Source organism: Bacillus sp. cl96 (assembly GCF_900100505.1).
Taxonomy (GTDB): domain Bacteria; phylum Bacillota; class Bacilli; order Bacillales; family Bacillaceae_G; genus Bacillus_A; species Bacillus_A cereus.
Genome location: NZ_FNDM01000014.1, coordinates 1 through 57,671 on the forward strand (window position 1 = coordinate 1; position 57,671 = coordinate 57,671).

Below are 57,671 nucleotides of genomic sequence, written 5' to 3' on the forward strand. Positions count from 1 at the left end.
CAAAAAGCGAAAGTGGCTCGCTCAGAATGTGAGATGGATGGAGCTTCTGACCTTGAGGCGCTCTTTGCCTCTGGGGAAGAAGCGAAGCCGCCGAACATTCTAGCCACTGTAGCTGGATTCCATTAAAAGCGAAAGTGGCTCGCTCTCAAGCCACGAAGAAAAAAGAAAACGGCCCCGCTTTTCATCAAAGCGAAGCCATCCTTTTCTTACTTACGCTTTTTCTTTTTCTTCTTGAATCCTGGTACATTTTCGAAGAATGCTTTTTTCTTCTTACCGTTACCATCTTTTTTTCCTGGCTGGCTAGCAGAAGCGGATGCAGATCCTCTTCCTTTTCCTTTACCACCACGGTCAAATTTTCTACCTGTGCCACGTTCACCGCCGCGCTCATTACTGCGCTCGCTACGTCCACCGCGTTTCTTTCTGCCTGTTCTTGGCTGCTCGATAACGACTGGACGATCTTTGAACTTACGGCGAGGTGTGCCTTTCATACCAACGATTTCAAAGTCGATTGCACGCTCGTCTTTGTTTACGTTAATAACGCGAATTGTAATTTCGTCACCGATGCGGAATACGTTTCCTGTACGTTCTCCGATCATAGCGAAATGTTGCTCGTCATAACGGTAGTAATCATCCGTTAAATAACTAACGTGTACAAGACCTTCAATTGTATTTGGAAGCTCTACAAATAAACCGAAGTTTGTTACAGAGCTAATCATACCGTCATACTCTTCACCGATCTTATCAACCATATACTCTGCTTTTTTCATCTCATCTGTTTCACGCTCTGCTTCAACAGCACGACGTTCCATATTAGAAGAATGCTCTGCAATCTCAGGTAATTTTTCACGCCATTTTGCTTGCGTTTCGTTGTCGACTTTACCGTTAATAATGTATTCACGAATTAATCTATGAACGATTGTATCTGGGTAACGACGAATTGGTGATGTGAAGTGTGTGTAGAACTCAGTTGATAAACCGAAATGTCCTAAACTATCCGCATCGTAACGAGCTTGCTTCATAGAACGAAGCATTACTGTTGAAATAACTACTTCTTCTGGCTGCCCTTGAACCATTTCAAGAATTTGTTGTAGCGCACGAGGATGTACTTCATTCGCACGTCCTTTTACCGCATATCCGAAGTTCGTTACAAACTCGAAGAAACGCTCTAACTTATCTTCTTTCGGATCTTCATGGACACGGTACATGAATGGTACGTTCATCCAGTGGAAGTGCTCTGCTACTGTTTCATTCGCAACAAGCATAAATTCTTCAATTAACTTCTCTGATACAGAACGATCGCGCATGACAACGTCTGTCGGTTTTCCTTCTTCATCCACTAATACTTTCGCTTCTTTAAAGTCAAAGTCAATTGCACCACGGCGCATACGTTTTTCACGTAAAATTTGTGCCAATTGACCCATCTCTTTAAACATCGGTACGAGCGGCTCATAACGCTTAATTAACTCTTCGTCCTCATCTTCTAAAATGCTTCTTACGTCAGCATAAGTCATACGCTCTGTCGTTTTAATCACACTTTGGAAAATCTCGTGTTTAACAACATCACCTAAGTTGTTGATTTCCATTTCACAAGATAATGTCAGACGGTCTACTTTCGGATTTAATGAACAAATACCGTTAGATAGACGGTGTGGAATCATCGGAATTACACGGTCAACAAGATACACACTCGTCGCTCTTTCCGCTGCTTCTACATCAATTGGAGAACCTTCTTGAACGTAATGACTTACATCCGCAATGTGAACGCCTAGCTTGTAGTTACCGTTCTCAAGTTTCGTTACTGTAACAGCATCATCTAAATCTTTTGCGTCTGCACCGTCAATCGTTACGATCATTTGGTCACGTAGATCACGGCGATCTTTTAAATCTTCTTCTGAAATCGTTTCTGGTACACTGTTGGCATGTTCCATCACTTCTTCAGGGAACGCTAAAGGCAAGTGATGTTTATGGATGACAGATAAAATATCTACTCCTGGATCATTTTTATGACCTAGAATTTGAATAACTTCACCTTCCGCACTTAAACGATTCTCTGGATAGCTCGTAATTTTTACAACTACTTTATGGCCTTCTACAGCACCCATTGATGCGCTTTTCAATACGAAAATGTCACTTGTCCAGCGTTTATTGTCAGGTATAACAAATCCAAAGTTTTTCGATTCTGTATATGTACCAACTAGTTCTTTCGTTCCACGCTCTAAAATGCGTACAATAGACCCTTCTTGACGTGAACCACTCGATTGGGAACTAAGGCGTGCTAATACTGTATCGCCATGAAGTGCACCGTTTAACTCTGTAGGCGGGATGAAAAGATCATCATCTCCAGTTTTCTTCTCGTCTGGTACAACGAATGCAAAACCACGTGCATGTCCAATTAACTTACCGCGTATTAAATTCATCTTTTCAGGAAGACCGTAACGGTTGCTACGAGTACGAATAACAAGTCCCTTTTCTTCCATCGTTACAAGTGCCTTTACGAAATCTTTGAAGCCCTCAGAACCTTCAATCCCAAATGCCTCTTCTAACTCTTGTATCGTTAGCGGTTTATACGCTTCTTCTCTCATAAATAATAACAACTTATCAATATGTTCTTGTATGATTTCTTCCAAGCAAAAATACCTCCTTTAAAACCTTATATTATTTAGTGTATCCGAAAGATAGGGGATGTATAAAGTGAAACTTCAATACTCCCCTTATGATTTTTACAGTTTTCACAAAAAATTCCTTATGAAAAAAAGAGGCAACTAGATCTTACCAATCTAGTTGCTCCAAGAAGTTATATACATCCTCATGTAGCTCGTCACGTTGTTTATCAAGTGTAATGACATGCGTAGAGTCTTCATACCATTTAATGTCTTTTAACGTAGATTCTACACCGTTATAAATAATGTTAGCACTATCTGTATTAATCATTTCGTCATGACGTGCTTGTACAACAAATGTTGGTGCATAAATCATATCCACATTGTTACGTACGTCAGCAATTAATTGTTGTAATGCTTTTAATGTATTCATCGGTGTCTTTTGGAATTCCAACATTTCTTGTTCAATTTGTTCAGGTGATTTTTGCTCACGTTTTTTATATTCGCGGGCATATGCCAATATACCTTGGTACATCGTTTCTTCACTCTTAATATACATCGGTGCACACATTGGTACTACACCTAAAACCGGTACTGTATAACCTAATTTTAAAGAAAATACGCCGCCAAGTGACAATCCAACAACAGCAATTTTCTCAAAACCTTTATCTTTTAAAAGCTGATATGCCTCCGTTACATCTTGCCACCAATCTGTAGGCCCTGTATGAACAAGCTCTTCTGGTGGTACACCGTGCCCTTTATAAATTGGCGCATGACAAGTATAGCCCTTCTTTTCTAAGAAACGCCCTAACATACGTACATCAGCTGAGTTCCCTGTGAATCCATGTAGTAATAAAACAGCGCGGTCTCCACCCTCAAATGTAAATGGTTTCGGAGATGCTAATTTCATCATGTATTTCTCCTCTTTCTCTTCTGTAATCTAGTCGTATTCTTTCTATATCTAGTGTACCATATTTGTATTTCTATAATCTAATTAGAAACATCTTTCAAATAGCAAAACAAAAAAAGAAGAACCATTAGTACCATTCACTAACGCTTCTTCTTTCAATTCTATAAATTGAAGTACGTAACACCAATTGTTAATACAAAGAACAATACAGCTAAAACAATTGTAATACGGTTTAATACCGCTTCAATTCCACGTGCCTTTTGCTTACCAAATAATTGCTCCGCACCGCCTGAAATTGCACCTGAAAGGCCTGAGCTATTACTAGATTGCATAAGTACCATAACAATCATTAAAATCGATACAATAATAAGTAAAACTGATAATAACGTATGCACTTGGCGTACCTCCTACAAAGATTCAGTTATTGTAACTGTAGCATAAATTCTATAGAAAAGCGAGAGCTATAGAGGCGCTCTCGCTTTTCTTCTATTACATAAACATCATCGCAAATAACGGTCCAAGTAAACATGTCAAAATTGCTGTTAATGTCATTGTTACCGATCCAATAACACCTTCATGTTCGTTATTTTTCATCGCTCTCATAACACCCATAATATGAGAAGCACATCCAAATCCGATACCTTTACCAACTGAGTTTGTAACACGACTCCATTTTAATAAAAGGGGTCCTGTAATCGTTCCAGTAATACCTGCGATAACAACGAAAGCTGCTGTTAAGGAAGGTACACCACCGACTTGCTCTGAAACACTCATCGCAACTGGCATTGTCACCGATTTTGGTAAAGACGATAAGATTAAGCTTTTATCCGTTCCCATAAGTGAAGCAATCGCAAAATCACTAGCGATTGCAACTGTTGTACCTACTAATACGCCACCAGCAATCGGTACAACATATTTTTGCAGAACATGACGTTGTTTATAAAGAGGAATTGCAAATGCTACAACACCGGGTCCAAGTAGCTTTGCAATCCAGCCACCACCACTTTCCATATAATGTTGATATGGTATATCAAGCACGATAAATAGGAAAGCCATTAATCCTGTTGCTACAAGCATTGGAATGGTGAATGGTGTTGGAAATAATTTATAGATTTTTTTAGATAATTGATATAATAGCACCGTAAAAAGAACCCAACCGATTCCGATTAATATTTGGCTCATCGCGACTCTCTTTCCTTCCTATTCGCAAGATATTGTCCTGTATGTCCTGCGACAATAATAATTAAAAACGTACTCGCTACAACTGTAATGAAAAGAGAAATTCCTTTACTCATAAAAAAAGCACCGTAATTCATTAGGCCAAGCGTTGGCGGAATTAATAAAAACGGCATAATAGCAACGAGTGTTTCTGCTCCTAAATCGAACCATTTCACTGGAAGAACTTTTAGGCTAAGTAAAACAAGTAAGAGGAACATTCCAATCAAACTTCCTGGAATCGGAATATTTAACATTTCTTGTACCCAAGTTCCAACCATATAAAAAACGTAAAGAGCAGCAATTTGGACAAGAATCTTTGTAAATTTCATGTTCATCATCCCTCATGTTTATACGATCTTCTGTTAATATCTTTATCATAGTATAAATTGTAAAAAGCTGCAATTTATCAACTTGACAGCAAAAACAGCCTATGTTATACGCTTACAACCTTGATATGACTGCATTTCTAAACGAAAATTACGTCAAAAACCTTGACCTAATATAAAAAGTTTTTATTTTCTGAATTTAAAAGACTATTATTTCAATAAAATAATCTTTTTATTCTTAAACTTACATATATATAAAGTGAAACTTTAATCAATGAGATTCCCCTCATCCTTATTGATTATTAGCCCTCACCAAGCTGGTTTGTATGGGATAAACAAGATAGGTGGTGAACATATGCCCAAAAAAGTTCTCATTTTTTGTGATCCTGGGATTGATGATACGATGGCTCTCCTCTTAGCATTCTTTATCGATGAAATAGAAATCGTCGGTATCGTTGCTGATTACGGCAATGTTCCAAAAAAAATGGCCGTAGAAAATGCTCATTTTTTTAATAACGAAACAAAGAATAGAAATATCAAGATATTCGGTGGTTCAGAACGTCCCCTTACTGGTGCCCCACCTGCGTTTTTTACGGATGTACATGGAAAACAGGGGCTCGGTCCAATTATTCCAAAGGTGAATGTGACTAACGGAGAAATGGAGAATTTTTTTGAAGTTATTCCTCATATTGAACAGTATAAGGATGAATTAATTATTGTGAGTTTAGGAAGACTTACCTCCCTAGCAATTTTGTTTATCATGTGCAAACAGTTAATGAAACAAATTAAATCTTACTACGTAATGGGCGGTGCCTTTTTACATCCTGGTAATGTTACCCCTATTTCCGAAGCAAACTTTTATGGCGATCCTACTGCCGCTAATATAGTCCTTCAATCCACAGCTAACATGTACATATACCCATTAAACGTCACTCAATACTCCATCATTACACCAGAAATGGCAGAATACATTGAGGCAAAAGGAAAAGTTCCACTTGTCAAACCGTTATTTGATCATTATTACTACGGATATTATAAAGACGCCCTACCACATTTAAAGGGGAGCCCCTTCCATGACACAATACCAATACTCGCTTTACTTGATAACTCTATGTTTACCTATCACAAATCACCTATCGTTGTCATGACAGAATCTTATGCACAGGGGGCAAGCATTGGAGAATTTCGCTCTTTAGGAGAATCTAAACCATTTATTGATTGGCCGAGTCATCAAATAGCAATTGATTTTGATTATAACCGCTTCTTCAAACATTTCATGTCACTTATGACGGGTGAACAATTTTAGCATAAAAAAACAGACCGTGATTTCTCATGGTCTGTCGTTTATTTTCTACAATTATCGTTTGATGTTATAGAAAGATTTGATACCATCGTAAACAGCTACTTCGCCTAGCTCGTCTTCGATGCGTAATAATTGGTTGTACTTAGCAATACGGTCAGTACGGCTCATAGAACCAGTTTTGATTTGGCCAGCGTTAGTTGCAACTGCGATGTCAGCGATTGTAGCATCTTCAGTTTCACCAGAACGGTGAGATACAACTGCTGTGTAACCAGCACGTTTAGCCATTTCGATAGCTTCGAAAGTCTCAGTTAAAGTACCGATTTGGTTAACTTTAATTAAGATTGAGTTAGAGATACCTTTTTCGATACCTTCAGCAAGTTTTTGAGTGTTAGTTACGAATAAATCGTCACCAACTAATTGTACTTTATCACCGATACGCTCAGTTAATAATTTGTGACCATCCCAGTCGTTTTCGTCTAAACCATCTTCGATAGAGATGATTGGGAAGTCTTTGCAAAGCTCTTCATAGAAATCAACCATTTCTGCAGAAGTTAAGCCAGTACGGCCTTCGCCTGCAAGGTCATATTTACCAGTTTCTTTGTTGTAGAACTCAGAAGAAGCAACGTCCATTCCTAAGAATACGTTCTCGCCAGCTTTGTAACCAGCTTTTTCGATAGCTTCGATGATTACTTCTAGAGCTTCACGGTTAGAACCAAGGTTTGGAGCGAATCCACCTTCGTCACCTACTGCAGTGTTAAGACCTTTGTCATGTAATACAGCTTTAAGTGCATGGAATACTTCAGCACCCATACGGATTGATTCTTTGAATGTTGGAGCACCAACTGGTAAGATCATGAACTCTTGGAAGTCAACGTTGTTATCAGCGTGAGAACCACCGTTGATGATGTTCATCATTGGAGTTGGTAATTGTTTTGCATTGAATCCACCAAGGTAACGGTATAATGGAAGACCTACGAAGTCAGCTGCTGCGTGAGCTACTGCCATAGATACACCAAGGATAGCGTTAGCGCCTAGTTTACCTTTGTTTGGAGTGCCATCTAATTCGATCATAGCACGGTCAATACCAGCTTGGTCAGTTACATCGAAACCAGCGATTTCTGGAGCGATAATTTCGTTAACGTTGTTTACTGCGTTAACAACACCTTTACCAAGGTAACGAGATTTGTCACCGTCACGTAATTCTACTGCTTCGTGCTCACCAGTAGATGCACCACTTGGTACGATAGCGCGTCCGAAAGCGCCGCTTTCTGTGTAAACTTCTACTTCTACAGTTGGGTTACCACGAGAGTCAAGGACTTCGCGAGCATAAACATCAATAATTGTTGACATAATAAATTCTCTCCTTTTTATATAAGCAAATTATTTAATAATTGTTTTACCTGTCATTTCTTTCGGTTGCTCAACACCAAGAAGTGTAAGCATTGTTGGAGCGATATCACCTAAGATACCATCTTCACGTAATTCTACGTCGTTCTTAGTAACGATGAAAGGAACCGGGTTAGTTGTATGAGCTGTCATTGGCTCTCCTTCAGAAGTTAATTCTTCATCCGCATTACCATGGTCAGCAGTAATAAGTGCTACACCATCTTTTGCAAGAATCGCTTCTACAACTTTTCCTAAACATTCGTCAGTTGCTTCTACTGCTTTAATTGTTGGTTCCATCATCCCAGAATGGCCAACCATATCACAGTTCGCAAAGTTAAGAATGATAACATCATGTTTATCATTTTCGATTTCATTTACTAAAGCGTCCGTTACTTCGTAAATGCTCATTTCAGGTTTCAAGTCATACGTTGCAACCTTTGGTGAGTTAATTAAGATACGCTCTTCTCCTGGGAATTCAGCCTCACGACCACCGCTAAAGAAGAATGTAACGTGCGGATACTTTTCAGTTTCCGCGATGCGAAGTTGCTTTAATCCCGCTTGCGCAACAACTTCACCTAAAGTGTTATCAAGGTTCATTGGCTTGAATGCCACGTAACCATCTACAGTTTCACTGAAGTGTGTCATACATACGAATTCTGGAATGTGAGGTACTTTTTCACCACGATCGAACTCACGGAAGTCTTCGTTTGTAAATACACGAGCAATTTGAATTGCACGGTCTGGACGGAAGTTATAGAAGATAACTGCATCATCATCATTGATTGTTGCAACTGGCGTGTTATCTTCGTTAACAATTACAGACGGCAATACGAATTCATCATAGATACCGTTCGCATAAGAGTCTTCTACACACTCTTCTGCTGATTTATAAGTAGGGCCTTCACCATTCACCATAGCACGGTAACATTTTTCTACGCGATCCCAACGCTTGTCACGGTCCATGGAGTAATAACGACCAGAGATAGTCGCGAATTGTCCTACTCCTGTTTCTTTAATTACTTCATTTGTTGCATCGATATAGCTTTGTGCTGTTTTTGGTCCAACATCGCGGCCATCTAAGAATGCATGAATGTATACTTTCTCAACGCCTTCTTTAGCTGCTAAGCGAAGAAGAGCAAACATGTGATTCATGTGACTGTGCACACCACCGTCAGAAAGTAAACCGAATAAATGAAGTGCAGTACCTTTTTCTTTTACGCTTTTAATTGCACTTTGGAACGTTTCGTTCTTATCGAACTCACCCTCACGAATTGCAACGTTAACGCGTGTTAAGCTTTGATATACAATGCGGCCAGCACCGATATTTAAGTGACCAACCTCAGAGTTACCCATTTGACCTTCTGGAAGACCTACTGCCTCGCCACAAGCTGTAAGCGTTGTGTGAGGGAATTTGTTCCAGTAACCATCAAAATTAGGTTTCTTAGCTTGTGCTACAGCATTCCCGTAAGTTTCTTCACGAAGTCCGAAACCGTCAAGAATGATTAAAGCTGTTGGCTTTCTCATTTTACCGCCCCCAGAAGACCTAAGAACGAAGCTGGCTCTAAGCTAGCACCGCCAACTAAAGCGCCGTCGATGTCAGATTGTGCCATATACTCTTTAATGTTTTCTGGTTTTACGCTACCGCCGTATTGGATACGAACAGCTTCTGCAGCTTCTGGAGAAACAGCTTCTGCAACAACTTTACGGATGTGCGCACATACTTCGTTTGCATCTGCAGAAGAAGAAGATTTACCTGTACCGATAGCCCAGATTGGCTCATAAGCGATAACAGTTGCTTTAACTTGCTCTTCTGTTAAACCTGCAAGTGCTTTTGTCACTTGACCTGCTACTAGATCAAATGTTTTTCCGCTTTCGCGCTCTTCTAAAGTCTCACCACAACATACGATTGGTGTTAAACCATGTTCAAATGCTGCGATAGTCTTTTTGTTTACTGACTCATCTGTTTCAGCAAACATTTCACGACGCTCAGAGTGGCCAAGTACTACATAGCCAACTTTTAAGTCGCTAAGTGCTACTGGGCTAATTTCGCCAGTGAATGCACCATTTTTTTCGAAGTGCATGTTTTGTGCACCTACTTGTAAGTCAGTTCCTTCAGTTGCTGCTACAAGGCGCTCTAAGAATAGAGCTGGAGAGCAAACTACTGCATCAACAGCTGAAGCTGCTGGGATTTGACCTTTAACTTCCTCTACGAAGCTAACTGCTTCTGATAGAGTTTTATTCATTTTCCAGTTACCTGCGATAATTGGTTTACGCATGCTTTGCACCGTCCTTTTTCTTTGGCTGCTACTTATTTGTCGTTAAGACAAACTACACCTGGAAGCTCTTTACCTTCCATGAATTCTAATGACGCACCGCCGCCAGTAGAAATGTGGCTCATTTTATCAGCCATACCGAATTTTTCAACAGCTGCTGCAGAGTCACCACCGCCGATAACAGAGTATGTATCTTCTGCATCTGCTAATGCTTGTCCTACTGCTTTTGTACCTTCTGCGAATGGAGTCATTTCGAATACACCCATTGGTCCATTCCATACAACAAGCTTAGAATTTTTAATTACATCTGCATAAATTTCACGTGTTTTAGGACCGATGTCCACGCCTTCCCAGTTAGAAGGGATAGAGTCGATACCAACGATTTTAGTTGTTGCAGTTTCAGAGAATTCCTCAGTGATTACAACATCAACTGGCATGTAGAAGTTTACGCCTTTTTCTTTTGCAAGTTGCATAAATTCTTTAGCTAGTTCGATCTTGTCGTCTTCACATAGAGATAGACCAATTTCATGACCTAAAGCTTTAACGAATGTGTAAGCAAGTCCACCACCGATGATTAAGTTATCTACTTTGTCTAATAGATGACGAATTACACCGATTTTATCTTTTACTTTCGCACCACCGATAATAGCTGTAAATGGACGTTCTGGGTTAGAAAGTGCTTTACCAAGTACATCTAACTCTTTTTCCATTAATAGACCAGATACTGCTGGTAGGTAGTCTGCGATACCTGCTGTAGAAGCGTGAGCACGGTGAGCTGCACCGAATGCATCGTTTACGAAGATGTCAGCAAGTGCTGCAAATTCTTTCGCAAGTTCTGCATCGTTCTTTTCTTCGCCCGCATAGAAACGTACGTTTTCAAGAACTAATACGTCGCCTTCGTTCATTGCTGCAACCATTTCTTGTGCAACTGGTCCGAATGCTTCGTCCGCTTTTTTAACGTCTTTACCAAGAAGCTCACCTAAACGTGCTGCTACTGGAGTTAAACGCATTTCTTCTACTACTTGACCTTTTGGACGGCCTAAGTGACTTGCTAAAATAACTTTCGCACCTTGCTCTACTAAATATTGAATTGTAGGAAGAGCTGCACGGATACGAGTTTCATCTGTAATTTTGCCTTCTTTCATAGGTACGTTGAAATCAACGCGGCAAAATACACGCTTACCTTTTAAATCTACGTCACGAATTGATTTTTTGTTCATTGGATTTCCCTCCGACTACTAGTTAGGATTGACAAAACCCACTCAAAAGCTTAACACATTTGCTTTTAAAACGAAAGAAGAGAGAGAGGGAACAAACCCTCTCCCTCGTTTTGTCATTGATAACTTATATAATTAAGAATTAAAGACCTTTTGAAGTCATGTAAGCTGCTAGGTCTACTACGCGGTTAGAGTAACCAGTTTCGTTATCGTACCAAGAAAGTACTTTAACCATGTTACCTTCCATTACCATTGTAGATAATGCATCGATTGTAGAAGAAGCTGTACATCCGTTATAGTCGATAGATACTAATGGCTCTTCGCTGTATCCAAGGATACCTTTTAATTCGCCTTCAGCTGCTGCTTTGAATGCTGCATTTACTTCCTCAACTGTTACTTCTTTGTCAAGTTCAACAACTAGGTCAACTAGAGAAACGTTAGCAGTTGGAACACGTACAGCGCCACCGTTTAATTTACCTTTAAGTTCTGGTAATACTAATGCTACAGCTTTAGCTGCACCAGTAGATGTTGGGATCATGTTTTCAGCTGCTGCACGAGCACGACGTAAATCTTTGTGTGGTAAGTCTAAGATTTGTTGGTCGTTAGTGTAAGAGTGAATTGTTGTCATCATTCCGCGTTTTACGCCGAATTTTTCGTTTAATACTTTAGCGAATGGAGCTAGACAGTTTGTAGTACAAGAAGCGTTAGATACTACGTTGTGGTTAGCTGCATCGTATTGTTCGTGGTTAACACCCATAACTACAGTGATATCTTCGTCAGAAGCTGGAGCTGAGATGATAACTTTCTTAACTGATCCACCTAAGTGTTTCTCAGCGTCTGATTTTTTAGTGAAACGGCCAGTAGATTCTACTACTACTTCTACTCCGTAGTCGCTCCATGGTAATTGAGCTGGGTCACGCTCAGCGATAACTTTAATTTCTTTACCGTTAACAACGATGCTGTTTTCGTTAGCAGATACTTCTGCATTTAAAGTTCCGTGAACTGTGTCATATTTTAAAAGGTGAGCTAATGTTTTAGCATCTGTTAAGTCGTTGATTGCTACTACTTCTACCTCAGAGTTGTTAAGAGCTGCGCGGAATACGTTACGTCCGATACGTCCAAATCCATTAATACCAATTTTAGTCATTTGAATTTCCTCCTTGGGGGATTATATTAAAGGGTAAAACCCTTTGTTAACTGTTTTGCTGCACCTTCATCTGTAATTAGAATTGAAGTGTGCCCTTGTTTAATTACAGCCTGTATTGCTTTTGCCTTTGAAGAACCTCCAGCGACGGCAACAACGTGAGATACATTTTGTAAGTCCTCTAGTTGCATACCAACTGTTCTTACTTTATGAACAACATTTCCTTCTTCATTAAAGTAGTAACCGAAAGCTTCGCCAACTGCTTCGCTTGCCTGAATCTTTAACCAATCTGCTTCTGAAGTACTTCTGCGACGTGCCATTGTTAAAGCATCACCTATTCCATGAATGACGATATTGGAAGATCGAATCAACTCAAGAACTTCTTTCACGGAAGGCTCTGTCACAATAGACGCATATGCTTCGCTACTAACATGGTCTGGAACATACAATAAGCGATAATTACTCATCGTATTTTGCGCCATCTTGGCACAAATGGTATTGGCTTCTAATTCAACACCTTCTCCAATTCCACCACGTGCTGGGACAAATAGCATATGTAAATCTTTGCAATCAAGTTGCATCATGTCCGCAGCAGCAGCTAGCGTAGTTCCTCCAGCCACAGCAACGATATTATTCGCTGTCAGACGGTCTTTTATACAAGTCACACAAGCACGGCCCATCTCCAGTTTGACCCAAGGTGATTCATCACTATCACCAGGGACAACGAAAACTTCATCCAAGTCTAATGTTTCCTTAAGTTGCTTTTCTAAAACCTTTAACCCGGAAATTTCTTTCATAAAGTCTTCCAAAGCAAGAACTAAAGTTGTTCCTTCTTCTGTCAAAGTCATTCCAGAAGAAGCGACGTGAACTAAGTTTTGTTCTTTCAAAACTTGAACTTCACTTCGCAATACTCGTTCTGTCATACCGAGACTTGCTGATAAGTTTCTTCTTCCAATCGGCTGCATGAGCCTAATGTATTGAAGAATTTGCATTCTCGTTTGCATAACAGGTAGCAGATCAGGTAATAATTTTTTTGTATTCTGAATCCATGAGCGCATATCTTTTCTCCTCACTACATCGGTTCATTTTTCCTTCGTGGTCACTTTACGTCCCGTAGTGACATTTTGTGTCCCACATAGGTTAAAAAAATAATCCCTGCTACGTGTATTATTGTAACAGGAGATAGAAACTTATTCAACTCTTAACTGCATTCTTTATATAGTTTATTATGACACCTTTGTGAATGTTACCATATTCTACTTGTTTTCCGTCCATTTCTACAACCGGAATCATTAAGTGATATTTTTCTAAAAGGTCATTATCTTCATATATATCTATTTCCTCGATTTGAAAAGAATATTCACATTGTACTTCCTGTAAAACTTGTTTTGCCTTCACGCAAAGGCCACAATCTTTTTTAGTATACAGTACAACTTTCATCTTCTTCACCTATCCGATCGTTTTTCGTAATGACGAAGCTGGGATATGCATTTGTTCTCTATACTTCGCCACTGTTCTTCGAGAAATAACAATTTCATGCTCTTCTTCTAATAATTTTGAAATCTTTTGATCTGAAAGTGGCTTTTTCTTATCCTCTGCCCCAATTAACGTTTGAATAAATTGTTTTACACGTTTTGTAGAAACTGCTTCATCTTCAGTCGTCGAAACGGCATTGCTAAAGAACGATTTCATCTCAAATAAACCGTGTGGTGTTTGCACATATTTATTTCGCGTCGCACGACTAATTGTCGATTCATGCACACTTAACTCTTCAGCTACCTCTTTTAAAGCGAGAGGTCTTAAATACTCTGGACCTTTCCAGAAGAAATCACGTTGTTTTTCCATAATAATAGTCATTACTTGCAGCAGCGTCTGTTTTCTCTGCTTCAAACTACGCATAATCCACTGCACATGCTGATACTTTTCTGATACGTAAGATGCTACTTCACTTTCACTATTATTAAGAAGCGCACTATATTCAGAATGAATTTCAATTCTCGGCATATTTCTCTCATTCATTTGTAAAATGAGGCGATCGCCATCTTTTTTCACCGCCATATCAGGTACAATGTAAAGTGGTTTATCTGAAGAAAACGCAAGACCAGGTTTTGGTTGTAATGACGTTATACAATTTACCGCACTCTGCAATTCCTCATTACTACACTTCAACACTTGAACGAGCTTTCGCCAATCTTTCTTCACGAAATAAGCGAAATGATCTTCTACAACCTCTTCTGCTAATCCATTACGTCTTTGTAAGCGCTTCAATTGCAAAGTTAAACATTCCTGAATATTACGCGCCCCTACCCCTGCTGGTTCCAGTGATTGGACAAGCTCTACAGAGCGGTCGACTACATGAATGGGCGCAGAAAGGAGCTCTGCTAACTCTTCATTCGTTTCTTGTAAATATCCATTTCCATCCATGTTCATAATAATGAAAGAAGCTACTTTTCGCTCTTCTTCATCTATTTTATAATACTGTATTTGATTTAATAAATGTTGCTGAATCGTTGTAGAATCCACACTGTAGATCTCCATCTGATTCTCGACTTGTTTGCTGGTACTTTTACTGTTGTTAGAGCTCTTTTTTTTCTCCCTCTCAAAACCACCTAACTCAATAAGGGGATTCTCTAACGATTGCTCATACAAAAACTCCGATAATTCTTGTACATTATACTGGAGCATTGTAATCGCTTGCCTTAACTCTTGTGTCATTGCCAAACGTAAGCTTTGTTCTTGTAAAAGACTTGCCTTCAAACTAATCTCCCCCTTGTTTCTATTGTACAATAAGTTTGGTAAAAGGAGAATCCTCACGCAGACACCCATTCCAAAATATTATTAATTTATATGTATTAATGAGATTTAGAACTTACAACCGAAATTTGAATAATATTGAAAGAAAATAATAAGTTTAAAAATTATAATCAAGTACTAATAGTAAATCTTATCACCAGATATAACAAGAGGAAAATAAAAAAAGTCCTAACCTACAAAACGTAAGTTAGGACTTTTTGACGCGCCCAGAGGGATTCGAACCCCCGGCAGACGTGGTACCGGAAACCACCGCTCTATCCGACTGAGCTATGGGCGCATGATTATAGAAAACACTTCATTTTCTTCTCATAATAATAGCAATAAAATCCATCTAAATCAATAAAAATATCCCCATAATACCTTATGCACCTTAGCTAAAAGCATATAAAATCTATTCCACCCCTAAATTTTCCAATCATAAATTCACCCCAACTCACAAATTATAATCTTTGAATTGATATTCCAAAGGGGGCTTCATTCAATGACTGTAATTACGAAACTAAAACAAACTGTTTCTGGATTAAAAAGTGCACAAGCTAGCTTAGAGGGATTCGCTCTTGATACGGATAACCAACAAGCGAAGCAACTTTTCCAAACAGCTGCGCAGCAAACACAAACGATTATCGATTCTTTAAACCCACGCGTTGAAGAAGTCCAACAAGAAGAACCACAATACTCACAGCAATAACAAATCAGTCTTGCTGTGAAATAGAAAAAGGATGATATGCAGTCATCCTTTTTCTATCACATTACATATTGTAATAGAAATGGAATGATAATTATGCGAAAACTCGGCCTCATAACCGCATTATTTGCACTTCTATTTAGCTCTTTTACCGGATGTGATAATAGTCCTTTAGATAAAAAAGTGAAAGAAGAAGCAAAACGAACGGAGAAAGAAAAAGGTCCAAAGTTAACAAAGACGAGTACGGAATCCTTTAATCAATCTATATCACAAGGAGCGAAGAAAAGAGCTCTCGCTATGGATGAAATTATAAAAAGCACAGCAGTGAATTCAAATTTAGATCTCTACATAGCAGTTACACCTGAGCATCACGAAAGGTTTGGATTAAAACCTCTTCGTAAAAAGCTTCAAAAGCAGCTAAGTGATGAGCATCCTACTTTCGATGTTCGTGTCAGTACAGATAAAAAAATCTTTATGTTACTCGAAAAACTCGAAAGAAAAATTAAGGAAAAAGAAGTATCTAAAGATGAAATTAATAAACAATTAAAATTCATTGGTAAAAAAATGGAGTCTAACACTTAACGCTTTTTAAAAGAAAAGGAAGGATTGCAATGTCTAGTAAAGATAAAAACTTAACCCCTGTACAACAGGAGTATAAAAAATTCGAACAAGAACGCGAACCGAAAAGACCTGTCTTAAAAAATTGTATAAAAGCCTTTTTCGTCGGTGGTTTTATTTGCTTCATCGGACAACTCATTTCTACTTTTTATATCACATATTTTGATTTCACTGAACGCTCAGCAGGCAATCCGACAGTCGCAACTCTTATTTTCATCTCCATGTTACTAACTGGATTTGGTATATACGATCGTTTTGGGCAGTTTGCTGGTGCTGGCACAGCTGTACCTGTTACTGGATTTGGTAACTCTGTTATTGCCGCATGTATTGAGCATCGAACGGAAGGATTTGTCCTTGGCGTTGGCGGCAATATGTTTAAACTAGCTGGTTCTGTTATTTTATTTGGTGTATTTTCCGCTTTCGTCATCGCACTTATTAAAACTATTCTCGTTCAATGGGGAGGGCTATAAATGTTACAAGGACACCGAACGTGGGTATTTGAAAACAAACCAGTCATTATCTCAACAGGGGTTGTCGGTGGACCATTTGAAGCAAAGGGGAACATCCCAGAAGACTTCGATATCCTTCATGAAGATTTATGGCTTGGACAAGATTCCTATGAAAAAGCACATAAAATTTTATTCGAAGAAGCTTGTAGCCGCGCTACTGAAAAAGCAGAACTTCGTAAAGACGATATTCAATTCGTACTCGCAGGAGATTTAATTAATCAAATCACTCCAACAAGCTTTGCTTGCCGCACACTTGGCACTCCTTATCTCGGACTATTCGGGGCTTGCTCTACTTCTATGGAAGGTTTAGCACTTGGGGCAAGTATCGTAAATGCAAAAGGTGCAAAATATTTATTAACTGGAGCTTCAAGCCATAATACTGCTGTAGAAAAACAATTCCGCTACCCTACCGAATACGGCGGACAAAAGCCGCCTACTGCACAGTGGACAGTAACCGGAGCAGGAGCCGCTATTTTAAGCGATACTGGACACGGTCCAAGAGTAACCTCTGCAACAATCGGACGAGTGATTGATATGGGATTAACGGATCCGTTTAATATGGGAGGCGCAATGGCTCCAGCTGCAGTTGATACAATTGAAGCCCATTTACGTGAACGCCAAATTGATGCCTCTTACTACGATTTAATCGTAACAGGCGATCTCGGACATGTAGGACGCGAAATTGCTTATGACTTACTACATAAACACGGAACGAAAGTAACGAGCGAACAATTTCAAGATTGCGGAATTATCATTTACAGAGAAGGACAACCTGTCATAGCTGGTGCTAGCGGGCCTGGATGTTCCGCAACAGTCGTTTACGGTCATTTATTAAACCGAATGAAAAGAGGAGAGTTCAAAAAAATACTTGTCGTTGCGACAGGCGCTTTACTATCTCCACTTACATTCCAACAAGAAGAAACGATTCCGTGTATCGCTCATGCCGTTTCGATTGAATTTGGAGGTGCAACGCAATGATTTTTTTCTGGGCTTTCGTCATTGGCGGACTTATATGTGTAATCGGCCAACTTATGTTTGATGTCGGAAAACTAACACCAGCTCATACAATGGCAACACTCGTTGTTGCTGGAGCTATATTAGATGGATTCAATTTGTATGAACCATTAATTGATTTCGCTGGAGCCGGGGCAACTGTACCTATTACAAGCTTTGGTAATGCCCTCGTTCACGGTGCAATGGAAGAAGCTGCAAAACATGGCATCGTTGGCGTTATTACCGGCATGTTTAAAGTAACAAGCGCCGGTGTATCCGCAGCTATTATTTTCGGCTTCATTGGAGCATTATTATTCAAACCGAAAGGATAAGAGGTGTTTATATGACTGTTATCTCTAGCGTAAAAACTTGCCTTGCTAGTGTAAGGGGCGCTCAAGCAAGTTTGAGCTCCCTTTCACTACATTCACAGGACGCAGAATCAAAACGTGTATTTCATGAATGTATGTTAGAAATGGACAGCGTCATCGCTGATTTAAAGGATAGAATTTCAGTATTAGAACGTGAAGAACCTCAATATAAAGGGTTTTAAGTAGACTGGAGGAAATGACTATGTCTCACCTGCCGGAATGGACACTTGTCATTCTTCGCTCTGTATTCATATTAATTATTTTATTCGCTATTACGAAATGGTTAGGGAAAAGACAAATCTCTCAGCTCTCCTTTTTTGAATACATAGCCGGAATGACAATCGGTGACATCGCTGCCCAAGTATCTACAGGGCTCGATTCAAAATTTTTTCACGGCGTCTTTGCGATACTCATTTTCGCTGTGGTACCTTTTTTAACAGGAATCCTTTCTTTAAAGAACAAAACAGCTCGGGACTTCTTTGAAGGAAAATCTACCGTATTAATAAAAGACGGAAAGATACTCGAAGATAATTTAAAGAAAGAAAAATATACGAGTGACGAATTACTGGAACTTCTCCGTGGAAAAAGTGCGTTCAGCGTAGCTGAAGTCGAATTTGCTGTCTTAGAACCGAGCGGAGAATTAAATGTACTATTAAAGAAAGATTCTCAGCCACTTACAGCAAAAGACATCGGTTTAAAAGTACCAAACGAGAAAGAACCACAAACTGTTATTATGGATGGAAATGTACTAGATGAACCTCTTTCAGCAAGCGGACATAACCGAGCTTGGTTACATTCTGAGCTCGAAAAACTCGGTGTTGTCATTGAAAACGTCTTTCTCGGTCAAGTGGATTCATACGGACAACTTACTATCGACATTTACAATGACAAACTCCAAATGCCTTCTCCTCAAAACAAACCTTTATTATTAGCATCTTTAAAAAAATGTCATGCTGATCTTGAACTATTTTCTTTAGAAACAAAGTCGAAATCAGCAAGCGAAATGTATAGTAAAAACGCGAAACAAATCGAAAAGATTTTAAATAAAGTGACCTATCTTTTAAAAGAATAGATATCGAAAGAACGCTTCAGTTAAAAGGCGTTCTTTTCTTTTTTCTCCAGTTTTCGTAACGTTTAAATTTATGTAATTCGGTTATGATGTTGAAGATACATAAGCAGGGAATTTCAAAAACATAGCGAATATTTCATGGTACAACTACATATTTTTTTGATTTAAAGTGGTTTCGTTTGACCTTTATTGACCATAATTGTATTATAAGACTAAGAAAGCTTTTGAAGGAGGAAATAACAGATGAATTTAATTCCTACAGTAATTGAACAAACAAATCGTGGAGAACGCGCTTACGATATTTACTCTCGACTATTAAAAGACCGCATCATTATGCTTGGTAGCGCAATTGATGACAACGTAGCTAACTCAATCGTTTCCCAGCTTTTATTCTTGGAATCTCAAGATCCAGAAAAAGATATTCACATCTACATCAACAGCCCTGGTGGTTCTATCACAGCAGGTATGGCAATCTACGATACAATGCAGTTTATTAAACCGCAAGTATCAACAATCTGTATCGGTATGGCTGCATCTATGGGTGCATTCTTACTTGCAGCAGGTGAAAAAGGAAAACGTTATGCACTTCCAAACAGTGAAGTAATGATTCACCAACCACTTGGCGGGGCACAAGGTCAAGCGACTGAAATCGAAATCGCTGCTAAACGTATCCTATTCTTACGTGAAAAACTAAACCAAATTCTTGCTGACCGCACAGGTCAACCACTTGAAGTACTACAACGCGACACAGACCGCGACAACTTCATGACAGCAGAAAAAGCTTTAGAATACGGTTTAATCGATAAGATCTTTACAAATCGTTAATACTTAAAAGCGGAAGCGGCTCGTTCAGAATCGCAGGGCGATGGAGCACCTGATTCCGAGGCGCTTTTTGCCTCGAATGAAGGGGCGAAGCGACCGGAGATTCTAGCCGCTGGAGCTGGATATAACTAAAAGTGGAAGCGCCCTATAATTGGGCGCTTCTTTTATATATTGTTCCCCGCTCACATACCCCATCCAGTATCCCTCTAAATATATCAACGATTTTTCAATTATATCGAACAAAACTTAAATTATATCAACGATTTTTTTAATATATCAACGGTTCGACACAACATATCGATTTACCGACAATCTCCGACAAGGACAAACCAGCTAAATACCCCTCCCCGCTAATCAGCACAAACAACAAAACAAAAAGCTATCGCATATACGCGATAGCTTCTTATTGTACATATGCAGCTAATGCTTCTAAAGCCTCTTCTGCATCTGAACCTTCTGTTGTAATTGTTATCATGCTTCCAGTTCCAATTGCTAAGCTCATAATCCCCATTATGCTCTTTGCATTTACTGTCTTTCCATCTTTCTCGATGAAGATATCTGCATGAAAGCGATTTGCCTCTTGTACAAACAACGCAGCCGGACGTGCTTGTAAACCGTTTTTTAATGAAACCTGAACTCGTTTTTGAACCACAGCTCCATTTCCCCTTTAACCTCTTATTTTTTTACTAACGTTTCCCCCGCGCGTAATTTCTCTGCGATTTCATCGATTTTACGCAAACGATGATTAATACCCGACTTACTAATCTTCCCCCCGGATACCATCTCACCTAACTCTTTCAATGTTACATCTTGATAATCTCTTCGTAATTGTGCAATCTCTTGTAATTTATCCGGCAAAATATCAAGACCAACTGTCTCATCAATATAACGAATATTTTCAATCTGTCTTAGTGCTGCACCAATTGTTTTATTTAAATTAGCTGTTTCGCAGTTCACTAAACGATTTACAGAATTACGCATATCACGTACGATTCGAATATCTTCAAATCTTAAAAGTGCATTATGAGCACCTATAATATTTAAAAACTCTGTAATTTTTTCTGCTTCTTTCAAATACGTAATGTACCCTTTTCTTCTTTCCAACGTCTTACTATTTAAATCAAATCCGTTCATCAGTTCACATATAGCATCATTATGTTCCTTATATAACGAAAAGATTTCTAAATGATAAGATGATGTTTCTGGGTTATTTACTGAACCACCTGCTAAAAATGCGCCACGTAAGTACGATCGTTTACAACATTTCTTCTCAATCAATTCTTGTGATATATTTCGAATAAATGAAAAGTCATCTCGAACGATATGAAGATCAGCTAATATTTCGCGAGACTTCTCAACAAGCCGCACAATATATACATTATTTTTCTTCAAGCGCATTTTTTTACGGACAAGCAATTCTACCGTCACGTCATATCCTTTTTTCAAAAGCGTATAAATCCTTCTTGCAATTGCCGCATTTTCCGTTTGAATATCGATAGATAGACGACGGTTTGAAAAAGAAAGCGACCCGTTCATTCGAAGTAACGCTGATAATTCTGCTTTCTCACAGCATTCCTTCATCTCAAGATTCGTCAACTCTTTCTTTGTTTCTGATGCAAATGACACAGTCAACACCTCCTTATACGATTATTATGGAACAAAATTCTTGTCCTATATGAATGAGGAGCGCTACCTCAAACGAGGCAACGCATATTTATAACAATGAATATAAAATGGACGCTAACTTTAACGTATCATGCCTTACAACATGATCATCATACTTCGCTAATCCCTCTTGAATAACATCAATATTATTTTCAACTAAACGTTCTTCATCCACTACAACTGGTGTAGACATTTCTTCCTCATATGACTTGCGTAATTCACAAGGAATCTCACGGTTATTTACAATTGCAGTATTGATAAATGGTTGCCCTAAATGATCGTGTAACGCCTGCACATGATCAAAAGCAGTATATCCCATCGTTTCACCCGCTTGTGTCATAACGTTACATACATATACCTTCTTCGCCTTTGCAGCAAGAACAGCGTCTCCAATTTTGTTAACAACTAAATTGGGCAATATACTCGTATACAAACTTCCAGGACCGAAAACAAGTAAATCAGCTCGTTTAATCTCAGCCAACGTTTCATGCAATGGCTCTACATCTTCTGGAGTTAAAAAGACACGATTAATCTTCTTTCCGTAATAAGGAATCTTTGATTCACCTGTTACAATTTCCCCATCTTCAAGTTCCGCATGAAGTACCGCACTTTGATTCGCTGCTGGTAATACACGTCCTCTGACATTTAATACTTTACTTGTTTCTGTAATTGCATGGAAAAAGTCTCCTGTAATCGAGGTCATACCTGCCAACAATAGATTTCCTAACGCATGACCTTTCAGTCCGTCTCCTGTTGTGAAACGGTGCTGAAATAAAGCTTCCACCAGTGGCTCTACATCCGATAACGCAACAAGTACGTTACGGATGTCACCTGGAGGTGGAATTTCTAGCTCATCACGTAATCTACCCGAACTGCCACCATCATCAGCAATTGTAACAACTGCTGTAATATCAACAGGATATTGCTTTAATCCCCTTAATAAAACAGAGAGTCCAGTTCCGCCTCCCATGATGACAATTTTAGGCTTTCTCTCTTTTTTCATCCCTTAATGGCCCTTTCTCTTCTCCACATCACGATGAGATACATGAACACTATACTCTGGTTTCAAATGTTTCCCAAGGTATTCTGTAAGCGTAACAGAACGATGCTGTCCACCTGTACATCCAATTGCAATTACAAGTTGACTTTTGCCTTCTCTTTTATAATGAGGCAGCATGAAAGTAATCAGATCCGTCAACTTCTCTAAAAACTTATGTGTCTCATTAAATTTCAGTACATACGAAGAAACTTCTTCATCTAGTCCTGTTAATGGCTTCATATGTGGAATGTAATATGGATTTGGTAAAAAACGAACATCAAATACTAAATCTGCATCAATTGGAATACCGTACTTAAATCCAAATGACATAACATTTACACGAAATGCTTGCTCAGTTTCTGTTGAGAACAAGTGAACAATTTTTTCACGTAATTCTTTCGGTTTTAAATCCGATGTATCAAGCACAATATTCGCTCGTGCCTTCATATCTGTTAATAAATTACGCTCTGCTTCGATTCCCTTTAACGGCAAACCAGTTGGTGCAAGTGGATGCGAACGTCTCGTTTCTTTATAACGAGTTACAAGCGTACTATCTTTCGCATCTAAAAATAAAATATGAGGAATAATCCATGTACGTTCTGATAAATCATCAAGTGCTCCCCATAAATGTTCGAAAAACTCGCGGCCACGTAAATCAATACCAAGTGCCACTTTATTCATTTTCCCTTTTGAATCCGCCATAAGCTCAATAAACTTTGGCAATAACATCGGTGGTAAATTATCCACACAAAAATATCCTAAATCTTCAAAACTTTGTAAAGCTACTGTTTTTCCGGCTCCAGACATCCCTGTAATAATTACCATTTTTATATCATTATTCTCTGTCATTGTATCCTCTCCTTGACGGTTTAACTCGGATCTAATCGATATGAAAGCAACTCAAAATCTGGGGTATATACAAATGTACCGTAGATTATGCCATTTCCTTTAATTAAATAATCAATAATGTGATAATCTCCTGGCGCCATTGCTAAATCATCAATTTTATCAAATGTATGCCAACCAATGATGCCTTCTTCGCTCTCTAGTTTGTTTTCTCCTGCAAAATCTGTCGCTAAAAAGGAGAACATCATCCATTCAGAAACAACTTTATCACCTTCTTGGATGACAAAGGTGAAGACCCCCTTTAACGCTGGGTTTTTCAAATAAATACCTGTTTCTTCACGATACTCGCGAACAACGGAATCTCTTACAGTCTCACCACGCTCCATTTTCCCGCCTGGTGCAACCCACCAATTTCGGCGAGGTTTTTGGAGTAAGAGTACTTCATTATCTCTAATTAACACACAGTTTGTCACTCTTTGCATGTTTCTTCACCTCAGCTACTTGCAGTAAAATTTCTCACTGCATACTTCTTTCATTATACTATCAAAAACAGTTTGCTACAACGAAGGAGCCAGTCCTCTTTCGCTAAGCATATGCTACTCAGCAATTTTAAAAAAGCTTTCTATAACAAGCAATGTAAATGCTTATACTTTGAATGAATAGCATGAAAAATCCCCTTAACGATTTTTATCGCCAAGGGGATTAAAGCCCTTATTTCTTACCGAAATAAGTAACAATCGCAAATCCTAAAATAAAGGTAATGATTGAACTTATAATTGAAAATCCACCAGTCGGAATCCCAGGGAATACAATTACAATCGAACCGATTACAAGTCCAATAATTGCCGCAAATGTCATACTTTTATAACGATCTAATAAAAAACTAATGCCTTTACTACTTACAACAAATCCAACCATAACACCAGCACCGATAACCACGATTAAAGGTAAGTTAAGTGTAGTTAAAGCGTTAATTGCTGTTGGATACACACCAATAATTAATAAAATAAACGATCCACTAATTCCAGGAAGCAGCATGGCCATGCTAGCCATCCATCCTGCGAAAAATAAACCAATTGCATTTAAAATTGTTAACGTCGTAATTGGATCTGCTGCCTTATCTGGTTTAAAGAAAGCTGTAATCGCAACAAGAATTGCTGCAACTATTAATAAAACGATGTGCTTACCTTTAAACGACGACTTTGCATCAGCTTCCCTCATTAACATCGGTAATATACTAATAATTAAACCGAGGAAGAAAAATTGAGTCGGTTCATAATGATTTGCAAGTAAATATTTAATAACGTGACTTAACGTTAAAAATGCCGCTGCCACACCAGCTGCAAGTGGAATTAAAAATCCTAAATGTTTTTTCCATTCACGACTAAAGAATCCACTAATTGCCGCAAGCAATTGTTCATAAATCCCTAACACAACAGCGATTGTACCGCCGCTCACACCAGGAATTAAATCACTAACGCCCATACAAAATCCACGATATATATTACGCCATTCCATACTGAATAAATTCCTCATTTCTTATAGTGATTTTTTCCGTAAAGTCCAGTATATCAATAAGAAAGCTTATAATCCTTATATTTTTTGACAAAACTTTGACATTTTCACACAAAAAAAGAAGAAAGCTCCTGTCGGTAGCTTTCTTCTCACAAGGTATATTATCCCTTATTTTTCTGATACAGTTTTTAATTCCTCTAATAGTTCTTCTACGTAATGTTGTGCACTTTGCGCTGCAATACTACCGTCACCTGTTGCAGTTACAATTTGACGAAGCATTTTTTCACGAACATCACCAGCTGCGAAAATACCAGGAATTTTCGTTTCCATACGCTCGTTCGTTTCAAGGTAACCATTTTCATTTGTAATACCTAGTTCAACAAATGGTTTTGATAAAGGTAACATACCGATGTATACGAATACGCCGTCAGTTTTGACTTCTTTCTCTTCTCCACTATTTACGTCCACAAGTGTTACACTTCCTACTTTACCACTTGCTTCGTTGATTTCTTTTATCGTGTGGTTCCAAATGAAATCTACTTTTTCGTTTTGGAAAGCACGGTCTTGTAAAATTTTCTGTGCACGAAGCGTGTCACGACGGTGAACGATCGTTACTTTTGATGCGAAGCGCGTTAAGAACACACCCTCTTCAACAGCAGAATCTCCGCCGCCAATTACGATAAGTTCTTTTCCTTTAAAGAATGCTCCGTCACATACTGCACAATATGATACACCGCGGCCGCCAAGTTCTGTTTCACCCGGTACACCAATTTTTTTATACTCTGCACCGCTTGCAACGATAATTGCACGTGCTTTATATTCTTTTTTACCAGCAATAATTGTTTTGTATTCCTTACCATCGATGACTTCTTTCACATCACCGTATGCATATTCAGCACCAAATTTCTTCGCATGCTCGAACATTTTATTTGATAAATCTGGTCCTAAAATAGACTCATAACCTGGGTAGTTTTCTACATCTTCCGTGTTTGCCATTTGGCCACCTGGAATACCACGCTCAAGCATTAATGTGCTTAAATTTGCACGAGATGTATATACTGCAGCTGTCATACCAGCTGGTCCTGCACCAATAATAACGACATCATAAATTTTTTCTTCTGACACACTATTCACTCCTATCCATTCCTACACAATTAAGTTACCCTCATTATACTGTTAGCATCATTTTTTTCCCAATGATTTGCTTATCTTATGTGTGCGTACGCTTAACAGCTTGCACATACTTTCGGACAGTCGCTACAGATACATTATATACATCTCCAAGCTCCGACTGTGTCATTTTATTTCCTTGTTCGCCGCGTACAATGTATTCAATCGCAGCTGACCAGCCGTACACATTTGTAAATATGTCTCCAGATGTATATAAACGTATGAACGTACAAAACCAAAAGTGTAAACACTCTTCAATTAATTCATCATCTTTTTTCGTATAATTGTATAATGCATCCGCGATTCTCGCGCACTGCTCAAATTGCTGTAAATCAGCTGGAATACTCTTATGACTATTAAGTAAAAAGAAGTACTTTGCAAGTTGTGATACGATGGGAACACCGTTCTTCGCTTGCGTTATATCAAAGAAGAATCCCACCTTCTCCGGCGTTGACAATTCATTCATTAAATATAAAGCTAGCATTTGTTCTTCTAGCGTCGCACTTTGCTGAAATGATTTTCGTAATTCTTCAAATAACACGTTTTGTCCTTCATCTGCTAAATTCAGCGCATTCCACGGTTCTTTTCCCTTTTTATCAGGATGCAATTCCACGACATATTGCCACATTTTTTCAGCTAGTTGCTGATCTTTCACCATATAAGCAGAATATGCAAACCAATAATAAAAACTAACGTCTCCCTCATATCCTTGACGCTTTAATAGTTTGAACCATTTATATGCATGCTCGAAATAACCAATTGTTGCAAGTGTAGTTCCCAGTTTCAAACGATGTTCAAATGAAATTGGATATACTGAAACTAGCTGTCCCGCTAATGCTTCTACTTGTTTATGCTCTCCAATTGAATATAGAAAAATAAGTGTATTACAAAGCGCATGTATATTACCAGGATTTTTCTCTAAAATCATTTCTGTTAACTTCAGCGCTTTGTCTACATTACCCGATTGAAAATGTGCAATGGCTAAATTATTATGACCTGACCAAAATTCCGGATAATCTTTCGTAACAATTTCTAATGTAGCAATTGCTTCTTCTAATTGTCCATTACGAATATAACGATTCGCTTCTTCCTGCATAACAATTAAATCATCTTCATCTTCAATCTCTTCCGCACCCATTGCTTCTTCTTCCATAATCTCTAGAAGTTCTAATGTATCTTCTACGAATTCCTTCTCTTTTGCAACTTCTAAATAGCGATCCGCATATTTCTTCGCCTGTTGAAATAACCCCATATATGCATAATTATTTGCAATAAAATAATAGCACTGTTCAAGTTCAGGATTAGATCTAACTAACTTTAAGAAGGTTTGATTCGACTCTTGATATTCACCAGCCTCAGATAATACTGTTGCTAATTGACATAAAATAAACGGCTCCTTCTCACTTTGTGCCGCTCTTCGAAAATATTTAATTGCATCTTGCAATTTTTGTCCTTTGTAAGCTCTCATCCCTTTTTTATAAAAGAAGTCCGCTAATTGATTAAAAGAGATAACTTGTCCGTTCTCCTTATATATCCTTTGATTTTTCCCCATATATCCTCCAGTTTTTTGTTTTCTTCGTTCACACATTCTTCTATCTATAAGTATAAACGATTCCGTAAAAAACAAAACAGTATATTATACTCAATTATTTCCTTTTTATTCATAAAAAAAGAGGAGAAATGTTACATTTTCACCATGAACCTTCTCTGGCGGTCATTTGCTCTTTCGTATAAATAATACGCATTGGATTTCCACCTACGAAAGCACCGCTCGGTACATCTCTATGAACAAGTGTGCCAGCTGAAACAGTCGCACCGTCTCCAATTTTCACACCTGGTAATATTGTTACATTCGCTCCAATCATCACTTCATTTCCAATGACGATTTCTCCAAGTCGATATTCACGAATTAAATATTCATGTGCTAAAAGCGTTGTGTTATAGCCAATAATCGAATTCTCTCCCACAGTTATCTTTTCTGGGAACATAATATCCGGCATTACCATAAGCGCAAATGATGTTTTCTTTCCTACTTTCATCCGTAAAAAAGTGCGGTACAACCAATTCTTCACAGATAAAAATGGCGTGTAACGTGCAATTTGGATAATAATAAAGTTTTTCATTACCTTCCAAAAAGACACTGTTTTATACACATTCCATAATGAATTTTCTCCTGAAACAGGATAGCGCGTTGTCCGTCGCACTTAGCTCGCTCCTCTACTAACTTACTTGGACCTTTATGAACGGTTCATATTAGACAAAATCGGTAGCAAATCACTCATTTTATCTAGCATAAAGTCCGGCTTGTAAGCCTCTAAATACGCTCTACCTTTCAACGTCCATGAAACCGCAGCTGTTTTCGTCCCCGCATTTTGACCACCGACAATATCATGATGATTATCCCCAACCATCAATGCTTCTTCTGGTTTTGCATCTAATAATTCAAGCGCTTTTTGAAGTGGCTCTGGATGTGGTTTCACATGCTCTACATCATCAATTGTCACGACAACATCAAAAAATTCATCAAGCTTTGACAACTGTAATCCCATCTCAACGGTTTGTCTCGCTTTCGTTGTAACAATACCAACTTTATAACCTTGCTTCTTCAACTCTCGAACTGTTTCATATACAGTTTCATATTCTTCTACTAATTCATCATGATGATCATGGTTAAATTCGCGATAACTTGTAATCATCTCTTCAACCTTACTTTCATCAATCTTACTGAAAGTATCATGCAAAGATGGACCGATAAATGGCAATACATCTTCACGCTTATATTGATTTGGATAATATGTATTTAAAGTATGTAAAAAAGAAGAAATAATAAGTTCGTTTGTATTAATTAAAGTTCCATCTAAATCAAATAAAACTGTATTTATTCTCATCGCCTTAGTCCTTTCGCCTTCCTGAATATGAAAGAAGCAGCATCTTATAATAAGATGCTACTTGTCTCTAATTTTCTAAATATCTTTTATCAGCTTGCCCCATTTTTCGTCTCACAATAATGAAAATAATAGAAATAACAACAAGTCCAATTGACATTACTTGTGCGATACGAAGTGGTCCTAGCATTAAACTATCTGTACGTAAGCCTTCTACGAAGAAGCGTCCTACTGAATACCAAATTAAATATGTGAAGAATAATTCCCCGCGACGTAAATTCACTTTTCTTAATGCAAGTAGTAAAATTACGCCTGCAAAATTCCATAATGATTCATATAAAAACGTCGGATGATAGTACACACCCTCAATATACATTTGATTAATAATAAAATCCGGTAAATGAAGACCTTCTAAAAACTGTCTCGTTACTTCATCACCATGCGCCTCTTGGTTCATAAAGTTTCCCCATCGGCCAATTGCTTGTCCTAGTAAAATACTTGGTGCAGCAATATCAGCCAACTTCCAGAAAGAAAGTCCGCGTCGTTTCGCAAAAAGAACACCTGTAATAACAGCCCCGATTAAACCACCATGAATCGCCAAACCACCTTGACGAATATTAATAATTTGACTCGGATTTTGTGCGTAATATTCCCATTCAAAAATAACATAGTACATTCTCGCAAAAAGAATAGCGATCGGTACTGCAATTAATACAAGGTCAACAAATGTATCTTTTGGAATACCTAGCCTTTCTCCCTCGCGAGTTGCCAGCCAAAGACCTAATAGCACACCTGTACCGATAATAATCCCGTACCAATACACAGGAAATGGCCCAAGTTGGATAGCTACACGGTCAAGCTGTGGTACAGAAGCTAACAGCATATGTATATGACCTCCCTCTCCAAAGTTTACTCCTGATTTCCTAACTCAATTGCACTCATTAATCGTTCAGAGAACTGCTGTGCTGCATTGACTCCCATACGTTTTAAACGGAAGTTCATCGCTGCTACTTCAATAATAACAGCCAAGTTTCGACCAGGACGAACTGGAAGTGTAATCTTCGTAAGCTCTGTATCAATAATTTTCATTTTCTCTTCATCAAGACCTAAGCGATCGTAATTTTTCTTTTGATCCCAAATTTCAAGATTAATAACAAGTGTAATACGCTTGTAATTTCGTACTGCCCCTGCACCGAATAACGTCATAACGTTAATAATACCTAGACCACGAATTTCTAATAAATGCTCGATTAAATCTGGTGAGCTTCCGACTAACATGTCTTCATCTTCTTGACGAATTTCTACACTATCATCCGCAACAAGACGGTGACCACGCTTTACAAGCTCAAGAGCTGTCTCACTTTTACCAACACCACTTTGACCTGTAATTAAAACACCAACACCGTAAATATCTACTAACACACCATGAACAGCAGTTGTTGGTGCTAACTTACCTTCTAAATAGTTTGTTAAACGACTTGATAATCTAGTTGTCGTTTGAGAAGAACGTAATAAAGGCATACCTGATTCACGTGATGCTTGTAATAACTCATCTGGTACATCTTGATTACGAGTTACAATAATACATGGCGTCTCCTCAGTACAAAGCGCTTTCATTCTCTCTTGTTTTTGCTCTGACGTTAACGTGTCAAAGAACGTAAGCTCCGTCTTTCCAAGAAGCTGCACACGATCTGCTGGATAATATGTAAAAAATCCTGCCATTTCAATTCCCGGTCGTGATAAATCACTTGTATCAATCGGACGATGAATGCCTTCTTCACCACTGATTAACTCCAATTGAAATTGTTCAATTAAATCTTTTGTCCTTACTTTCGGCATATGTATAAACCTCCACTCCGCTGCGGGTTCAGTCTCGTTTGATGTAAAATTCCATTCTATCGGATATTGTACCATTTTTTTCTGGAAACAAGAAATACGGTTTCTAATAAATAAAAAAAAACATTTCATACGAATAATGAAATGTTTTTCTTTTTGTCACTTTCTCTTTTTTTCATATAGAGGTTCAACAATTGCCTTTTCAATTATCATATTAAAAATTGAAATACAAATTGCCGCAACAATCGCTACACCAAATCCTGATATATTAAAAGCATCTCCTAATAATGAATCTGCCATTTTTAACGTAATCGCATTAATAACAATTAAGAAGAAGCCGAAAGTTACAACAGTAATTGGTAGCGTAATTAAAATTAAAAACGGCTTTACGAACACATTTAAAACCGCCAATATAATACTAGCAATAATTGCAGTTTGTATATTTGCTACGTAAAATGCATCTGGTGCAATCCCTTTTAAAAGTCCCGATACAGCGATTAACACAACGCTATTTACAAGAAGTGATACAATCCATCTCATTTCGTCACACATCCTTTTAAACATATATATTTCATCATACGCTAATAGATAATAAACGCAAGTATGATACAAACACTTATATCAACTTATTCTATCTTTCATGCTTGTATACCTACTAACATGCTTACCAGTTTTTCCTCGTAAAATAAAAACCGAGCGTCATTTCCACTCGGTTTTCATCAATAAACTTATTGCGATAACTCTACTTCTTTTATTTTCTCTTTCATTCTTGCTTTATCACGATTTAAAATCTCTTTTAAATACTTACCTGTGTATGAGCGTTCTTCTTTCACTACTTGCTCTGGCGTTCCGGAAGCAACGATTTGTCCACCTTTATCTCCGCCCTCTGGTCCAAGGTCAACGATATAATCAGCTGTTTTAATTACATCTAAATTATGTTCAATTACAAGTACCGTCTCACCGCTCTCAACAAGACGTTGCAGCACTTCTAGAAGACGTGCAATATCATGCGCATGCAAACCAGTCGTTGGCTCATCTAAAATGTATAACGTACGACCTGTAGAACGACGGTGTAATTCAGAAGCTAATTTCACACGCTGTGCTTCCCCACCAGATAATGTTGTTGCTGGTTGACCTAATTTCATATAACCAAGCCCAACATCTACAAGCGTTTGAAGTTTACGCTTAATTTTAGGAATATTGGCGAAGAATTCTACTCCATCTTCAATTGTCATCCCTAACACTTCAGAAATATTCTTATCTTTATATTTCACTTCTAACGTTTCACGATTATATCGTTTACCGTGACAAACTTCACACGGAACATACACATCTGGTAGGAAATGCATTTCAATTTTAATAATTCCATCACCACGGCACGCTTCACAACGGCCACCTTTTACATTAAAGCTGAAACGTCCTTTTTGATATCCGCGCACTTTCGCTTCATTCGTTTGTGCAAACACATCACGAATATCATCGAATACACCTGTGTACGTCGCTGGATTAGAACGTGGTGTACGACCAATTGGTGATTGATCAATATCAATTACCTTATCTAAATGTTCAAGACCTTTAATCTCTTTATGAGTACCTGGCTTCGCTTTCGCTTTATATAACTTTTGAGCTAACGATTTATATAATACTTCATTAATCATCGTACTTTTACCAGAACCAGATACCCCTGTTACCGCTACAAACGTACCGAGTGGGAATGACATTTTCGCATTCTTTAAGTTATTCTCTTTTGCGCCGACAATCTCTACTTTACGTCCATCACCTTTACGTCTTTCAAGTGGAACTGGAATAAACTCTTTACCACTTAAATACTTCCCTGTTAATGAATTCTCATCTTGCATAACTTCAGCCGGCGTCCCCGCTGAAACGACCTGTCCACCGTGAATACCTGCACCAGGCCCTATATCAAGTAAATAGTCAGCAGCCATCATCGTATCTTCATCATGCTCAACAACGATTAACGTATTACCTAAATCGCGCATTTCTTGCAATGTACGAATAAGACGATCGTTATCACGCTGGTGTAAACCAATTGAAGGCTCATCAAGAATATAAAGTACGCCAGTTAGACGAGAACCAATTTGCGTCGCTAAACGAATACGCTGCGCCTCACCACCTGATAAAGTTCCTGCGGCACGACTTAACGTTAAATAATCTAAACCAACGTTCACTAAGAACCCAACGCGCTCCTGAATTTCTCTTAAAATTAAATGAGCTATTTTTTGTTGCTTCTCCGTTAGCTCTACATTCGAGAAGAATTCTTGTACTTCTTGAACTGAATACTTCGTTACGTCAGCAATCGTTTTATTGCCAACAAATACAGCTAAACTCTCAGGCTTTAAGCGTCCACCTTTACACTTTGGACAAGCTTGTTCTGCCATATACTTTTCCATTTGCTCACGAATGTAATCGGAACTCGTTTCACGATAACGACGTTCAATGTTTGGAATAACACCTTCAAATAAAATCTCATTTTCCTTTACTTGACCAAATTCATTTACATAGCGGAAATAAACTTTCTCTTCCCCGCTTCCGTACAACACTTTATCAAATAAATCTTTCGGTATATTTTTTACAGGCACATCCATATCAACGCCGTAATGATTACATACAGATTGTAAAAGTTGTGGGTAATATTGTGAACTTGTTGGTTCCCAAGGCGCAATCGCATGTTCATTTAATGATAAATCCCAGTTAGGAATAACAAGCTCTAAATCTACCTCTAGCTTTGAACCAAGTCCATCACAAGAAGGACATGCTCCGAACGGACTATTGAATGAGAACATACGCGGCTCTAATTCTCCAATTGAAAAACCACAATGCGGACAAGCGTGATGTTCGCTAAACAGAAGTTCTTCTTCTCCCATAACATCGATTAACACTCGTCCCCCGCCAAGCTTTAATGCACTTTCAAGTGAATCAGCAAGACGGCTTGCGATCCCTTCTTTTACAACAATACGGTCAATTACAACTTCAATGGAATGCTTCTTGTTTTTATCTAACGCAATATCTTCAGATACATCAAGCATTTCACCGTCAACGCGAACACGAACATAACCTTGCTTCTTAATATCTTCAAGTACTTTTACATGCGCACCTTTTCGCCCAGAAACGATAGGCGCTAACACTTGTAATTTCGTACGTTCAGGATATTCAAGAACACGGTCTACCATCTGCTCTACTGTTTGTGACGTAATTTCAATGCCATGATTCGGACAAATTGGCGTACCAATTCGTGCAAATAATAAACGTAAGTAATCATAAATCTCCGTTACCGTTCCGACAGTTGAACGTGGATTACGACTCGTCGTTTTTTGATCGATTGAAATTGCTGGTGACAATCCTTCAATCGTGTCCACATCTGGCTTATCCATTTGTCCTAAAAACTGGCGCGCATACGCAGATAATGATTCTACGTATCTGCGCTGCCCTTCTGCATAAATCGTATCAAATGCTAATGATGATTTCCCCGAACCAGACAATCCCGTTACAACGACAAGCTGATTTCTCGGAATGGTTACATCAATATTTTTTAAGTTATGTGCTCTAGCACCTTTTACAACGATAAAATCCTTGCTCTTACTCACTTTTTTCACCCTTCCGCTTTTAATTCTAATAGTAAATCTCTTAGTTCAGCTGCACGCTCGAAGTCTAACGCTTTTGCTGCTTCTTTCATCTCTGCTTCCATCTTCGCAATTGTCTTTTCGCGCTCTTTTTTCGTCATTTTCTTAGCAGGAGTTGCTTCGTATGTTTCTGTCTCTTCAGCAGCTGTCGTTGCACGGATAACATCACGAACGCCTTTTTGAATCGTTTTCGGCGTAATACCATGCTCTTCATTGTAAGCTTCTTGTATACTACGACGACGCTTCGTTTCTTCAATCGCAATTCCCATAGATTTCGTTATACGATCTGCATACATAATAACGCGGCCGTTTTCATTACGCGCGGCACGACCGATTGTTTGAATTAATGAACGTTCTGAACGCAAGAACCCTTCCTTATCAGCATCTAAAATAGCTACAAGTGATACTTCCGGAATATCTAATCCTTCTCGCAATAAGTTAATGCCGACAAGTACATCAAATTTACCGAGGCGAAGATCGCGGATAATTTCAATACGTTCTAACGTTTTAATTTCAGAGTGAAGATAGTTAACTTTAATTCCTACATCTTTTAAGTAATCCGTTAAATCCTCTGACATTTTCTTCGTTAAAGTCGTAATTAATACACGTTCATTTTTTGCAATACGATCTTGAATCTCTCCTAATAAATCGTCAATTTGCCCTTCAATTGGTCGTATATCAATTGGTGGATCTAAAAGCCCTGTTGGACGAATAATTTGTTCTATTACTTCTGGCGACTGCTCTAACTCATACGGTCCTGGCGTTGCTGAAACATAAATAACTTGATTCGTTTTCTCTTCAAACTCATCGAATGTGAGCGGTCTATTATCTAAAGCTGACGGCAGACGGAATCCATGATCCACAAGCACTTGCTTACGCGCTTGGTCCCCGTTATACATCGCTCTTACTTGTGGTACTGATACGTGCGATTCATCCATAACGATTAAGAAATCTTTCGGGAAATAGTCTAATAGCGTATACGGCGTTGCCCCCGCTGGACGAAGTGTTAAATGACGGGAGTAGTTTTCAATACCTGAACAAAATCCCATCTCGCGCATCATTTCTAAATCATAACGTGTACGCTGTTCTATACGCTGCGCTTCTAACAACTTGCCGTTATCATTTAATTCCTTTAAACGCTCTTCTAATTCTTTTTCGATATTTTCAATAGCGACCTTCATCTTTTCTTCACGTGTAACGAAGTGAGATGCTGGGAAGATTGCTACATGATCACGTTCTGCTAATACTTCACCTGTTAACGCATTTACTTCACGAATACGATCGATTTCATCACCGAAAAATTCGATTCGAATACAATGCTCATCAAGTGATGCCGGGAAGATTTCAACTACATCTCCTCGCACACGGAATGTACCACGCTTGAAATCAATATCATTACGTCCATACTGTACATCAACAAGTTCACGAAGCAATTGATTACGGTCTTTTTCCATACCAACTCGAAGCGAAACAACTAGCTCGCGGTATTCTTCTGGAGAACCTAAGCCATATATACAAGAAACACTCGCAACAATAATTACATCGTCCCGTTCAAATAATGCAGACGTTGCCGAGTGACGCAATTTATCAATTTCATCATTAATCTGCGCATCTTTTTCAATAAACGTATCTGTTTGTGGTACATACGCTTCTGGCTGATAATAATCGTAGTAACTAACAAAATATTCAACTGCATTATTCGGGAAAAAGTCTTTCAACTCACTATATAACTGCCCTGCTAACGTTTTATTATGAGCCATAACAAGTGTTGGCTTTTGCACTTCTTTAATGACATTTGAAATCGTAAATGTCTTACCCGTTCCTGTTGCTCCAAGCAACACTTGCTTTTTCTTTCCACTATTAATTCCCTCTACAAGCTTCTCTATAGCTACCGGCTGATCACCTTGCGGGGAATACGCTGAGACAATTTCAAATTGACGTTCCAAGAAAATCCGACCTCCTCATAAAAATCTGTATTATTATTTTACCACGAATACCTATAAAAAACCTAAAAAAACGAACAGATATTCGGTAAAGTTTTCGACAATATACACATAGAAAAAGGAAGGAGTAAATACTTCCTTCCTCTACTAACTCTATTTTTTTGATACATATAATAAGTCATATCCATTGCGTCCATCTTCATTCGTACAATCTGTTAACCGATAAGTACTTTCTGATTCGCGCTGCTCTTTAACAATACTTTTACAACTATCTTTATGTAATCCTTTATGGTCACCAGCAAACTTGTCTTGTCTACTATCTAACACATAAAGGATATCTTTCCCACTATGCTCTAACGTTTGAAAAACCGGGTCACCTTCATCGGTATACTGTACAATTCTTATTTTATCAACTTCCCCTTGATCAACGTTCATAACGAACTGTTCGAATTTATCTAGATTGGAAGTTCCTACTCCCTTTACAATGACATCATTCTTCTTATCAATTGTAGTGCTAGATGGTGAACATGCTACTAAACTAAAGAGAAATAGACATATACAGCTGATTCTTTTTTCTATTGTCATCCTCTCCTATAAAAATTATTTGTATACCAGAAAAGCTACTTTCAACTATGAAAGTAGCTTTTCTTTTCCTTTCTCCTTCTTCGGAAAAATCACATATGAAAATGAAATTGCTGTATCAACTAAAAATACAATCGCCCACACTTGGCTCACGCGACTTGCAGCTTTATTTAAAACGATTCCCGATTCTAACCAATTACCCCATTGTTCAAATGGAATAAATCCATACGCGAAGAAAAAGAATATGTGCACACCAACGAATAAAACAAGATGTAATACCCAATTTTTTATTTCCTGCTTTGCATAGGCCATGCCTGTTAATTCTACCTGTTCTTCAATAATAGGCGCCGGTTCATTACGCCATTTCGCAACTGATTTTTGTGCAAATATATCAAGCTTCTTCAAATCCTTTTTCCCGTAGAAAACTGCATACAATAAAATAATTACAGTAATAATTTGAAAGTTAGAGAACTTTCCTGTTTGATAATAGTCCACTACTCCTAAAGTTAAAATAAACACTTCATTTACGAGGAGTACAATTCCCATAATAAAACTCGCCTTTTTCAAACGGAATCCGTAGCGAAGTAAAAAGAAACCGATAGCTGATAACCAAAATACAATTTCTGCCCCAATTAAAAAATACCAACGATATTCTGCAAGTATGCTCATTTATCCTTCTCCCTTTCATCATAAATACGAAAAGCCTCATCCATATACACTAAAAGTTCTTCTTCAATTGGATACATGCTCATTTTCTGTGAATCTTCCTTCGATTTTCTAACTTCCCATAACTTATCTAAAAACGCTTCATCACCATTGGCCATTTCTAAACACTTCTGCATTAATCTCTTCATTGCCCCTTGTACCTCATCACTAGCAACTTCTTTACCGTCTTTCATAAAAGTGCGTAATTGCTTTAATAAATCTACCCATTCTAAAACATTCGGATCTTCCTTACTCATGTTTGGTAAATTATGAAGCAATTTTTGTTCTTCCTTTGAAAATACTTCATTTTGAAATATTTCACGTATACGAGGAGACTGCTTCGAAAGCTGAATCAGTTCAAACATAACTTTCCAATCGAGTTCTCCCTCCACATCTACCGAATAAACAACTGCTTGTAAAACACTCTCCATTCGATTAAATTTCTTTTGTTCTTCCTGTACAAACCGAAGTTGTTTTTCAAGCGAATTTTTTAAATCCAGCTCACCTTTTACTAACATATTCGCAGTTTCTTTTAATGAAAATCCCATTTCTTTTAAAAATAAAATTTGTTGCAAACGAATAACGTCACTTTCACTATATAACCGATGTCCACCCTCTGTTTTTCCGCTCGGCTTTAATAAATCTATTTGATCATAATAACGTAGTGTACGTACTGTAACCCCTGTTTCTCTCGTCAATTCTTGTATTGAAATCACTACCATCACCTCTTCCCTTTCATTATAAAAGATGACGTTACGTAACTTTCAAGCTTTTTGTAAAAAAAATACAAAAAGCTGTTTATACAAAATGTATAAACAGCTTTTATGGAAATAACCCCTTTTGTATGGCGCGCCCACAAAATAAAATAAGTGCTCCAACAACAACACTCGTTGCCGTTTTATGATAATGGGCTAATAATAATAAATAATACGATAAACCTACAGTACCAATCATAATACAAATACTCGGCACTGGATTACGAGAAAAGTTTTGCATTCCCCAAAGAAGCGAAAATATAGCTGTAGCGACACATAACACCGGTAATCCCATCCCAGTTCCCCTTTTTCTATCTATTATTCCTTGTTGCTAACACACTCGTTGATGCGATACTAATTAATAAATCAAAACCAATCCTTATATATTTAAACGTTTACTCTAATTGAAATCTCTCAAGCTTATCATTTATTTTCTTTCTCCTTACTCCAGCGTAAAGATTTCCTCCACCTTCACCCCAAAATATTTGGCAATTTTTAAAGATAACTCTAGACTCGGATTGTAATGATGATTTTCAATCGCCACTATCGTCTGCCGCGTCACCTGCATCGCCTTTGCCATTTCAACTTGTGTTATATGATTTTGCTTTCTTAACTCTTTTATTTTATTTTTCACACCCATAAGATCCACCTTCAAAAGTAAAGATATCTTTACTTAAATTATAAATATTTTCCAGTTATAAGTAAAGATATCTTTACAAATTTTAGAAAAATGTTTCATTGAACATCTACTCTAACAAAGTACAAGAGTAATTCAATTTATATCAGCGACTTTCTAAATATATCAGCGCAACTTGAAATATATCGGCGATTTCCCAAATATATCAGCGCAACTCCATTTATATCGGCGATTTTCCAAATATATCGACATCCGTAGCGCTACTATAAACATAAGAAAAAGCTGTCCCCAAGCACCTTCGGGAACAGCTTTCTCCTCTACTACATAAATCCTAACGCATATACAAGAACGTATCCAAGAACCGATAAGCAAACCGAGCCAATCAGCCCCGCCACAAATGCTTTACTTCCTAATTTACGGAACGTTTTAAACTCTACATTTAAACCGAGCCCTGCCATCGCCATTGCGATAAGCATGTAAGCAAGAACAACAATGTATCCCGCAACAACTTCTGGAATAATCCCGAGCGAATGCACTGCACTCATCGCTAAGAACCCGAAAATGAACCATGGTATTGGAAGTTCGCGCCACGATTTCTTTTCTTTGCTACCTTCACTCTTACCAAACCATAGACCAATTAAAATCGCTACTGGCACAAGCATTGCTACGCGCGTTAACTTCACAATAACTGCGATGTCTACAGCAGTACTTCCTCCTGGCGCCGCAGCTGCGATGACATGAGCGATTTCATGAAGCGTCGCACCTGAGAATACACCATAACCGTACGGAGATAAACCAAGCACTGGATATAATAACGTATAAATAAGCGTAAATATGGTACCTAAAATCGCGATGATTGCTGCCCCAACTGCTGTTTCATCGTCCTTCGCTTTGACTTGCGGTGCAATTGCCACGACCGCGGCTGCGCCGCAAATTGCCGTACCGCATGCTGTTAAAATCCCAAGTTTCTTTTCTACTTTAAATACTTTCGTTAGTCCGTATACAACAAAAATAGTAAATGTAATAACAACCGCCGCGATGACCAATACTTTCGGTCCCGCCTTCGCAATATCAACAAGATTTAATCGCATTCCAAGTAAGATGATCCCAAAGCGCAGCAACTTCTTACTCGCAAAGTTCGTTCCTGCTATCGCATCGTGAGGAACTCCAATTGCAGCGCGCCAAACCATCCCAATTAGAATAGCAATTACTAATTGTCCCATAATATTTAAAAATGGAAGCTCTGCTAAATATTTCGCGGCAATTGCGATTAATAATGTAATCCCAATTCCTTGCGAAAATCCAAAACGCTTCTTCTTTTGTATAACAAGTGTTTGTTCCATTTTGAACCACTCCAATAATCGTATTGGAACATGCATGTTCTTTCTACTTACATTATAAGAGAGTTTCTATAATAAGTTTAATACCAATACCAAATCTCTATCATCAGAAATACTTATGATAAGATGATAGAAAAAGAAAGGAGCCCATTATATGAACGTAGACATTTTAAAAATTTTTGTTACTGTCGTTGAACAGAAACACTTCTCCCGTGCAGCAGAATTATTAAACCTTTCACAGCCTGGAGTAAGTATGCATATACGCAACTTAGAAAACGAATTTGGCACTACACTTATTCAACGCTCCCCGAAGCACGTCCAAGTTACGGAAGCTGGAAACATATTATATATACATGCAAAGCAAATGCTCTCTCTTTACGAAGATGCTAAACAAGAAATTAATGAACTACATAACGTTGTAACAGGAACACTTCGCATTGGTGCTAGTTTTACAATTGGCGAATACTTACTTCCAAAAATACTGGCTAACTATGCGAATGAAAATCCACACGTCGAAGTTCATACTTTCATCTCAAATACAGAAGACGTTTTGCAAAGCCTTCGCTCTAATCAAATTGATATCGGCTTAGTGGAAGGACAAGTCGTATACGCTGACGTTGACGTTGAAACGTTTATGCAAGATGAAATGAAGCTCGTCGTTCCGCCAAATCATCCATTGCTCCGCACAAATAAAATAAATGAAAGCACACTCCAAGATCAAGTATGGGTATTAAGAGAAAGTGGTTCTGGTACACGCGCTTATAGTGACCGCTTTATTCATCAACACCATTTAAAAATGAAACGATTCTTTACATTCAGTAGTATCCAAAGCGTAAAGGAAGCTGTTAGTGCCGGGCTTGGCATCGCTATCCTTTCTGATTGGACTGTACGGAAAGAGCTATTAGCAAAAGAACTATTCCACGTCGAAGTTCCAAATGAACAACTAATCCGTCCGTTTTCCATCGTACGCGGTAAATATTTCATTCTATCTAAAGCCATTCAAGTGTTCTTAAATCATGTAGATTCTTTTGCGAAAAAACAGAGTTGACCCTCACATTAGTGTGAAGGTTTACAATACATGTAGAAGGAGTGAAACGCATTGCGAATTGGAGAATTATCAAAAGAAACTGGCGTTAGTGAAAGATCACTAAGACATTACGAAGAAAAGGGCTTACTCCCTACTAAGCGCCTTGCAAATGGTTACCGTGATTTTGATGAAAGTGCCATCGAAAAAGTGGAGCTTATTCAAATGTACTTACAAATTGGCTTAAATTTAGAAGAGACGGCAAGGATGCTGCGCTGCCTTGAAATTGAACCGCACCTGTACGACAATCCGTGTAGCAGTATCCTTACGCTTTACGAAGATAAACTCAATGAAGTAACAAAGCAAATCACATTACTTTCCAACATCCAAGCGAATTTGCAAAAACACGTTTCACTCCTAAAACAAGCAAAAGAAAAGGAATGATTACATGTTTGTTATACATGGCAGTTCAAGACAAAACGGAAATACAGAAGCTTTAACACATATGATGATAGAGGACATTGAAACAGAACAAATTTATTTGCGTGATCATACCGTCTATCCTATTACAGACCAACGTCATGATGCAGAAGGATTCCAATCCGTAAATGATGACTATGAGCAGTTAACCAAACGCATGCTAGAGCACGACACGATTATCTTTGCTACACCATTATATTGGTACGGAATGAGTGGACATATGAAAAACTTTGTTGATCGCTGGTCACAAAGCTTGCGCGATACATCTCTTCATTTCAAAGAAAAAATGAAAGGCAAAAAAATGTATGTTGTCATCGTTGGCGGGGATAATCCAAAGCTAAAAGCATTACCGCTTATTGCTCAATTCCAATATATCTTTGATTTTGTTGGTTCTTCATTTGAAGGTTATGTTATTGGAGATGCGAATGGACTGGATGAAATTAAAAACGATGCTGAGGCGCTGGCAAAAGCACAATTGTATAATAATAAATTTAAAAATAGCGAACAGAAATAAGTTTGACAAACCCTTTTGTATGCGCATACAATAAAAGTAATATTATGAAAGGAAGGTACTTTGACCAATGAAGTTCTAATTCTCTTATTTATTTCATCCATCACAAATAGTGAACAAAAATGATGAAAACTAGCAGGGGATTAGTCTGTCCATTTGTCGATACTTTCTTTCGAAACGATCATGTAAAAAATCGTTTATTTATGTACGATTTTTTACATACAAGGGCGACGTTTATCCTCTCTAGTGAAACTAGGGAGGTTTTTTTATGACTATTTTATTCGCACGTAATATTGAAAAGAGCTTTGGTGATCGCACACTATTTACATTACCATCACTGGAAATTCAAGCACAGGATCGCATAGGAATTGTCGGAGTCAACGGAGCTGGTAAATCTACGTTATTGCAAATATTAAGTAAAGAAATAGAAGCTGACAGAGGCATAGTAACTCATCATAGTTCTATCGCCATCATTCCTCAGCTCAGCGAAGAACTACCGGAAACCGCTTCTTCTCTCGCAAAAGGAAAATGGAGTATTTCAAACGTTACCGACGCAATGAGCGGCGGTGAACGAATGCGACTAAAGATTGCGCATGCTCTCGAACAAAATGCAGGCATTTTATTCGCTGATGAACCAACAAGCCACTTAGATATGGTCGGTACAGAGCAATTAGAAAAGGCACTTTCATCTTATAAAGGGGCACTTGTTTTAATATCGCATGACCGTGAATTTCTAGATAATATATGTACCAAAATTATTGAAATTGAAGACGGTATTATTCAAGAGTACAAAGGTAATTATTCAAACTATCGAAAACAAAAAGAACGTGAACGAATACAAAAACAAGCAGAATATGAGCAATATATACAAGAAAAAAATCGTTTAGAACAGTCCATTCTACAAAGAAAGCAACGTGCTTCTAACATGAAAAAAATCCCAACACGGTTCAGTTCATCTGAATCTAGACTTTATAGGTTAAGTGGGGCTCATGGCCAAGAACAGGTTAGTAAAGCAGCGAAAGCATTAGAGACACGTCTCGAAAAACTAGAAAAGAAGGAAAAGCCAAAGGATCTTTCTCAAGCTCAATTTGACGTGCAATACCATACACCCATTCATAGTAAGGTGGCAGTACAATTCAATAAAGCAACAAAGAAAATAGGCGACCGTATACTATTTAAAAATATGAATGGAACTATTGCCCCTGGTGCAAAGCTTGCCGTTTTAGGGGCAAATGGAAGCGGCAAAACCACTTTGTTCAACATGCTTCTCACAAACGAGCGTGGCATGCAGCTATCGAAAAGTTGTAAAATTGGATACTTCGAACAAACATTATCTATTTTAAAAACAGATAAAACCATTTTAGAAAATGTTCTAGAAGAAACAAACTATACAGAAGCATTCGTTCGCACAATACTTGCACGACTTCTATTCCGCCGTGAGGATGTTCATAAACCTGTGCACGTTCTAAGCGGGGGTGAACGAATGAAGGTTGCACTCGCAAAAGTATTTTTAGGAAACTATAATATGCTTCTGCTAGATGAACCGACAAACTATTTAGACTTAGCAACGCAAGAAGAATTAGAAACCATGTTACAAGAATATCCTGGCACAATACTTTTCATTAGCCATGACCGTGCCTTTATTCGCTCTGTTGCAGACCATATTCTACAAGTAGATGAGAGTGAACCTAGAGTATTCCACGGTAATTACGAGCAATACACAAAAAGAACCACCGGAGATTCTGTAAACGTTACTGAGCAAGAGTTGTTACGATTACAAACAAAATTAACAGAAGTCATCGGCCGAATTTCCATACCAAATCATCACAATGATATCTCATCTCTCGAACAAGAATACGAAACATTATTAGTTAAAATCCGGAAATGTAAAGAAGCACTCTAATGTCTTCCCTATATATCGACGGGACCTTCCGCATTTCCCAAGAAATATTGAATCTTCGACATAGAATACAAAAAGCCGTGCATCAGCACGGCTTCTCACTTTAGATACGGACAGCAGTCCCGCTCACAGCAACCATTAGCATCCCTTCGCGAACTACTTCGTAATCCACGTCGATACCAACGATGGCATTCGCATTTTTTTGTCTTGCAAGAGTTTTCATCTCTTCCATTGCGATGTCACGTGCTTCTTTCAATTTGCTTTCGTAAGCGCCTGAGCGACCACCGACAACATCACGGACAGAAGCGAAAAGATCACGAACGATATTTGCACCCATAATCGCTTCTCCATTCACGATATCGACATAATCAATAATCTCTTTCCCTTGAATTGTAGAAGTTGTTGTTACAATCATACTTTATAGCCTCCCATATGAGATTTTTACCTACTTATGGTGCACTAATTCAGTACAAATTATATTTACGAACTAAACTGAGCTTCGTATAACCTACTGTATCCTCCGCTTTGCTCAATTAATTCATTATGTGAACCTTGTTCTGCAATACCATCTTTATTTACAACGACGATGCGATCTGCATTTTTAATCGTTGCTAGTCTGTGAGCGATAACTAATGTTGTACGACCAACAGATAGCTCCGCAAGCGATTTTTGAATCGCAAGTTCCGTCTCTGTATCTAACGCAGAAGTTGCTTCATCCAATATTAAAATTGGCGGGTTTTTCAAGAACATACGAGCAATCGCTAGACGCTGCTTTTGCCCACCTGAAAGTTTCACGCCGCGCTCACCGATAACAGTATCTAAACCGTCCGGCTGTGAGTAAATTAAATCTTCTAATTGCGCACGTTTTACTGCCTGCCAAATTTCAGCTTCTGATGCTTTTAAATTTCCGTAAGCGATATTTTCACGAATTGTTCCTGAGAATAAGAACACATCTTGCTGCACAATTCCAATTTGCTTACGAAGTGAAGATAATGTCATATCTTTCGTATCAATTCCATCAATTTGAATTGATCCAGATGATTGCTCATAAAAACGTGGTAATAGGCTACATAACGTCGTTTTCCCAGCTCCTGATGGTCCAACGAACGCAACTGTTTCACCTGCATGTATTTTCAAACTAATGTCATTTAAAATCGGTTCTTTGTTTTCATATCCAAACGTAATGTTGTTATATTGAATATCACCGTGTACATGCTTCACTTCCATTGCATCTTTAGAGTCTACAATGTCAGGCTCTGTTTCAAGAAGCTCTACATATCTTTTAAAACCGGCGATTCCTTTCGGATAGCTTTCGATTACCGCGTTAATTTTTTCAATTGGGCGGAAGAAAATATTCGTTAATAGAACGAATCCGATAAATCCACCGTACGTTAATTCTCCTTGCAGAACAAACCATGTACCGCATATTAAGACGAAGAGCGTTACGAGACGCATGAGCATATAACTAATTGACGAATTTAACGCCATAATTTTATACGCCATTAATTTCGTTGTACGGAAACGAGCGTTGTTCACAGCAAATTGCTCTTTCTCAAACTTTTCATTTCCGAATGCTTGTACAACGCGAATACCACCAACGTTGTTCTCAATACATGCATTGAAATCAGCAACATCTGAGAATAAACGTCTAAATGTACCTGTCATTTTTTTATTGAAGTACAGCGCTAACCATAATAGGAATGGAATGACGAAGAACGTTAATAACGCTAACTTCCAGTTGATCATCATCATAAATGAGAATGCCCCAACTAAAGTCATTACGGCGATAAATAAATCTTCTGGTCCATGGTGAGCAATTTCCCCAATTTCCATTAAATCGTTTGTAAGGCGTGAAATTAAATGACCTGTTTTATTATTATCAAAAAATCTGAATGATAGCTTTTGAATATGATCAAATAATTTCTGCCTCATATCTGTTTCAATGTTAACACCAAGCATATGTCCCCAATATGTAACGACATATTGTAAGCCTGCATTTAACATATAAACTGCGAGTAAACCGAAACAAGCCCATAAAATAAGCGTCCAGTTTTGCCCTGGCAATAACTTATCAATAAATTGATTTACGATAAGCGGGAAGCCGAGTTCTAATAATCCTGCGACAACCGCACAAGAAAAGTCGAGTATAAATAAACCTTTATACGGTTTATAGTACGAGAAAAATTTACGCAGCATATCTTACCTCCATTTTCCAAAATTAAAAAGACTCCCTAAATGATAACCATTATCAAATAATTATTCAAGTTATCCGTCTATGAAACTGAAAATAAGCTTTGCGATAGTTGTCGTTTTTTGCTGGAAAGTCGATATATTCGAATAATCGCCGATATATTTCGAGTTGCGCTGATATATTTGCAAAATCGCCGATATATTTCAAGTTGCGCTGATATATTCGGAAAATCGCCGATATAAATTTCATTTACTAACTACTCTCCCATCTCCCATCCCCCAAAAAAAAGGTACCACCACAAGGTGATACCATTCCTTCTATTACATCGCTTCCGAATCCCACTCATGCTCCTGTTCAACGAATACAATACCTAATTCGTGATGTCCACCAGCATATAATGCAGTTTGTGCAAGACGAAGCTCACCATTTGTATCTAATACTTCTAATTTACAAAATGCTCCTGTCGTCTTCGTTTGAAGCGCATCATAAAATTCCTCGGCGCTTTTTGGAATGACTCCATTTACTTTCGTAATAATTTCTCCAGGCAGTAATTTCAGCTCTGCTCCAATTGTATTTGGGATTGTATCTAGTACAACGAGCCCATCATTGCGTGCAGCAAAATACGCTGGTCTTGTTTCATCGGCAATTTTTTCTTGCATCGAAATTGTGAAACGCCCAAGCATAGCGACTCCCATCGCGATAATTGCAAGTACGTGCCACCAGTAACTTGCGATTCCTAAAACGAGCACAAGTCCTGCTAACCCATAAACACGTCTTCCTGTAAATAATAAAGCTTCCGTCGGCTCATAACTTTTAATATTTCTCATAAATCCAATTAAAAATGGAACGAGGAATAGAGAATATGTATTTGAACCTATTGAAACGACAGGCCACCATGAAATAAACTGCGTTACCGCATCACCCGGTACAAGAATAAAAATAGGAACGATCCATAAACGCTTTGATTCGTGTAAACCAATCTTTAATCCACGCTTCCCCTGCCTAATCCTCGGCGTCGAATATCCTACTGCGTTTTTAGAAATCAATAAGCCTTCTACAATAAGCATAACGCCTAGTAAAATAACAAGGGATACAATGGTACTCTCTTCACCTTCTCGAAGCTGTAAAAAGGAAACTGGTAGCTTAGAAGATAATAGAACACATACAATCGCAATGCTAAATGTATAAGCCGCCGATAAATATCGATACATAGCCGTTAATCCAAATAGTAACGTCCAAATTAAAATGGCCCATAAGCTTGCTTTAGAAACAACAAGTCCAAGCCCAATCGTAATAATAGATACTACTAATCCGTATCCAATCCCTGCAAATAGAGAGGTTCGCAGTTCAAACCAAATATCATAAACTTTAAAAGAAAAATCTTTTCGTTCTCTTAACATACGTAAGTATCCAACGAAGATACTACTTATTACAAATATATAGACAGCAGGGTGTAAGAAAAAACGTCCAACTGCCCGCATTATTTCAAAAATCCATGCCTCCATGAACCCATTCACCACCATTTATATCATTCTTTCTTTTTATATTATCATAACTAAACAAACGTTTGTTTAACACAAAAAAATACAGGCAGCAAACTGCCTGTATTTCTTCTTATTTTGCCATTAATTTTAATGCTGACTGTAATTGTAGATCATTTTCTCCAGAACGGATTTTTTCGATAATTTTAGTTTGAATCGCTTCAGCTGTCTTTTTATCAAGCTGTCCTGTCGCTTCCATTTCATTTGCATTTTGGAATGCTTTCAGAGCCGATTCTGTCTCTTTACTAAAGTATCCATCTTCACGACCTGGTACATAACCTAAGCTCTTAAGCATTTCCTGAGCATGTTTTACTTGTACATCATTTGAATTGTATGAAAGTGTTTTTTCAATTTGAATTGGTGTCGCATGATAATAATTTGGTTGCTTCACTTCTACTGTTGGCGCGATTCCTTTTTTATGAATCCAGTTCCCATCCGGTGTTAACCATTTAAACATCGTTAATTTAATGTTGCTGCCGTCTTTAAATGGAACAGCTTGCTGGACAGTACCTTTACCAAATGTCTTTTCACCAATTAAATCGTATCCTTCTCCTTCTTTTAACGCACCCGCTAAAATCTCTGAAGCAGAAGCACTTCCATTATCAATTAATACTGAAATTGGATATGGTTTTCTCTCTTTCAGTTCCGTAGAGAATTTCTTCTTCTCACCATTTCGCTGCTCTACTTGTAGCATCGGCTTTTTATTCGTCATAATTTCCCCTAGTATATCTTCTACACTATTTAAGTAGCCACCAGGATTACCACGCACGTCAATAACTAAGCCTTTTATATTTTTCTTCTCTAACTCTTTTAACTGATCCTTAAATTCTTTCGCTGTATTTTCAGCAAAAGAAGTAATTTGCATATAACCGATATCTTTTCCGCTCTCTTGCTTCACAGAACTAAACACTGTAAAGATCGGAATCTTTTCACGCTTAATTTTAAATACAATCGGATCAGTTACTCCCGCACGTTTAATTTCAATTGCGACAGTCGTTCCCTTTTTACCACGAATTTTTAATACTGCTTCTTCACGTGATAAGTCTTTCACACTGTTTCCATCTACAGATAAAATTTGGTCATTCGGTTTAATTCCTATCTTTTCTGCTGGTGAACCTTTAATTGGCGATACGATAATAAGCTTACCGTCCGTCTTGTTCACCTCAGCCCCAATCCCCTCTAATTCGGGATCAAGCGATTCACTAAACTGTTTGGCTGTTTCTTTATCCATATACGTGGAATAAGGGTCCTTCAGCGTAGACAACATACCTTGTATTGCACCTTCAACTAACTTTTCATCTTTCACGTCTTCCACATAACGTGAATCAATTAGTGCATACGCCTCATTAATTTTTGCCAAATTCCCTTGCGCAGTGCTAGCATTCCCACTCGAAATTGTTTGCGTTACTTCTGATGGGTTAACCCCAAATACAGACATGCCTGCAAACATTCCGCCAGCACCAATTAAAAATGCAACAACCATTCCAATAATTGCAACTCTACGTTTCAATGCGGAATTCCCCTTTCCAAAACACACAGGTGGTGTAGCAAAAGGCATCACACAGTGTGTGATGCCTTTACCTATTTCTACTATATGATAAGCTTGTACGAATTATGTTTGCAACTTTTTATACTTTTAAGAAGCGACGAATTGACATTACACTTCCCCACATACCGATTAAAGCACCGATTAACACTAGTAAACCAGCTAATTGGAATACGAATGGACTGTATGGTAGAAGCTCGAAAATTGTTCCGCCAAGTTTTTCATTAAACACACCTTGCAACGAATTATACGTAATTAGAATTAGGCCAATTGGAATAATTGATCCTAATACTCCTAAGAATAATCCCTCTAGCAAGAATGGCCAACGAATAAACCAGTTTGTTGCACCAACAAGTTTCATAATTTCAATTTCTGTACTACGAGCATAAATTGTAATTTTAATTGTATTAGAGATTAAGAACATCGCTGTGAATAAAAGACCAGCAATTAACGCAATCCCAATGTTACGACCAGTTTTTACAGTATCAAATAATCGTTCAACTTGCCCTTTTCCGTACTGAACATTACTAACAAACTGCATTTTTTCAACCTTCTTCGCGATTGTCGCTGTATCGGTTGGTTCTTTCGCTTTTACAACAAATACGTTTTTAAGTGGGTTATCTTGTTCAAATAACTCAAACGTTTTTCCACTATCACCTAAGCTTTTAATTAAACGTTTTAACTCTTCTTCTTTAGAAGAATATTTAATAGAATCTACTTTTGCAATCTTACTCATATCTTCTTCTAATTTCTTTTGATCCGCTTCTTTTGCAGCTGGATCAATGTGTACACGAATCTCTACATCTTGCTCTACTTTCGTCGCAAAATGGTTCATATTCATAATCGCTGTTAAAAAGACACCTACAAGTAATAATGTAACTGTTACTGCACTAACAGAAGCAAATGTCATCCATCCGTTACGTGATAGATTCTTTACACCTTCTCGCAAATGTCGACTAAGGGTCTTAGCCTTCATATCCGTATCCTCCCTCAATCTCATCTCGAACAATTTTTCCGCCTTCAATCGCGATTACACGATGACGGATTGTATTTACGATATCTGCATTATGCGTCGCCATAACAATCGTTGTGCCGCGCTCATTAATGCGAGTAAAAATATTCATAATATCAAGAGCTGTTTCAATATCTAAGTTACCTGTTGGCTCATCGGCAATTACAACCTTTGGTCTATTTACAATTGCTCTTGCAATAGCCACACGTTGTTGCTCCCCGCCCGAAAGCTCACTTGGAAGTGCGTCTGCACGATCTTCAAGACCTACAAGACCTAGAACTTCTGTTACACGCTCACGAATTGCATCCGGTTCTTCTTCAATTACTTCTAAAGCAAACGAAACATTCTCATATACCGTTAATTTAGGTAGCAATTTGAAATCTTGGAAAATCACGCCTAATTGACGACGGAAATACGGAACATCTCTTTCTGCCAATGTTTCGATAGTAAGTCCATTTACATTAATAGATCCTGTAGATGGTTTCTCTTCACGATACATCATTTTAATAAATGTAGATTTTCCGGCTCCACTCGGTCCAACTACGTATACGAATTCACCTTGTTTAATGTTAACTGTAAGACCAGCAATGGCTTTCATACCATTCGGGTACTCCTTATAAACATTCGTCATTTTTATCATTATTTATCACCCAATACTTAATGATTTTTTTCGAAATACTTTTCTGTACATCTGAAAACAAAAGACATCCTTCATTTTCATTTAGTCATCCTTGTTGAAGATAGTTTACTTATGCTTTCTCATAAGCAATACCACTCTATGTAATATATTTCAGCAAAATTCTACAAACCCCATTGTAACATCAAACGGTTTCCAATTTGGATACATTTTTGTTACAGTTATGTTACATACCAGAAAAAAGGAAAACGAGTTGACTATATTATCAACTCGTCCATTTCACCTTTTTTATTTATGTTCAGCTAACCATTCAGACACTTTTTTCGCATCTTCACCTTGAATAAGTCCTGGTGACATTGAACCGCGGCCTTTTTTAATAATCTCTTCGATATCTGCAGCGTCGTACTTACCGCCTACTTTTCTTAAATCAGGTCCAGTTGCCCCTGATAAATCTGTTGCGTGACATCCCGCACAACTTCTTTGGAAAATTTGTTCTGCGCTGTCTGTGCTTGCAGACTGTTTCGAAGACTTACTCTCTTCTTTATTTCCGCATGCTCCTAAAGCAAAAACAACCGATGTCCCTAGCGCAATAGCCAACAATTTCTTTTTCACTTCTATCGCTCCCCATTGTTGATATTCTTTTTATTCCTAACACACTCATTTTCATTATAAGCATTATCTTTATATAGAAAAACTAAGGTGTATTTCATATTCCTCAAAAATACAGTGAGAACCTTGATAAAATAATGCTTTCATAAGTTGTTTCAATTCTGTGAACAACTTAAAAAACTCCTATAAAGCATCCTTTTTAAAAGGAAAATTAGAAAGTTCTATATAAATCTTTACCATATTACCGCTCTATTTTACTATTCTCTACTTTTTACAAAACAATATACAGCATTGTAATCTACATATAATCCCATCAAAAAGAGAAGTTGTCGTTTCCAACTTCTCTTCCTCTTTACTTCATCTATAAAAATAAAATCAAATTCTTTATATCCTCTATTGTCCTCAGCATGCGCCAACAATTTCGTTGGCTTTTTTTCGCTTATTAGATGCGAGAACGTAAGTAAGCATCAATAAATGGATCAATCTCTCCATCCATAACAGCTTGTACGTTACCAACCTCCGTATTTGTACGATGGTCTTTTACAAGAGAATACGGGTGGAATACGTAAGAACGGATTTGGCTACCCCATCCGATTTCTTTTTGCTCTCCGCGAATTTCATCTAATTCTGCTTGTTGCTCTTCTAGTTTCTTTTGATATAATTTCGCTTTTAACATTTTCATCGCATGCTCACGGTTTTTAATTTGAGAACGCTCCGACTGACATGTTACAACCGTATTTGTCGGTGTATGTGTAATACGAACTGCTGAATCTGTCGTATTTACGTGCTGTCCACCAGCTCCACTTGCTCGGTACGTATCAATTTTTAAATCTTCTGTACGTACTTCGATTTCAACTTCATCATTGAACTCTGGTACAACTTCACAAGATACGAATGATGTATGACGACGCCCTGAAGAATCGAATGGTGAAATACGTACAAGACGATGTACACCTTTCTCTGCTTTTAAGTAACCGTAAGCGTTATGACCTTTAATTAATAAAGTTACACTCTTAATACCAGCTTCATCACCTGGTAAATAGTCAACCGTTTCTACTTTGAATCCGCGTTTTTCAGCCCAGCGTGTGTACATACGTAATAGCATAGAACCCCAGTCTTGTGACTCAGTTCCACCTGCACCTGGATGTAATTCTAAAATCGCATTATTTTTATCATAAGGATCACTTAATAGTAACTGAAGCTCATACTCATTCATTTCTTGAATTAAGCCTTTTACTTCTGATTCTAATTCCTCATGTAAATCTTCATCATACTCTTCTTTTAAAAGCTCATGCGTGATTTCTAAATTTTCGAACGTCTCATCTAACTGACGGAACTTTCCAACCATATCTTTTAACGCATTCGCTTCATTAATTACAGCTTGTGCTCCTTGTTGGTCATCCCAAAATCCTGCGCCCATCATTTTCTCTTCTAATTCTGCAATTTGTTTCTCCTTAGTAGGGAGGTCAAAGAGACCCCCTAAAAGCCGCTAATCGCTTAGCCATTTTCTCTAATTCCTGTCTAATTTCTACTAATTCCATTTCCTTCACCTCTATGTAATTGCTGTTACTTTCGTATGAAAACAAGGGAAACTCTCTCCACTTATTACGGAGAGAGTTTAATCCTTCTTAATTATACATTTTTGATATAAAAGTTTGCAAAACAGCCAAAGCTACAGTCCTATATTACTGAACGATACCACAGCAGTTTTTATATTTTTTACCACTACCACATTTACATAAATCGTTGCGGCCCACTTGGTCACCTTTTACAACTGGCTTTTTCTTTGCTTCTTCGCCATCGCTAGAAGGATGAACAGCTTCACCTTGAACAACTTCTTGACGTTCTAAGTTTTGTTCAATTTCAGCTTTCATAATGTAACGAGAAATTTCCTCTTCAATAGAAGCAACCATTGACTCGAACATCGCGAACCCTTCCATTTGGTACTCACGAAGTGGATCGATTTGACCGTAAGCACGTAAATGAATACCTTCACGAAGGTGATCCATCGCATCAATATGCTCTGTCCATTTCGTATCTACAACGCGGAATACAACAACCTTCTCAAACTCACGCATTTGCTCTTCTGGCATAAGCTTTTCTTTTTCATTGTATCGCTCAATTAATTTCGCAATAATTGGCTCGCTCATTTCCTCAGGAGCAAGGCGACGTAATTCTTCTTCTTTTACATCTCCGTCTTGAAGAAGGTTTGTATTTAAGTAGTCAACAAGACCTTTAATGTTCCAATCTTCTTCAATTTCCTCTTGTGTATGAAGGGCAACAGCACGTTCTACTGTAGATTTCATCATACCTTCAATAATGCCGCGTAAGTTGTCAGACTCCATTACCTCTTGACGCTGTTTGTAAATAACTTCACGTTGTTGACGAAGTACATCATCATATTGCAGTAACTGCTTACGTGCATCATAGTTATTTCCTTCAACACGTTTTTGTGCAGATTCTACCGCACGAGAAACCATTTTACTTTCAATCGGCTGAGAATCATCCATACCAAGGCGGTCCATCATTGCTTTCATATTATCTGAACCAAATCGGCGCATTAATTCATCTTCCATCGATAAGTAGAACTGCGTAACACCAGGGTCCCCTTGACGACCAGCACGACCACGTAACTGATTATCAATACGACGACTTTCGTGACGCTCTGTACCGATAACTGCTAAACCAACGTTTTTCACATCGTCTCCAAGCTTAATATCTGTACCACGACCTGCCATGTTCGTCGCGATTGTTACAGCACCTTTAATACCAGCCTCTGCAATGATATCTGCTTCACGCGCATGGTTTTTCGCATTTAAGATGTTATGACGTACACCTTTACGCGTTAACATTTTTGAAATAAGCTCTGAAGTTTCAATTGCAACTGTACCTACAAGAACAGGTTGTCCTTTTTTATGACGATTTACAATATCCTCAACAACAGCATTGAACTTACCTTCCATTGATTTAAAGATTAAATCGGCACGATCATCACGAATAATCGGTTTGTTTGTCGGAATTACAATAACGTTCATATTGTAAATGTTACGGAATTCCTCTTCCTCTGTTTTCGCTGTACCAGTCATACCAGATAATTTTTCATACATACGGAAGTAGTTCTGGAATGTAATTGTTGCAAGCGTCATGCTTTCATTTTGAATTTCTACACCTTCTTTTGCTTCAATCGCTTGGTGTAATCCTTCGCTATAACGACGACCTTTCATAAGACGACCAGTGAATTGGTCTACAATTACGATTTCGCCTTCTTGTACAACATAATCTGTATCACGATGCATAACAACGTGTGCACGAAGCCCCTGATTAATATGGTGAAGAAGTGCTACATGTTTTAAATCGAATAAGTTTTCAATATGGAAAGCTTTCTCTGCTTTCGTAATACCATCTTCTGTTAGCATTACATTTTTCGTTTTCACATCAAATGAATAATCTTTTTCATTTTCTAACGTACGAACAAATGCATTTGCAAACATGTATAGCTCTGTTGATTTTTGAGCTTGTCCTGAAATAATAAGCGGCGTACGTGCTTCATCGACTAAAATAGAATCGACTTCATCGATAATAGCAAAGTGAAGTGGACGTTGAACGCATTGCTCTTTATATAAAACCATGTTATCACGTAAGTAATCGAATCCAAGCTCATTATTTGTGCTATACGTAATATCAGCAGCATAAGCCTCTTGTTTCTCTTCGCGTGACATACTATTTAAGTTAATTCCTACCGTTAAGCCAAGGAACTCATGAAGTTGTCCCATTTCGCTCGCATCACGTTGTGCTAAATATTCATTGACTGTAACAACGTGAACACCTTTTCCTGTTAAAGCATTTAAATATACAGGTAATGTAGATGTTAACGTTTTACCTTCACCCGTTTTCATCTCAGAAATATTCCCTTCATGTAAGGCAATACCACCCATTAACTGTACGCCATATGGACGCATTCCAAGAACACGAGTTGCCGCTTCGCGAACAACTGCAAAAGCTTCAGGTAGTAAATCATCTACTGTTTCACCTTTTGTTAGACGTTCTTTAAATTCAAGCGTCTTTCCTTTTAATTGTTCATCAGTTAGTGGCTTAATAGATGACTCTAATGCATCAATTTGCTCAACTGTCTTTTGCATACGTTTAATTTGGCGTTGATTTACATCAAACACCTTTTTTAAAATACCGATCATAGGAAATACGCTCCTCTTTTTATTAAAATAAAACTTCCGATTGTTTTTCTTTTTCTCTATTACAATCAGTCGTTATAAAAATCAAATGTATGTTATGCCAATTTTTCTCCTAATTAAAAAAACTAAAATGTATATACCTAATGATAATTGTAACACTTGTCTTATAACTATGACAACAATCGGCAAGATGTCGGGCCTCATATTCAGAAAAAGTTTTTATTTCATTTGTTACGTTCCTTTTCTCTGTCTCGCTATTTCAATTTCACGTTACAAATTTCGTATTAAATCTAAGTCATATTCTTTCAAGTTTCCTTTTAAAGAATATGACTACCAAAAATTCCTTAATAAAATCTAAATCAACAATTACAAAAAGCCGGAAACTTCGCAGGTGTAGCATCCATAGATACTTACACCTACAAAAAAACCCCGACTTTAAAAGATATTGTTATGTTGCAAGATCTACAAACAACATTAAAATATAGCTGTATCAATCATAAATTTTATTAATTTATCGGTATTTCTAATTCATGATATTTCCCTTCCTTATCTTTTATACACGAAATGAATTTCACTTTAGTTGATTCATTTGAAAAGTTTTTATAATTTTTATAAGGGTCATCTCCTATAAAATAATTTGTCCCTATATACCCTCGTACTGTTTTACCAGCAGGTATTACAGGATCAAACTGATATTTTTTAGGTAATTCCATTGAATAAGGGATTAAATTATAAAACTCACCTATTTTAGAATAAAACATTGTATCGGAAATAGACTTATTACTAAGCAAGTTAATATCTCGATTTGTTGTATTTGTAATATCTAAAGGTAAAACATACGTCACTACTTCACGGTCTTCATAGGGGTCATAAACTTTTGTAGGATCAAGAGGATTAAGTGCATGAAACGTAACTCCTTGCCCATCTTCAAAAGTTCTATTAGATAAAAACTCATCTTTTACCACTTTATAAGATTCATTATTAAGATTTAATGTTTTAAATCTTAATAAACTAGCAAATATACATAGCAACAGACACAATCCAATACTTATTAAGATATGTTTTCTCGTCACTCTTAATCTACCAACTTTCCATTATTAACATGTACAATACGATCTACCATTTCATTATCTAGAACATGCAAATCATGACTGGCTACAACAATAGTCGTTCCCTTGGCTTTTTCTACTTTCAAAATATCTAAAACATCTTTTAT

Annotated in this window: 58 protein-coding genes, 1 tRNA gene and 1 pseudogene (1 of these 60 running past the window's edge); 14 read left to right on the forward strand and 46 right to left on the reverse strand. The window is 37.8% G+C overall.

Features of this window, described 5'->3' with window-relative positions; translation table 11 throughout:
• Nucleotides 1-206: 206 nt before the first annotated feature.
• From rnr to BLT20_RS24120, 5 genes are all read right to left on the reverse strand, one after another.
• Nucleotides 207-2,627 carry a ribonuclease R gene (gene rnr, locus BLT20_RS24100; RefSeq protein WP_000391088.1) on the reverse strand — a complete coding sequence of 807 codons (2,421 nt, stop codon included), beginning with the start codon at nucleotides 2,625-2,627 and terminating at the stop codon, nucleotides 207-209.
• 142 nt (nucleotides 2,628-2,769) lie between these two features.
• The gene (gene estA, locus BLT20_RS24105; RefSeq protein ID WP_000761986.1) at nucleotides 2,770-3,510 is read right to left on the reverse strand and encodes a carboxylesterase; all 741 of its coding nucleotides are present in this window, start codon (nucleotides 3,508-3,510) and stop codon (nucleotides 2,770-2,772) included.
• Between the two features lie 161 nt (nucleotides 3,511-3,671).
• Entirely contained in the window at nucleotides 3,672-3,905 is a 234-nt protein-coding gene (secG, locus tag BLT20_RS24110; protein WP_000557264.1) for a preprotein translocase subunit SecG, read from the reverse strand.
• Between the two features lie 94 nt (nucleotides 3,906-3,999).
• On the reverse strand, nucleotides 4,000-4,692 hold the full coding sequence (locus BLT20_RS24115; protein ID WP_000078304.1) for an LrgB family protein: 693 nt from the start codon (nucleotides 4,690-4,692) through the stop codon (nucleotides 4,000-4,002).
• Nucleotides 4,689-5,057 carry a CidA/LrgA family holin-like protein gene (locus BLT20_RS24120; RefSeq protein ID WP_000673222.1) on the reverse strand — a complete coding sequence of 123 codons (369 nt, stop codon included), beginning with the start codon at nucleotides 5,055-5,057 and terminating at the stop codon, nucleotides 4,689-4,691. Before BLT20_RS24120 ends, BLT20_RS24115 begins: the two co-directional genes overlap by 4 nt.
• Nucleotides 5,058-5,409: 352 nt before the next feature.
• On the opposite strand from BLT20_RS24120, the gene BLT20_RS24125 reads away from it, so the two are divergent.
• Nucleotides 5,410-6,360: a nucleoside hydrolase gene (locus BLT20_RS24125; protein ID WP_001125049.1), complete on the forward strand. Its 951-nt coding sequence runs from the start codon at nucleotides 5,410-5,412 to the stop codon at nucleotides 6,358-6,360.
• 51 nt (nucleotides 6,361-6,411) lie between these two features.
• Here the strand turns inward: BLT20_RS24125 and eno are convergent, their stop codons facing one another.
• The 9 genes from eno to BLT20_RS24170 form a co-directional block, all read right to left on the reverse strand.
• A complete protein-coding gene (gene eno / locus BLT20_RS24130) occupies nucleotides 6,412-7,707 on the reverse strand; it encodes a phosphopyruvate hydratase (RefSeq protein WP_000103954.1) in 1,296 nt (431 codons plus the stop codon).
• A gap of 30 nt (nucleotides 7,708-7,737) precedes the next feature.
• On the reverse strand, nucleotides 7,738-9,267 hold the full coding sequence (gpmI, locus tag BLT20_RS24135; RefSeq protein ID WP_001231152.1) for a 2,3-bisphosphoglycerate-independent phosphoglycerate mutase: 1,530 nt from the start codon (nucleotides 9,265-9,267) through the stop codon (nucleotides 7,738-7,740).
• Complete coding sequence (tpiA, locus tag BLT20_RS24140; RefSeq protein ID WP_001231038.1) at nucleotides 9,264-10,019, reverse strand: triose-phosphate isomerase; 756 nt, start codon at nucleotides 10,017-10,019, stop codon at nucleotides 9,264-9,266. The genes gpmI and tpiA overlap by 4 nt, the downstream gene beginning before the upstream one ends.
• 32 nt (nucleotides 10,020-10,051) lie before the next feature.
• The gene (locus BLT20_RS24145) at nucleotides 10,052-11,236 is read right to left on the reverse strand and encodes a phosphoglycerate kinase (protein ID WP_001036350.1); all 1,185 of its coding nucleotides are present in this window, start codon (nucleotides 11,234-11,236) and stop codon (nucleotides 10,052-10,054) included.
• A gap of 139 nt (nucleotides 11,237-11,375) precedes the next feature.
• On the reverse strand, nucleotides 11,376-12,380 hold the full coding sequence (gene gap, locus BLT20_RS24150) for a type I glyceraldehyde-3-phosphate dehydrogenase (RefSeq protein ID WP_000161236.1): 1,005 nt from the start codon (nucleotides 12,378-12,380) through the stop codon (nucleotides 11,376-11,378).
• Nucleotides 12,381-12,406: 26 nt separating this feature from the next.
• A complete protein-coding gene (cggR, locus tag BLT20_RS24155) occupies nucleotides 12,407-13,435 on the reverse strand; it encodes a gapA transcriptional regulator CggR (RefSeq protein ID WP_001258190.1) in 1,029 nt (342 codons plus the stop codon).
• 136 nt (nucleotides 13,436-13,571) lie between these two features.
• Nucleotides 13,572-13,817: a glutaredoxin family protein gene (locus BLT20_RS24160; protein ID WP_000869730.1), complete on the reverse strand. Its 246-nt coding sequence runs from the start codon at nucleotides 13,815-13,817 to the stop codon at nucleotides 13,572-13,574.
• A gap of 9 nt (nucleotides 13,818-13,826) precedes the next feature.
• A complete protein-coding gene (gene rpoN / locus BLT20_RS24165) occupies nucleotides 13,827-15,134 on the reverse strand; it encodes an RNA polymerase factor sigma-54 (RefSeq protein ID WP_000647957.1) in 1,308 nt (435 codons plus the stop codon).
• A 258-nt stretch (nucleotides 15,135-15,392) separates the two neighbouring features.
• Nucleotides 15,393-15,468 (reverse strand) — tRNA-Arg (locus BLT20_RS24170).
• 204 nt (nucleotides 15,469-15,672) lie between these two features.
• Between BLT20_RS24170 and BLT20_RS24175 the strand changes: the two genes are divergently transcribed.
• The 8 genes from BLT20_RS24175 (at nucleotide 15,673) to clpP (ending at nucleotide 20,258) form a co-directional block, all read left to right on the forward strand.
• Nucleotides 15,673-15,879, forward strand: a complete 207-nt coding sequence (locus BLT20_RS24175; protein ID WP_000216166.1) for a DUF1657 domain-containing protein — start codon at nucleotides 15,673-15,675, stop codon at nucleotides 15,877-15,879.
• A 93-nt stretch (nucleotides 15,880-15,972) separates the two neighbouring features.
• Nucleotides 15,973-16,458, forward strand: a complete 486-nt coding sequence (locus tag BLT20_RS24180; RefSeq protein ID WP_001228545.1) for a YhcN/YlaJ family sporulation lipoprotein — start codon at nucleotides 15,973-15,975, stop codon at nucleotides 16,456-16,458.
• Between the two features lie 29 nt (nucleotides 16,459-16,487).
• The gene (gene spoVAC / locus BLT20_RS24185; RefSeq protein ID WP_000095399.1) at nucleotides 16,488-16,964 is read left to right on the forward strand and encodes a stage V sporulation protein AC; all 477 of its coding nucleotides are present in this window, start codon (nucleotides 16,488-16,490) and stop codon (nucleotides 16,962-16,964) included.
• Nucleotides 16,965-17,981 (forward strand): stage V sporulation protein AD, encoded by a 1,017-nt coding sequence (spoVAD, locus tag BLT20_RS24190; protein ID WP_000938970.1) that lies wholly within the window; start codon nucleotides 16,965-16,967, stop codon nucleotides 17,979-17,981.
• Nucleotides 17,978-18,328, forward strand: a complete 351-nt coding sequence (gene spoVAE, locus BLT20_RS24195; RefSeq protein ID WP_000575919.1) for a stage V sporulation protein AE — start codon at nucleotides 17,978-17,980, stop codon at nucleotides 18,326-18,328. Before spoVAD ends, spoVAE begins: the two co-directional genes overlap by 4 nt.
• Nucleotides 18,329-18,339: 11 nt before the next feature.
• Nucleotides 18,340-18,546 (forward strand): DUF1657 domain-containing protein, encoded by a 207-nt coding sequence (locus BLT20_RS24200; RefSeq protein ID WP_073339246.1) that lies wholly within the window; start codon nucleotides 18,340-18,342, stop codon nucleotides 18,544-18,546.
• Between the two features lie 20 nt (nucleotides 18,547-18,566).
• Nucleotides 18,567-19,436, forward strand: a complete 870-nt coding sequence (locus tag BLT20_RS24205) for a DUF421 domain-containing protein (RefSeq protein ID WP_060632849.1) — start codon at nucleotides 18,567-18,569, stop codon at nucleotides 19,434-19,436.
• A gap of 240 nt (nucleotides 19,437-19,676) precedes the next feature.
• A complete protein-coding gene (gene clpP, locus BLT20_RS24210) occupies nucleotides 19,677-20,258 on the forward strand; it encodes an ATP-dependent Clp endopeptidase proteolytic subunit ClpP (protein ID WP_001049162.1) in 582 nt (193 codons plus the stop codon).
• A gap of 400 nt (nucleotides 20,259-20,658) precedes the next feature.
• Here the strand turns inward: clpP and BLT20_RS24215 are convergent, their stop codons facing one another.
• The 21 genes from BLT20_RS24215 to BLT20_RS24315 all read right to left on the reverse strand — a co-directional run bounded on the left by BLT20_RS24215 (nucleotide 20,659) and on the right by BLT20_RS24315 (nucleotide 40,817).
• Nucleotides 20,659-20,907: an HPr family phosphocarrier protein gene (locus BLT20_RS24215; protein WP_000250307.1), complete on the reverse strand. Its 249-nt coding sequence runs from the start codon at nucleotides 20,905-20,907 to the stop codon at nucleotides 20,659-20,661.
• 23 nt (nucleotides 20,908-20,930) lie between these two features.
• Nucleotides 20,931-21,881, reverse strand: a complete 951-nt coding sequence (gene whiA, locus BLT20_RS24220; protein WP_000006558.1) for a DNA-binding protein WhiA — start codon at nucleotides 21,879-21,881, stop codon at nucleotides 20,931-20,933.
• An 88-nt stretch (nucleotides 21,882-21,969) separates the two neighbouring features.
• Complete coding sequence (gene yvcK, locus BLT20_RS24225) at nucleotides 21,970-22,923, reverse strand: gluconeogenesis factor YvcK family protein (RefSeq protein WP_000712189.1); 954 nt, start codon at nucleotides 22,921-22,923, stop codon at nucleotides 21,970-21,972.
• A 3-nt stretch (nucleotides 22,924-22,926) separates the two neighbouring features.
• Nucleotides 22,927-23,808, reverse strand: a complete 882-nt coding sequence (gene rapZ / locus BLT20_RS24230) for an RNase adapter RapZ (RefSeq protein ID WP_000138459.1) — start codon at nucleotides 23,806-23,808, stop codon at nucleotides 22,927-22,929.
• A gap of 20 nt (nucleotides 23,809-23,828) precedes the next feature.
• Complete coding sequence (locus BLT20_RS24235) at nucleotides 23,829-24,287, reverse strand: NUDIX hydrolase (RefSeq protein WP_001190080.1); 459 nt, start codon at nucleotides 24,285-24,287, stop codon at nucleotides 23,829-23,831.
• A 229-nt stretch (nucleotides 24,288-24,516) separates the two neighbouring features.
• Nucleotides 24,517-25,323, reverse strand: a complete 807-nt coding sequence (locus BLT20_RS24240; protein WP_000455196.1) for a DUF368 domain-containing protein — start codon at nucleotides 25,321-25,323, stop codon at nucleotides 24,517-24,519.
• Nucleotides 25,324-25,488: 165 nt separating this feature from the next.
• Nucleotides 25,489-26,445, reverse strand: a complete 957-nt coding sequence (gene trxB, locus BLT20_RS24245) for a thioredoxin-disulfide reductase (RefSeq protein ID WP_001288078.1) — start codon at nucleotides 26,443-26,445, stop codon at nucleotides 25,489-25,491.
• Nucleotides 26,446-26,530: 85 nt separating this feature from the next.
• Nucleotides 26,531-28,042, reverse strand: coding sequence for a tetratricopeptide repeat protein (locus BLT20_RS24250; RefSeq protein WP_000517741.1), 1,512 nt, complete (start codon nucleotides 28,040-28,042; stop codon nucleotides 26,531-26,533).
• A gap of 139 nt (nucleotides 28,043-28,181) precedes the next feature.
• A complete protein-coding gene (locus BLT20_RS24255) occupies nucleotides 28,182-28,694 on the reverse strand; it encodes an acyltransferase (protein WP_001255070.1) in 513 nt (170 codons plus the stop codon).
• 33 nt (nucleotides 28,695-28,727) lie between these two features.
• On the reverse strand, nucleotides 28,728-29,378 hold the full coding sequence (gene ppaX / locus BLT20_RS24260; RefSeq protein WP_001222403.1) for a pyrophosphatase PpaX: 651 nt from the start codon (nucleotides 29,376-29,378) through the stop codon (nucleotides 28,728-28,730).
• 67 nt (nucleotides 29,379-29,445) lie between these two features.
• Complete coding sequence (gene lgt, locus BLT20_RS24265; protein WP_000922849.1) at nucleotides 29,446-30,258, reverse strand: prolipoprotein diacylglyceryl transferase; 813 nt, start codon at nucleotides 30,256-30,258, stop codon at nucleotides 29,446-29,448.
• A 26-nt stretch (nucleotides 30,259-30,284) separates the two neighbouring features.
• The gene (gene hprK, locus BLT20_RS24270; RefSeq protein ID WP_001127250.1) at nucleotides 30,285-31,214 is read right to left on the reverse strand and encodes an HPr(Ser) kinase/phosphatase; all 930 of its coding nucleotides are present in this window, start codon (nucleotides 31,212-31,214) and stop codon (nucleotides 30,285-30,287) included.
• 156 nt (nucleotides 31,215-31,370) lie between these two features.
• Nucleotides 31,371-31,751, reverse strand: a complete 381-nt coding sequence (locus BLT20_RS24275) for a phage holin family protein (protein WP_001267313.1) — start codon at nucleotides 31,749-31,751, stop codon at nucleotides 31,371-31,373.
• 188 nt (nucleotides 31,752-31,939) lie between these two features.
• On the reverse strand, nucleotides 31,940-34,816 hold the full coding sequence (gene uvrA, locus BLT20_RS24280; protein ID WP_000045572.1) for an excinuclease ABC subunit UvrA: 2,877 nt from the start codon (nucleotides 34,814-34,816) through the stop codon (nucleotides 31,940-31,942).
• Between the two features lie 5 nt (nucleotides 34,817-34,821).
• Nucleotides 34,822-36,798, reverse strand: a complete 1,977-nt coding sequence (uvrB, locus tag BLT20_RS24285) for an excinuclease ABC subunit B (RefSeq protein WP_000441059.1) — start codon at nucleotides 36,796-36,798, stop codon at nucleotides 34,822-34,824.
• A gap of 150 nt (nucleotides 36,799-36,948) precedes the next feature.
• A complete protein-coding gene (locus tag BLT20_RS24290) occupies nucleotides 36,949-37,380 on the reverse strand; it encodes a DUF4362 domain-containing protein (protein ID WP_000151273.1) in 432 nt (143 codons plus the stop codon).
• 45 nt (nucleotides 37,381-37,425) lie between these two features.
• Nucleotides 37,426-38,046 (reverse strand): hypothetical protein, encoded by a 621-nt coding sequence (locus BLT20_RS24295; protein WP_000025211.1) that lies wholly within the window; start codon nucleotides 38,044-38,046, stop codon nucleotides 37,426-37,428.
• A complete protein-coding gene (locus BLT20_RS24300) occupies nucleotides 38,043-38,804 on the reverse strand; it encodes a MerR family transcriptional regulator (protein ID WP_000260346.1) in 762 nt (253 codons plus the stop codon). The genes BLT20_RS24295 and BLT20_RS24300 overlap by 4 nt, the downstream gene beginning before the upstream one ends.
• Nucleotides 38,805-38,904: 100 nt before the next feature.
• Complete coding sequence (locus BLT20_RS24305) at nucleotides 38,905-39,132, reverse strand: hypothetical protein (RefSeq protein WP_000524139.1); 228 nt, start codon at nucleotides 39,130-39,132, stop codon at nucleotides 38,905-38,907.
• A 147-nt stretch (nucleotides 39,133-39,279) separates the two neighbouring features.
• Nucleotides 39,280-39,477, reverse strand: coding sequence for a helix-turn-helix transcriptional regulator (locus BLT20_RS24310; protein WP_000538364.1), 198 nt, complete (start codon nucleotides 39,475-39,477; stop codon nucleotides 39,280-39,282).
• 317 nt (nucleotides 39,478-39,794) lie between these two features.
• Nucleotides 39,795-40,817, reverse strand: a complete 1,023-nt coding sequence (locus tag BLT20_RS24315) for a YeiH family protein (RefSeq protein ID WP_000438432.1) — start codon at nucleotides 40,815-40,817, stop codon at nucleotides 39,795-39,797.
• 151 nt (nucleotides 40,818-40,968) lie between these two features.
• Between BLT20_RS24315 and BLT20_RS24320 the strand changes: the two genes are divergently transcribed.
• The 4 genes from BLT20_RS24320 to abc-f all read left to right on the forward strand — a co-directional run bounded on the left by BLT20_RS24320 (nucleotide 40,969) and on the right by abc-f (nucleotide 44,732).
• Entirely contained in the window at nucleotides 40,969-41,862 is an 894-nt protein-coding gene (locus BLT20_RS24320; protein ID WP_001099995.1) for a LysR family transcriptional regulator, read from the forward strand.
• 51 nt (nucleotides 41,863-41,913) lie between these two features.
• Nucleotides 41,914-42,282, forward strand: a complete 369-nt coding sequence (locus BLT20_RS24325) for a MerR family transcriptional regulator (protein ID WP_001219225.1) — start codon at nucleotides 41,914-41,916, stop codon at nucleotides 42,280-42,282.
• A gap of 4 nt (nucleotides 42,283-42,286) precedes the next feature.
• Entirely contained in the window at nucleotides 42,287-42,832 is a 546-nt protein-coding gene (locus BLT20_RS24330) for a flavodoxin family protein (protein ID WP_000497611.1), read from the forward strand.
• Between the two features lie 265 nt (nucleotides 42,833-43,097).
• Nucleotides 43,098-44,732: a ribosomal protection-like ABC-F family protein gene (abc-f, locus tag BLT20_RS24335; RefSeq protein WP_000153761.1), complete on the forward strand. Its 1,635-nt coding sequence runs from the start codon at nucleotides 43,098-43,100 to the stop codon at nucleotides 44,730-44,732.
• Between the two features lie 100 nt (nucleotides 44,733-44,832).
• On the opposite strand, the gene BLT20_RS24340 is transcribed toward abc-f, so the two are convergent.
• The 9 genes from BLT20_RS24340 to secA form a co-directional block, all read right to left on the reverse strand.
• Complete coding sequence (locus BLT20_RS24340; RefSeq protein ID WP_000637521.1) at nucleotides 44,833-45,144, reverse strand: YbjQ family protein; 312 nt, start codon at nucleotides 45,142-45,144, stop codon at nucleotides 44,833-44,835.
• Nucleotides 45,145-45,209: 65 nt separating this feature from the next.
• Nucleotides 45,210-46,925, reverse strand: a complete 1,716-nt coding sequence (locus BLT20_RS24345; protein WP_000944621.1) for an ABC transporter ATP-binding protein — start codon at nucleotides 46,923-46,925, stop codon at nucleotides 45,210-45,212.
• 315 nt (nucleotides 46,926-47,240) lie between these two features.
• Nucleotides 47,241-48,425, reverse strand: a complete 1,185-nt coding sequence (locus tag BLT20_RS24355) for a PDZ domain-containing protein (protein WP_000388606.1) — start codon at nucleotides 48,423-48,425, stop codon at nucleotides 47,241-47,243.
• Between the two features lie 109 nt (nucleotides 48,426-48,534).
• Complete coding sequence (locus BLT20_RS24360) at nucleotides 48,535-50,019, reverse strand: S41 family peptidase (protein WP_002005957.1); 1,485 nt, start codon at nucleotides 50,017-50,019, stop codon at nucleotides 48,535-48,537.
• A gap of 70 nt (nucleotides 50,020-50,089) precedes the next feature.
• A complete protein-coding gene (gene ftsX, locus BLT20_RS24365; protein WP_000645027.1) occupies nucleotides 50,090-50,983 on the reverse strand; it encodes a permease-like cell division protein FtsX in 894 nt (297 codons plus the stop codon).
• Nucleotides 50,973-51,659, reverse strand: coding sequence for a cell division ATP-binding protein FtsE (ftsE, locus tag BLT20_RS24370; RefSeq protein WP_000594321.1), 687 nt, complete (start codon nucleotides 51,657-51,659; stop codon nucleotides 50,973-50,975). Before ftsE ends, ftsX begins: the two co-directional genes overlap by 11 nt.
• 285 nt (nucleotides 51,660-51,944) lie before the next feature.
• Entirely contained in the window at nucleotides 51,945-52,268 is a 324-nt protein-coding gene (gene cccB / locus BLT20_RS24380; RefSeq protein WP_000727971.1) for a cytochrome c551, read from the reverse strand.
• Nucleotides 52,269-52,707: 439 nt separating this feature from the next.
• A protein-coding gene (prfB, locus tag BLT20_RS24390; protein ID WP_096001716.1) for a peptide chain release factor 2 occupies nucleotides 52,708-53,806 on the reverse strand; the annotation gives its coding sequence in 2 pieces (ribosomal slippage) (nucleotides 52,708-53,733 and nucleotides 53,735-53,806; 1,098 coding nt in all).
• Nucleotides 53,807-53,950: 144 nt separating this feature from the next.
• On the reverse strand, nucleotides 53,951-56,458 hold the full coding sequence (secA, locus tag BLT20_RS24400) for a preprotein translocase subunit SecA (protein WP_000579385.1): 2,508 nt from the start codon (nucleotides 56,456-56,458) through the stop codon (nucleotides 53,951-53,953).
• Nucleotides 56,459-56,815: 357 nt separating this feature from the next.
• Here secA and BLT20_RS31385 point away from each other — a divergent pair.
• Nucleotides 56,816-56,965, forward strand: a pseudogene (locus tag BLT20_RS31385) (integrase); the annotation flags it as partial.
• On the opposite strand, the gene BLT20_RS24405 reads toward BLT20_RS31385, so the two are convergent.
• Nucleotides 56,962-57,489: a hypothetical protein gene (locus tag BLT20_RS24405; RefSeq protein WP_033671094.1), complete on the reverse strand. Its 528-nt coding sequence runs from the start codon at nucleotides 57,487-57,489 to the stop codon at nucleotides 56,962-56,964. The pseudogene BLT20_RS31385 and the gene BLT20_RS24405 sit on opposite strands and share 4 nt — an antisense overlap.
• Nucleotides 57,490-57,530: 41 nt before the next feature.
• On the reverse strand, nucleotides 57,531-57,671 hold the 3' end of the coding sequence (locus BLT20_RS24410) for an ATP-binding cassette domain-containing protein (protein WP_000371032.1). The gene runs 498 nt beyond the window's last position; 141 of the gene's 639 nt are visible here — the last part of the coding sequence; its start codon lies off the right edge, out of view; the stop codon is at nucleotides 57,531-57,533.

Excerpts from the sequence above, each read along its gene's own strand:
- hprK (WP_001127250.1), bottom strand. The coding sequence starts at position 31,214 with ATGCCGAAAGTAAGGACAAAAGATTTAATTGAACAATTTCAATTGGAG.
- lgt (WP_000922849.1), bottom strand. The coding sequence starts at position 30,258 with ATGCTGTTAGCTTCTGTACCACAGCTTGACCGTGTAGCTATCCAACTT.
- BLT20_RS24330 (WP_000497611.1), top strand. The coding sequence starts at position 42,287 with ATGTTTGTTATACATGGCAGTTCAAGACAAAACGGAAATACAGAAGCT.
- BLT20_RS24315 (WP_000438432.1), bottom strand. The coding sequence starts at position 40,817 with ATGGAACAAACACTTGTTATACAAAAGAAGAAGCGTTTTGGATTTTCG.
- BLT20_RS24305 (WP_000524139.1), bottom strand. The coding sequence starts at position 39,132 with ATGGGATTACCGGTGTTATGTGTCGCTACAGCTATATTTTCGCTTCTT.
- yvcK (WP_000712189.1), bottom strand. The coding sequence starts at position 22,923 with ATGAAAAAAGAGAGAAAGCCTAAAATTGTCATCATGGGAGGCGGAACT.
- BLT20_RS24235 (WP_001190080.1), bottom strand. The coding sequence starts at position 24,287 with ATGCAAAGAGTGACAAACTGTGTGTTAATTAGAGATAATGAAGTACTC.
- ppaX (WP_001222403.1), bottom strand. The coding sequence starts at position 29,378 with ATGAGAATAAATACAGTTTTATTTGATTTAGATGGAACTTTAATTAAT.
- BLT20_RS24275 (WP_001267313.1), bottom strand. The coding sequence starts at position 31,751 with ATGAGATGGATTGTATCACTTCTTGTAAATAGCGTTGTGTTAATCGCT.
- BLT20_RS24120 (WP_000673222.1), bottom strand. The coding sequence starts at position 5,057 with ATGAAATTTACAAAGATTCTTGTCCAAATTGCTGCTCTTTACGTTTTT.
- BLT20_RS24250 (WP_000517741.1), bottom strand. The coding sequence starts at position 28,042 with ATGGGGAAAAATCAAAGGATATATAAGGAGAACGGACAAGTTATCTCT.
- spoVAC (WP_000095399.1), top strand. The coding sequence starts at position 16,488 with ATGTCTAGTAAAGATAAAAACTTAACCCCTGTACAACAGGAGTATAAA.
- spoVAE (WP_000575919.1), top strand. The coding sequence starts at position 17,978 with ATGATTTTTTTCTGGGCTTTCGTCATTGGCGGACTTATATGTGTAATC.
- BLT20_RS24200 (WP_073339246.1), top strand. The coding sequence starts at position 18,340 with ATGACTGTTATCTCTAGCGTAAAAACTTGCCTTGCTAGTGTAAGGGGC.
- secA (WP_000579385.1), bottom strand. The coding sequence starts at position 56,458 with ATGATCGGTATTTTAAAAAAGGTGTTTGATGTAAATCAACGCCAAATT.
- spoVAD (WP_000938970.1), top strand. The coding sequence starts at position 16,965 with ATGTTACAAGGACACCGAACGTGGGTATTTGAAAACAAACCAGTCATT.
- BLT20_RS24205 (WP_060632849.1), top strand. The coding sequence starts at position 18,567 with ATGTCTCACCTGCCGGAATGGACACTTGTCATTCTTCGCTCTGTATTC.
- BLT20_RS24240 (WP_000455196.1), bottom strand. The coding sequence starts at position 25,323 with ATGGAATGGCGTAATATATATCGTGGATTTTGTATGGGCGTTAGTGAT.
- gpmI (WP_001231152.1), bottom strand. The coding sequence starts at position 9,267 with ATGAGAAAGCCAACAGCTTTAATCATTCTTGACGGTTTCGGACTTCGT.
- ftsX (WP_000645027.1), bottom strand. The coding sequence starts at position 50,983 with ATGAAGGCTAAGACCCTTAGTCGACATTTGCGAGAAGGTGTAAAGAAT.
- estA (WP_000761986.1), bottom strand. The coding sequence starts at position 3,510 with ATGAAATTAGCATCTCCGAAACCATTTACATTTGAGGGTGGAGACCGC.
- ftsE (WP_000594321.1), bottom strand. The coding sequence starts at position 51,659 with ATGATAAAAATGACGAATGTTTATAAGGAGTACCCGAATGGTATGAAA.
- gap (WP_000161236.1), bottom strand. The coding sequence starts at position 12,380 with ATGACTAAAATTGGTATTAATGGATTTGGACGTATCGGACGTAACGTA.
- tpiA (WP_001231038.1), bottom strand. The coding sequence starts at position 10,019 with ATGCGTAAACCAATTATCGCAGGTAACTGGAAAATGAATAAAACTCTA.
- BLT20_RS24295 (WP_000025211.1), bottom strand. The coding sequence starts at position 38,046 with ATGAGCATACTTGCAGAATATCGTTGGTATTTTTTAATTGGGGCAGAA.
- BLT20_RS24145 (WP_001036350.1), bottom strand. The coding sequence starts at position 11,236 with ATGAACAAAAAATCAATTCGTGACGTAGATTTAAAAGGTAAGCGTGTA.
- BLT20_RS24115 (WP_000078304.1), bottom strand. The coding sequence starts at position 4,692 with ATGAGCCAAATATTAATCGGAATCGGTTGGGTTCTTTTTACGGTGCTA.
- BLT20_RS24160 (WP_000869730.1), bottom strand. The coding sequence starts at position 13,817 with ATGAAAGTTGTACTGTATACTAAAAAAGATTGTGGCCTTTGCGTGAAG.
- BLT20_RS24340 (WP_000637521.1), bottom strand. The coding sequence starts at position 45,144 with ATGATTGTAACAACAACTTCTACAATTCAAGGGAAAGAGATTATTGAT.
- clpP (WP_001049162.1), top strand. The coding sequence starts at position 19,677 with ATGAATTTAATTCCTACAGTAATTGAACAAACAAATCGTGGAGAACGC.
- eno (WP_000103954.1), bottom strand. The coding sequence starts at position 7,707 with ATGTCAACAATTATTGATGTTTATGCTCGCGAAGTCCTTGACTCTCGT.
- abc-f (WP_000153761.1), top strand. The coding sequence starts at position 43,098 with ATGACTATTTTATTCGCACGTAATATTGAAAAGAGCTTTGGTGATCGC.
- BLT20_RS24180 (WP_001228545.1), top strand. The coding sequence starts at position 15,973 with ATGCGAAAACTCGGCCTCATAACCGCATTATTTGCACTTCTATTTAGC.
- BLT20_RS24125 (WP_001125049.1), top strand. The coding sequence starts at position 5,410 with ATGCCCAAAAAAGTTCTCATTTTTTGTGATCCTGGGATTGATGATACG.
- BLT20_RS24360 (WP_002005957.1), bottom strand. The coding sequence starts at position 50,019 with ATGCCTTTTGCTACACCACCTGTGTGTTTTGGAAAGGGGAATTCCGCA.
- BLT20_RS24355 (WP_000388606.1), bottom strand. The coding sequence starts at position 48,425 with ATGGAGGCATGGATTTTTGAAATAATGCGGGCAGTTGGACGTTTTTTC.
- BLT20_RS24300 (WP_000260346.1), bottom strand. The coding sequence starts at position 38,804 with ATGGTAGTGATTTCAATACAAGAATTGACGAGAGAAACAGGGGTTACA.
- BLT20_RS24290 (WP_000151273.1), bottom strand. The coding sequence starts at position 37,380 with ATGACAATAGAAAAAAGAATCAGCTGTATATGTCTATTTCTCTTTAGT.
- rapZ (WP_000138459.1), bottom strand. The coding sequence starts at position 23,808 with ATGACAGAGAATAATGATATAAAAATGGTAATTATTACAGGGATGTCT.
- BLT20_RS24320 (WP_001099995.1), top strand. The coding sequence starts at position 40,969 with ATGAACGTAGACATTTTAAAAATTTTTGTTACTGTCGTTGAACAGAAA.
- BLT20_RS24345 (WP_000944621.1), bottom strand. The coding sequence starts at position 46,925 with ATGCTGCGTAAATTTTTCTCGTACTATAAACCGTATAAAGGTTTATTT.
- BLT20_RS24310 (WP_000538364.1), bottom strand. The coding sequence starts at position 39,477 with ATGGGTGTGAAAAATAAAATAAAAGAGTTAAGAAAGCAAAATCATATA.
- BLT20_RS24175 (WP_000216166.1), top strand. The coding sequence starts at position 15,673 with ATGACTGTAATTACGAAACTAAAACAAACTGTTTCTGGATTAAAAAGT.
- cggR (WP_001258190.1), bottom strand. The coding sequence starts at position 13,435 with ATGCGCTCATGGATTCAGAATACAAAAAAATTATTACCTGATCTGCTA.